This is a genomic window from Sphingomonas sp., assembly GCF_050725575.1.
GTDB lineage: Bacteria > Pseudomonadota > Alphaproteobacteria > Sphingomonadales > Sphingomonadaceae > Sphingomonas.
On record NZ_JBOHHW010000031.1, the window covers coordinates 1 to 55,924 of the forward strand.

56 protein-coding genes and 2 tRNA genes (1 of these 58 cut by a window edge) are annotated in these 55,924 nt (G+C 62.6%); 21 read left to right on the plus strand and 37 right to left on the minus strand.

Features of this window, described 5'->3' with window-relative positions; genetic code table 11:
* The 7 genes from ACRECS_RS18295 to ACRECS_RS18325 form a co-directional block, all read right to left on the minus strand.
* On the minus strand, positions 1–320 hold a 320-nt coding region (locus ACRECS_RS18295; RefSeq protein WP_431584380.1), incomplete at its 3' end, for an AAA family ATPase.
* 35 nt (positions 321–355) lie between these two features.
* Positions 356–1,954, minus strand: coding sequence for a hypothetical protein (locus ACRECS_RS18300; RefSeq protein WP_431584381.1), 1,599 nt, complete (start codon positions 1,952–1,954; stop codon positions 356–358).
* Positions 1,951–2,970, minus strand: a complete 1,020-nt coding sequence (locus ACRECS_RS18305; RefSeq protein ID WP_431584382.1) for an AAA family ATPase — start codon at positions 2,968–2,970, stop codon at positions 1,951–1,953. The genes ACRECS_RS18300 and ACRECS_RS18305 overlap by 4 nt, the downstream gene beginning before the upstream one ends.
* On the minus strand, positions 2,967–4,484 hold the full coding sequence (locus tag ACRECS_RS18310) for an XrtA system polysaccharide chain length determinant (RefSeq protein WP_431584383.1): 1,518 nt from the start codon (positions 4,482–4,484) through the stop codon (positions 2,967–2,969). Before ACRECS_RS18310 ends, ACRECS_RS18305 begins: the two co-directional genes overlap by 4 nt.
* 13 nt (positions 4,485–4,497) lie before the next feature.
* The gene (locus ACRECS_RS18315) at positions 4,498–5,142 is read right to left on the minus strand and encodes an XrtA/PEP-CTERM system exopolysaccharide export protein (RefSeq protein WP_187763246.1); all 645 of its coding nucleotides are present in this window, start codon (positions 5,140–5,142) and stop codon (positions 4,498–4,500) included.
* 98 nt (positions 5,143–5,240) lie between these two features.
* Entirely contained in the window at positions 5,241–6,476 is a 1,236-nt protein-coding gene (locus ACRECS_RS18320; RefSeq protein WP_431584384.1) for a pyridoxal-dependent decarboxylase, exosortase A system-associated, read from the minus strand.
* Entirely contained in the window at positions 6,473–7,981 is a 1,509-nt protein-coding gene (locus ACRECS_RS18325) for an AMP-binding protein (RefSeq protein WP_431584385.1), read from the minus strand. Before ACRECS_RS18325 ends, ACRECS_RS18320 begins: the two co-directional genes overlap by 4 nt.
* A 136-nt stretch (positions 7,982–8,117) precedes the next feature.
* Here ACRECS_RS18325 and ACRECS_RS18330 point away from each other — a divergent pair, with 136 nt between their 5' ends.
* From ACRECS_RS18330 to ACRECS_RS18340, 3 genes are read left to right on the plus strand one after another with little or no spacing between them, the layout of a single operon-like run.
* Complete coding sequence (locus ACRECS_RS18330; protein WP_431584386.1) at positions 8,118–8,369, plus strand: acyl carrier protein; 252 nt, start codon at positions 8,118–8,120, stop codon at positions 8,367–8,369.
* Positions 8,366–9,070 (plus strand): hypothetical protein, encoded by a 705-nt coding sequence (locus tag ACRECS_RS18335; protein WP_431584387.1) that lies wholly within the window; start codon positions 8,366–8,368, stop codon positions 9,068–9,070. The genes ACRECS_RS18330 and ACRECS_RS18335 overlap by 4 nt, the downstream gene beginning before the upstream one ends.
* A complete protein-coding gene (locus ACRECS_RS18340) occupies positions 9,058–9,843 on the plus strand; it encodes a hydrolase 1, exosortase A system-associated (protein WP_431584388.1) in 786 nt (261 codons plus the stop codon). Before ACRECS_RS18335 ends, ACRECS_RS18340 begins: the two co-directional genes overlap by 13 nt.
* A 2-nt stretch (positions 9,844–9,845) precedes the next feature.
* Here the strand turns inward: ACRECS_RS18340 and trxB are convergent, their stop codons facing one another.
* Positions 9,846–10,811 carry a thioredoxin-disulfide reductase gene (gene trxB, locus ACRECS_RS18345; protein WP_431584389.1) on the minus strand — a complete coding sequence of 322 codons (966 nt, stop codon included), beginning with the start codon at positions 10,809–10,811 and terminating at the stop codon, positions 9,846–9,848.
* 166 nt (positions 10,812–10,977) lie between these two features.
* Here trxB and ACRECS_RS18350 point away from each other — a divergent pair, with 166 nt between their 5' ends.
* Complete coding sequence (locus ACRECS_RS18350) at positions 10,978–11,625, plus strand: peptidylprolyl isomerase (RefSeq protein WP_431584390.1); 648 nt, start codon at positions 10,978–10,980, stop codon at positions 11,623–11,625.
* A 23-nt stretch (positions 11,626–11,648) separates the two neighbouring features.
* Here the strand turns inward: ACRECS_RS18350 and ACRECS_RS18355 are convergent.
* The 4 genes from ACRECS_RS18355 to ACRECS_RS18370 all read right to left on the minus strand — a co-directional run bounded on the left by ACRECS_RS18355 (position 11,649) and on the right by ACRECS_RS18370 (position 14,824).
* A tRNA-Met gene (locus ACRECS_RS18355) sits at positions 11,649–11,725 on the minus strand.
* Positions 11,726–11,780: 55 nt separating this feature from the next.
* Complete coding sequence (locus tag ACRECS_RS18360) at positions 11,781–12,290, minus strand: 2'-5' RNA ligase family protein (protein WP_431584391.1); 510 nt, start codon at positions 12,288–12,290, stop codon at positions 11,781–11,783.
* Positions 12,291–12,298: 8 nt separating this feature from the next.
* Positions 12,299–14,212, minus strand: coding sequence for a potassium transporter Kup (locus ACRECS_RS18365; RefSeq protein WP_431584434.1), 1,914 nt, complete (start codon positions 14,210–14,212; stop codon positions 12,299–12,301).
* Positions 14,213–14,347: 135 nt separating this feature from the next.
* On the minus strand, positions 14,348–14,824 hold the full coding sequence (locus ACRECS_RS18370; protein ID WP_431584392.1) for an Lrp/AsnC family transcriptional regulator: 477 nt from the start codon (positions 14,822–14,824) through the stop codon (positions 14,348–14,350).
* A gap of 134 nt (positions 14,825–14,958) precedes the next feature.
* Here ACRECS_RS18370 and ald point away from each other — a divergent pair, with 134 nt between their 5' ends.
* A complete protein-coding gene (gene ald, locus ACRECS_RS18375) occupies positions 14,959–16,065 on the plus strand; it encodes an alanine dehydrogenase (protein ID WP_431584393.1) in 1,107 nt (368 codons plus the stop codon).
* Positions 16,066–16,551: 486 nt separating this feature from the next.
* Here ald and ACRECS_RS18380 read toward each other — a convergent pair whose 3' ends face one another.
* The 21 genes from ACRECS_RS18380 to ACRECS_RS18480 all read right to left on the minus strand — a co-directional run bounded on the left by ACRECS_RS18380 (position 16,552) and on the right by ACRECS_RS18480 (position 34,003).
* The gene (locus tag ACRECS_RS18380; RefSeq protein WP_431584394.1) at positions 16,552–17,229 is read right to left on the minus strand and encodes a tetratricopeptide repeat protein; all 678 of its coding nucleotides are present in this window, start codon (positions 17,227–17,229) and stop codon (positions 16,552–16,554) included.
* Entirely contained in the window at positions 17,190–17,594 is a 405-nt protein-coding gene (locus tag ACRECS_RS18385; RefSeq protein ID WP_431584395.1) for a cytochrome c-type biogenesis protein, read from the minus strand. The genes ACRECS_RS18380 and ACRECS_RS18385 overlap by 40 nt, the downstream gene beginning before the upstream one ends.
* Before the next feature lie 53 nt (positions 17,595–17,647).
* The gene (locus tag ACRECS_RS18390) at positions 17,648–18,175 is read right to left on the minus strand and encodes a redoxin family protein (protein ID WP_431584396.1); all 528 of its coding nucleotides are present in this window, start codon (positions 18,173–18,175) and stop codon (positions 17,648–17,650) included.
* Complete coding sequence (locus ACRECS_RS18395; RefSeq protein WP_431584397.1) at positions 18,172–20,097, minus strand: heme lyase CcmF/NrfE family subunit; 1,926 nt, start codon at positions 20,095–20,097, stop codon at positions 18,172–18,174. The genes ACRECS_RS18390 and ACRECS_RS18395 overlap by 4 nt, the downstream gene beginning before the upstream one ends.
* Positions 20,094–20,540 (minus strand): cytochrome c maturation protein CcmE, encoded by a 447-nt coding sequence (gene ccmE / locus ACRECS_RS18400; RefSeq protein WP_431584398.1) that lies wholly within the window; start codon positions 20,538–20,540, stop codon positions 20,094–20,096. The genes ACRECS_RS18395 and ccmE overlap by 4 nt, the downstream gene beginning before the upstream one ends.
* 10 nt (positions 20,541–20,550) lie before the next feature.
* Positions 20,551–20,673, minus strand: a complete 123-nt coding sequence (locus ACRECS_RS18405) for a hypothetical protein (RefSeq protein ID WP_431584399.1) — start codon at positions 20,671–20,673, stop codon at positions 20,551–20,553.
* Positions 20,673–21,395 carry a heme ABC transporter permease CcmC gene (gene ccmC, locus ACRECS_RS18410; protein ID WP_431584400.1) on the minus strand — a complete coding sequence of 241 codons (723 nt, stop codon included), beginning with the start codon at positions 21,393–21,395 and terminating at the stop codon, positions 20,673–20,675. The genes ACRECS_RS18405 and ccmC overlap by 1 nt, the downstream gene beginning before the upstream one ends.
* Positions 21,396–21,487: 92 nt before the next feature.
* Entirely contained in the window at positions 21,488–22,537 is a 1,050-nt protein-coding gene (locus tag ACRECS_RS18415) for a Glu/Leu/Phe/Val family dehydrogenase (protein ID WP_431584401.1), read from the minus strand.
* 60 nt (positions 22,538–22,597) lie between these two features.
* Positions 22,598–22,674: transfer RNA gene (locus ACRECS_RS18420), tRNA-His, on the minus strand.
* A gap of 76 nt (positions 22,675–22,750) precedes the next feature.
* Positions 22,751–23,470: a type II secretion system protein N gene (gene gspN, locus ACRECS_RS18425; RefSeq protein ID WP_431584402.1), complete on the minus strand. Its 720-nt coding sequence runs from the start codon at positions 23,468–23,470 to the stop codon at positions 22,751–22,753.
* A complete protein-coding gene (gene gspM / locus ACRECS_RS18430; RefSeq protein ID WP_431584403.1) occupies positions 23,467–23,946 on the minus strand; it encodes a type II secretion system protein GspM in 480 nt (159 codons plus the stop codon). The genes gspN and gspM overlap by 4 nt, the downstream gene beginning before the upstream one ends.
* On the minus strand, positions 23,943–25,037 hold the full coding sequence (gspL, locus tag ACRECS_RS18435) for a type II secretion system protein GspL (protein ID WP_431584404.1): 1,095 nt from the start codon (positions 25,035–25,037) through the stop codon (positions 23,943–23,945). The genes gspM and gspL overlap by 4 nt, the downstream gene beginning before the upstream one ends.
* 25 nt (positions 25,038–25,062) lie before the next feature.
* Positions 25,063–26,061, minus strand: coding sequence for a type II secretion system minor pseudopilin GspK (gene gspK, locus ACRECS_RS18440; protein WP_431584405.1), 999 nt, complete (start codon positions 26,059–26,061; stop codon positions 25,063–25,065).
* On the minus strand, positions 26,051–26,746 hold the full coding sequence (gene gspJ, locus ACRECS_RS18445) for a type II secretion system minor pseudopilin GspJ (protein ID WP_431584406.1): 696 nt from the start codon (positions 26,744–26,746) through the stop codon (positions 26,051–26,053). Before gspJ ends, gspK begins: the two co-directional genes overlap by 11 nt.
* Positions 26,743–27,135, minus strand: a complete 393-nt coding sequence (gspI, locus tag ACRECS_RS18450; RefSeq protein ID WP_431584407.1) for a type II secretion system minor pseudopilin GspI — start codon at positions 27,133–27,135, stop codon at positions 26,743–26,745. Before gspI ends, gspJ begins: the two co-directional genes overlap by 4 nt.
* Complete coding sequence (locus tag ACRECS_RS18455; protein WP_431584408.1) at positions 27,128–27,607, minus strand: type II secretion system protein; 480 nt, start codon at positions 27,605–27,607, stop codon at positions 27,128–27,130. Before ACRECS_RS18455 ends, gspI begins: the two co-directional genes overlap by 8 nt.
* Before the next feature lie 24 nt (positions 27,608–27,631).
* Entirely contained in the window at positions 27,632–28,117 is a 486-nt protein-coding gene (gene gspG / locus ACRECS_RS18460) for a type II secretion system major pseudopilin GspG (protein WP_431584409.1), read from the minus strand.
* A gap of 22 nt (positions 28,118–28,139) precedes the next feature.
* Positions 28,140–29,366, minus strand: a complete 1,227-nt coding sequence (gene gspF, locus ACRECS_RS18465; RefSeq protein WP_431584410.1) for a type II secretion system inner membrane protein GspF — start codon at positions 29,364–29,366, stop codon at positions 28,140–28,142.
* Positions 29,359–30,951: a GspE/PulE family protein gene (locus tag ACRECS_RS18470; protein WP_431584411.1), complete on the minus strand. Its 1,593-nt coding sequence runs from the start codon at positions 30,949–30,951 to the stop codon at positions 29,359–29,361. Before ACRECS_RS18470 ends, gspF begins: the two co-directional genes overlap by 8 nt.
* Complete coding sequence (gene gspD, locus ACRECS_RS18475; RefSeq protein ID WP_431584412.1) at positions 30,951–33,161, minus strand: type II secretion system secretin GspD; 2,211 nt, start codon at positions 33,159–33,161, stop codon at positions 30,951–30,953. The genes ACRECS_RS18470 and gspD overlap by 1 nt, the downstream gene beginning before the upstream one ends.
* Positions 33,158–34,003, minus strand: coding sequence for a type II secretion system protein N (locus ACRECS_RS18480; RefSeq protein WP_431584413.1), 846 nt, complete (start codon positions 34,001–34,003; stop codon positions 33,158–33,160). The genes gspD and ACRECS_RS18480 overlap by 4 nt, the downstream gene beginning before the upstream one ends.
* 494 nt (positions 34,004–34,497) lie before the next feature.
* Between ACRECS_RS18480 and ACRECS_RS18485 the strand changes: the two genes are divergently transcribed.
* The 4 genes from ACRECS_RS18485 (at position 34,498) to ACRECS_RS18500 (ending at position 40,169) form a co-directional block, all read left to right on the plus strand.
* Positions 34,498–35,058: an RNA polymerase sigma factor gene (locus ACRECS_RS18485; protein WP_431584414.1), complete on the plus strand. Its 561-nt coding sequence runs from the start codon at positions 34,498–34,500 to the stop codon at positions 35,056–35,058.
* Positions 35,045–36,010: a FecR family protein gene (locus ACRECS_RS18490; protein ID WP_431584415.1), complete on the plus strand. Its 966-nt coding sequence runs from the start codon at positions 35,045–35,047 to the stop codon at positions 36,008–36,010. The genes ACRECS_RS18485 and ACRECS_RS18490 overlap by 14 nt, the downstream gene beginning before the upstream one ends.
* A gap of 94 nt (positions 36,011–36,104) precedes the next feature.
* On the plus strand, positions 36,105–39,320 hold the full coding sequence (locus ACRECS_RS18495; protein ID WP_431584416.1) for a TonB-dependent receptor domain-containing protein: 3,216 nt from the start codon (positions 36,105–36,107) through the stop codon (positions 39,318–39,320).
* 180 nt (positions 39,321–39,500) lie between these two features.
* Positions 39,501–40,169, plus strand: a complete 669-nt coding sequence (locus tag ACRECS_RS18500) for a prolyl hydroxylase family protein (protein ID WP_431584417.1) — start codon at positions 39,501–39,503, stop codon at positions 40,167–40,169.
* Between the two features lie 49 nt (positions 40,170–40,218).
* Here the strand turns inward: ACRECS_RS18500 and ACRECS_RS18505 are convergent, their stop codons facing one another.
* Together ACRECS_RS18505 and ACRECS_RS18510 are read right to left on the minus strand one after the other, a co-directional pair.
* Positions 40,219–42,927, minus strand: a complete 2,709-nt coding sequence (locus ACRECS_RS18505; protein WP_431584418.1) for a TonB-dependent receptor domain-containing protein — start codon at positions 42,925–42,927, stop codon at positions 40,219–40,221.
* A 94-nt stretch (positions 42,928–43,021) separates the two neighbouring features.
* Entirely contained in the window at positions 43,022–44,638 is a 1,617-nt protein-coding gene (locus ACRECS_RS18510) for a hypothetical protein (protein WP_431584419.1), read from the minus strand.
* 710 nt (positions 44,639–45,348) lie between these two features.
* Between ACRECS_RS18510 and ACRECS_RS18515 the strand changes: the two genes are divergently transcribed.
* The 5 genes from ACRECS_RS18515 to ACRECS_RS18535 all read left to right on the plus strand — a co-directional run bounded on the left by ACRECS_RS18515 (position 45,349) and on the right by ACRECS_RS18535 (position 49,367).
* Positions 45,349–45,612, plus strand: a complete 264-nt coding sequence (locus tag ACRECS_RS18515; protein WP_431584420.1) for a hypothetical protein — start codon at positions 45,349–45,351, stop codon at positions 45,610–45,612.
* Positions 45,612–46,652, plus strand: a complete 1,041-nt coding sequence (locus ACRECS_RS18520; RefSeq protein WP_431584421.1) for a phage/plasmid replication protein, II/X family — start codon at positions 45,612–45,614, stop codon at positions 46,650–46,652. Before ACRECS_RS18515 ends, ACRECS_RS18520 begins: the two co-directional genes overlap by 1 nt.
* Before the next feature lie 648 nt (positions 46,653–47,300).
* Positions 47,301–48,011: an RHS repeat-associated core domain-containing protein gene (locus ACRECS_RS18525; protein WP_431584422.1), complete on the plus strand. Its 711-nt coding sequence runs from the start codon at positions 47,301–47,303 to the stop codon at positions 48,009–48,011.
* Positions 48,012–48,023: 12 nt separating this feature from the next.
* Entirely contained in the window at positions 48,024–48,419 is a 396-nt protein-coding gene (locus tag ACRECS_RS18530) for a hypothetical protein (RefSeq protein WP_431584423.1), read from the plus strand.
* 6 nt (positions 48,420–48,425) lie between these two features.
* On the plus strand, positions 48,426–49,367 hold the full coding sequence (locus tag ACRECS_RS18535) for a transglutaminase family protein (protein ID WP_431584424.1): 942 nt from the start codon (positions 48,426–48,428) through the stop codon (positions 49,365–49,367).
* A 278-nt stretch (positions 49,368–49,645) separates the two neighbouring features.
* On the opposite strand, the gene ACRECS_RS18540 is transcribed toward ACRECS_RS18535, so the two are convergent.
* On the minus strand, positions 49,646–49,939 hold the full coding sequence (locus ACRECS_RS18540) for a helix-turn-helix domain-containing protein (RefSeq protein ID WP_431584435.1): 294 nt from the start codon (positions 49,937–49,939) through the stop codon (positions 49,646–49,648).
* Positions 49,940–49,983: 44 nt separating this feature from the next.
* Positions 49,984–50,406, minus strand: coding sequence for a hypothetical protein (locus ACRECS_RS18545; RefSeq protein ID WP_431584425.1), 423 nt, complete (start codon positions 50,404–50,406; stop codon positions 49,984–49,986).
* Between the two features lie 132 nt (positions 50,407–50,538).
* On the opposite strand from ACRECS_RS18545, the gene ACRECS_RS18550 reads away from it, so the two are divergent.
* From ACRECS_RS18550 to ACRECS_RS18580, 7 genes are all read left to right on the plus strand, one after another.
* Entirely contained in the window at positions 50,539–50,874 is a 336-nt protein-coding gene (locus ACRECS_RS18550; RefSeq protein ID WP_431584426.1) for a hypothetical protein, read from the plus strand.
* A gap of 230 nt (positions 50,875–51,104) precedes the next feature.
* Positions 51,105–51,317: a hypothetical protein gene (locus tag ACRECS_RS18555; protein WP_431584427.1), complete on the plus strand. Its 213-nt coding sequence runs from the start codon at positions 51,105–51,107 to the stop codon at positions 51,315–51,317.
* Between the two features lie 236 nt (positions 51,318–51,553).
* Positions 51,554–52,699 (plus strand): hypothetical protein, encoded by a 1,146-nt coding sequence (locus ACRECS_RS18560; RefSeq protein WP_431584428.1) that lies wholly within the window; start codon positions 51,554–51,556, stop codon positions 52,697–52,699.
* Positions 52,700–52,710: 11 nt separating this feature from the next.
* Positions 52,711–53,025 (plus strand): hypothetical protein, encoded by a 315-nt coding sequence (locus ACRECS_RS18565; protein ID WP_431584429.1) that lies wholly within the window; start codon positions 52,711–52,713, stop codon positions 53,023–53,025.
* Positions 53,025–54,005, plus strand: coding sequence for a zonular occludens toxin domain-containing protein (locus ACRECS_RS18570; protein ID WP_431584430.1), 981 nt, complete (start codon positions 53,025–53,027; stop codon positions 54,003–54,005). Before ACRECS_RS18565 ends, ACRECS_RS18570 begins: the two co-directional genes overlap by 1 nt.
* Positions 53,977–55,194 carry a hypothetical protein gene (locus ACRECS_RS18575; RefSeq protein ID WP_431584431.1) on the plus strand — a complete coding sequence of 406 codons (1,218 nt, stop codon included), beginning with the start codon at positions 53,977–53,979 and terminating at the stop codon, positions 55,192–55,194. Before ACRECS_RS18570 ends, ACRECS_RS18575 begins: the two co-directional genes overlap by 29 nt.
* Before the next feature lie 175 nt (positions 55,195–55,369).
* A protein-coding gene (locus tag ACRECS_RS18580) for a tyrosine-type recombinase/integrase (RefSeq protein ID WP_431584432.1) crosses the window boundary here: on the plus strand, positions 55,370–55,924 show its beginning. 657 nt of this gene lie beyond the right edge of the window; 555 of the gene's 1,212 nt are visible here — the first part of the coding sequence; it begins with the start codon at positions 55,370–55,372; the stop codon falls past the right edge of the window.

Here is a 55,924-nt window from a genome sequence, read left to right on the forward strand (position 1 = left end):
AGCTGGGCCTTGGTCTGGCCGGCGGTCTCGATATCGAGCCCGCCCGCGACCATGCGCAGCAGATCCTCGGCCTCGATCTGAGTCGAGACGATCTTGATCACGTTCAGCCGCTCGCGATCGACCGTCGCCATCAGATGGCCGACCAGCGTGGTCTTGCCAGCGCCGATATCGCCGGTGATGACGATGAAGCCCTCGCCCTGGCTCAGGCCATAGCCGAGATAGGCCATTGCCTTGCGGTGCGTCGCGGTATCGAACCAGAAACGCGGGTCGGGCGTCAGCTGGAACGGTCGTCCGCTCAATCCGTAATGATCGTCGTACATCGTCACCACCCTGTGCGAGCTACGCTCAACACGTTTCAGAATTGATACCGTACGCCTACCTGCGCCTGCGCCGAATATTGATCTTCCGTACCGTCCTGGCTGAACGAGTAGATCCCGGCCGATACGGTCGTACCGATGCGCCCGAAATTGCGATAGTAAAGACCGGTCGCTCCGGTCGAGAAGATGCCTGGCGTATTGCCGATGCCGCTCTCGAAGTAATTGGCGAAGACATTCGCACTGATACCCGAGTTGCGATCGAGCGACGCCGACAGGAATGCCTGCGCGTAATAGCTTTCATCGGTCACGCCATTGACGCTGTAGCCGGTGCCGCCCCTCGGCGCGTAGAAGCGGCGATTGGCATAACCCGCGCCGACGCCAAAGCTGAGCGGCCCGCGATTGGCCGAGATCACCGCATCAATGCCGCGCGCGCGATAGCTCGCCGTGGCGATCGACTGGAACACGTCGTTCAGACATCCACCAGCCGCCGCACTCGATTTGCCGAAGGTGCAGCCGGCAAATTGCTGACCGAATGAATCGCGCTGATCGATGAAGCTGGTCGGCAGGCTGGCAATGCCATCGCGCAGTTGGCGTCCGAAAGTTTCCACGCTGTCATAGACGCCGACCTGGATGCCGAGCGAACGAGTCGCGGCATAGCTCAGCGAGCCGGTGTAGACGGTGCCGCCGTAGCGTTTACCCACCCGCGCCTCCAGCGTCATGCGCCGGCTCGGCTTCCAGATGACGCCCGCGTCATAGATCAGGCCGTCCGTCTCATAGGCGATGCGGCGCGGCGAGGACTTGTCGGTGCGGAACCGGCCGTTGGAATCGACTGCTGGCTGACCGGCGCTGTCGAGCACGGCATCGCGCTGGCTGATCTCGATTTTCTCATAGCCCGCGCCCGCGCTCACCGCGAGCGTCGGCAGTACCGGCAGGACCAGGTCGCCGCGGACATATTTGCCCTCGTACCGCTGGTCGAGCTGACCGGCATCTTCGCGCTCATAAGCGGCGCTGACGGTCACGCCGACCGGCAGCACGGTGCCCGCCTTGACGCCGGCACTTGCCTGCAGGACGTGGCTTTTCGAACTGTCGTAATTGTCGAGCCGCGGACTGCCCGGGGCCACGCCGGTGAAGCCGGGATCTTCTACCTTGGTATAGGCGAAACGATAGCTTGCACCCACGCTGACTGGGCCAACCTGAGTCGATACCGTCGGGCCGACATAGGCCGAATAGACCTGGCTGATATTGTCGACATTGCCCGCGAGCACCACCGGCGCGGCGCCACGAATGTCCGACCGCGCACGGGTCGCCAGCGCGCCGCCCTCAATGCTCACGCCAGGGGCGACCTTCACCGCCGCGCGCGCGAGACCGCTATGGATATCGTCGTCGCCGACATTCTTGCTCCAGCTGATCCGGCGCTCGTAGCGATAGCTCACCTGTACTTCGGCGCGTCGGTTCTGGATCGATGCATCGACGCCGGCGGCAATGGTCGAATAGGTCAGCACGTCGCCGCCATTGAGATCCGCGGTCAGCACCTGACCGAGTTCAATATAGGGCGCGATCGATTTGTCGCGCGCCGCGGCGGGGTTCGCGACGAGCGCGATCATGCCGGCGGCGATGAGGTAAGTGGCCCGCGTCACGAGGCATCCTCCTGGCCGTAATAGCTACCGAAACGGCGGCCCCCGGGGACGAACGACACTGCGTTCAGGACCAGTTGAATATGCTCACAGCCATCAAGCAGTGCGACGGCCTGGCGCAGGTCGCCATCGCTCGTCTTGTCGGCGCGGACCACCAGCATCACCTGCCCGACCTGCGTGGCGAGCACGCCGGCAGGCGAAGCCTCGAGCGCGGGCGGCGAATCGAAGATAATGATGCGGCGCGGATCGGCGGCCAGCAGCGTCGCGATCAGCGTCGCGGTGCGATCGCTGGCCAGTAATTCGGTGTCGGTATTCGATTTCGTGCCGCAAGGCAGCAGGCTGAGCTGCGGGATATCCGTCGCCACCACGCAGCGTTCGGCCTCGATCCGCGGATCGGCGAGAATGTCGAGCAGCCCCGGCCCGTCTTTCCCGCCGAGCCGGCGCATCACATCGGGCTTGGCGAAATCGGCATCGACCAGCAGAACTTCGGTATCGCGCTCGGCCGCCAGCGAGATCGCCAGATTGACCGCGCAGAAGGTCTTGCCCTCGCCGGTATTGGCCGAGCACACCAGGATCGCGCGCGACCGCTCGTCGTCGTGCAGCTTCACGGTTTTCGCGGTCAGCAGCAAATGCCGCTTCACCAGGCGGAACTCCTCGGCCAGCGCGCCGATCGCAGCGCCGGGCACGAGCAACCCCTTGTCGGACAGCATCGCGCGGTCAATCGAGATCGACTTACGCCCGGAGGGCGTGCGCGGCGGCTGTACCGGCGCCTGGGGCGCTGCGGCCGGCTGCCGTGCGGGCTTCGGCACTGGCGCCAGTTCCGGAAAGGGTGTCGGTTCCGGAGCTGGTGCGGGCTTCGGGACCCGCACGGTTTCCGGAATCGACTGAGAGTCCAAGTCGAGAATCGGTGCCGGCTGAGCCGGCGCGCTAGTGCGCGCACGCAGATGCGCGTTGAAATCGTAAACCTGCGCGGCGCGCTCGAGCAACGACGCCTGTATCTTCCGTGGCGCCTCGGTCATGCCGCCATCCCCCGCGAAACCATTTCGACGCCGAGCAGCGCCACATAAGCGACGGCCAGCGCCGCGGCGCCACCGCCGAAATACATCAGCTTGCGACGACGCATTGCGATCTGCGCGTCGGTGACCATCTCGCCGATCGAGCCGATCACCGGCATACCGGTAGCCCGCTCGAGCCGGCTGGACGTGGCGAACGTCGTCTGCAACTGGCCCATCGCAAATGCCGCGCCGATCCCGCCGCAAATCGCGACGAGCAGGGCGCCTGTCAGCAGCAATGGTCGGTTCGGCGCATTCGGCACACGCGGTGACGTTGGCGGGTCAATCACGCTGAATTTGATTGCATCGGTCTGGGTCTGGGCCTGGCCACGCAGCTTGATGTCCTCGCGGTCAGCAAGCATCTTGTCATACTGGTCTTTGAGGACCGCATAATTGCGCTCGATCTGGCCCTGTTCGGCGGCGACCGCCGGATCGCCCGCCAGCTTCGAATTGATCGTATCGAGATCGCCCTGCAGTTGCTTCTTGCGCATCATCAGCGCGGCGACCTGCGCCTGCTTTTCAGCCTGCATGGACCGCAGCGACAGATAAAGCGGATTGGACGCTGCCCCCGCCCCGCCAGCGACCACCGGCTCGGTGCGCGCGGCGGCCTGCGCCGCCGCCAGCTGGCCACGAAGAGCGACCATGTCGGGATGGTTATCGGTAAAGCCGCGGCCGCGCGCTTCAGCGATCTGGCCCTGAATCGCGGCAAGCCGCGCACGTGCCGGCCCGGCAGTCGGTCCGCCGGCGGCACCCGCGATATTCTGCGGCGTTCCAGCCATCTGACCGGTAACCGCGGCAAGGCTCGATTGTGCCGCGGCGAGATCGCTATCGACCTGCGCCATCTGCGTGCGGGCGGCGCCCATACGATCGGTCAGCGACCCGGTGCCCGGCAAGGAGCCGAGGTAACGATTCTGGAAATCGGTCTTCTTCGCCTCGGCGTCCTGCAACTGCTTCTGGCGCTGTTCGAGCTGCGCGTCGAGGAAGCGTAGCGTCTGGCTGGTCTCGTCGCGGTCACCGGCAAGGTTTTCCTCGACGAAGATGTCGATCAGCTTCTGCACAATCTGACGCACGACTTTCGGGCTGCTGCCGGTTGCGGTGATCTCGAACAGATTGTCCTGCTGTGCGGTGACCTTGATCGCCTTTTGCAGGCCGGCGACGCGGTCCGCGATATCGCGGTCGGTCGACACCGTGCTGGCCAGGTCGGTGCCGCGCACAACCTTTTGCAGGTTGATCGCCGAGATCAGCGTCTGACGGACCCGGTCGACATCCTGCTGCTGCTCCACCTGCGTGATGCCGATCTTCGACGGCAGGATCGACTGCATCTGAACGAACACACGAGCGCGCGATTCATAGCTGCTGGGAATCTGCGCCACGACAAACCAGCCGATAACCGCGATTCCCCAGGCGACCGCGAGCGCCAGCCAGCGCCGCGTCCAGACCGCGTGTAGCGCGATCCTCAACTCGTCATAAAGACCGTTCACCCCCCGGTCCCCCTCAGAACATTGATTCGGGGATGATGATCACGTCGCCCGGCTCCAGCCGGACGTTCGCCTTGGCATCGCCATTCTTCAGAAGGTTGGAGAGTTTGACGTTATATTCGACTTGGCGCCCGGTGGTGCGGTCGTAGCGCACCAGCCGCGCCTTGTTACCGGCAGCGAACTCGCTCAACCCTCCGACCGCGATCATCGCGTCGAGCAGGGTCATGTTGGCGCGGTATGGGATCGACGCCGGCTTTTCAGTCGCGCCGACGATGCGCACCTGCTGGCTGAACGTGCCGGAGAAATTCTCCACGATCACCGAGACGATCGGATCCTTGATATATTCGCTCAGCGCGATCTTCATGTCGTCGGCGAGCATGGCCGGGGTCTTGCCGACCGCCGGCATGTCGGAAATCAGCGGCGTGGTGATCCGGCCATCGGGGCGCACCTGCACCTTCGCCGACAATTCGGGATTGCGCCACACGAAGATGTTGAGCTGGTCGAGCGGGCCGATGACATATTCCTCGCCCGGCTGTTCCTGCGTCGCCACAAAGGTCGCGGGCGGCAATTGGGATCTGCCACCACCGCCGGTGCAGCCGGCAAGCATCGTTGCCGCGATCCCTGCGACAGCGAACCCCTTGGAAACGGATGAAAAACGCATTGCACTGGCCTCCTGCCGCAACACGTTTCGCTGGTGACGTCATTTCAGCGAGGCGCACGGCTACATCGGAGCTATGCGGGGAAAGGGTAAATATTGCGTTAGGATTGTCCGGCGCTCGCCGTGATCTCTGCCGGTTGCGGATGCCCCAGAAACGCCGTCGGACTGGCTGTCAGACCATAGGCCCCGGCCATGAAAATCGCAACGATATCACCGACTTGTACCACCGGTAGGGTGACACGGTCAGCCAGCCGGTCGAGCGGTGTGCACAGACATCCGACAACGCTGACTGTTTCGGTCGGCACGTCATAGGGAGCAGTCGCGACCGCGACGGGATAGTTGCGCTTTACCACTGTGCCGAAATTGCCCGACGCGGCAAGCTGGTGATGGAGCCCGCCATCGACAACCAGGAACGTCTCGCCGCGGCTCTCCTTCCGGTCGATTACCCGGGTCAGATACACGCCGCATTCCCCAACCAGCCAGCGACCCAACTCGATCGCGAAACGGGTGTCGGCCAGCGATCCCGCACGTTCCGCCAGCCGCTCGGCCAGCGCCACGCCGACGGCCTCGACATCCAGCGCGACGTCACCCGGAAAATAGGGGATGCCGAAGCCGCCGCCGAGATTGACCAGTGGCGGCATGACGCCAACATCGTCGGCGAGGCGCCCGGCCAACGCCAGCGTCTCGGCCTGAGTATCGATGATCGCCTCGGCGCTGAGCGCCTGGGATCCGGCGAAGATATGAAAGCCGCGCCAGTCCGCGCCGCTTCCAATGATATGCTTGACCAAGGCGGGCACGCGATCGGCATCGACGCCGAAGGGCGAGGCGCGGCCGCCCATCTTCATACCCGAGCCGCGCAACTCCATGTCGGGGTTCACGCGCACGGCGAGACGCGGCGTGATGCAGAGCCGCTGCCCCACCGCGATCGCGCGGGCTGCCTCGCCTTCCGATTCCACATTGATCGTCGCGCCGGCGGTGATTGCCGCCTCCAGCTCCGCGTCGCGCTTACCCGGTCCGGCAAAGCTGATCCGGCCGGCCGGCTTCTCCGCCAGGGCGAGCGACAGTTCGCCGCTCGATGCCACATCGAGCCCATCCACCAGCCGCGCCAGCACCGCGATCATCGGCGGCGCCGGATTGGCCTTGATCGCATAATGCAGGTCGAGCCCCGGCGGCATCGCAGCGCGAAACCGCGCCACACGCGCCGCCGCGATAGCAGCATCATAGACGAACACCGGGCTGCTGCCCGCCACGTCGATCCACTCCGCTGCGCTGCGGCCAGCGATCTTCAACGGGCCCGGGCCCGAGAATTCGGCGGGTATCGCCCCCATTGGCTTCATGACGTCATCTCCGCCTTCAATGCCGCCCGATCGAGCTTGCCATTCGCATTGCGCGGCAATGCCTCACGCCATTCATAGCGGCCCGGCTGCATGAAGCTCGGCAAATCGCGCCGCAGCCGTTCGCGCAACGCGCTTTCGGCATCGCCGGCATCCCCGACCGCTCGCGCCACGACCAGGATCGCCTGGCCGAGACGCGGATCGGGCACGCCCAGCGCCACCGCTTCGGCCGCCTCACCGCCCGACAGCACTGCTTCCTCGATCTCGGTCGGGCTGATGCGGTTGCCGGCCGATTTGATCATCTCGTCGTCGCGCCCGACAAAGCGGAACAGGCCGTCGGCGCCCTCGACTACTGTGTCCCCCGACCATACCGCCATACCGCCCGATGCAGCCCAGCCGGGCGCCTCGCGAAACCGCTGCGCGGTGCGCTCGGCATCCTGCCAATAGCCTTGCGCCACCAGCGGCCCGGCATGGACCAGTTCGCCCGGCTCACCCGGCCCGGCGCGCATCCCGTCCGCACGCACCGTCATTACTTCGGCAAAGGGAATTGCCCGCCCCATCGCATCGGGATTGGCATCGACCAGCGCGGGATCGAGATAGGTCGAGCGGAATGCCTCGGTCAGGCCGTACATCGGATAGAGATCAGCGCCAGGGAATCGCTGGCGTAAGGCGCGAACCATCCGCGGCGTCAGTGCGCCGCCCGAATTGGTCAGCCGCTTCAACCGCGCCGCCGTCTCCGTCGGCCACTCCGTTTCGAGCAACTGCACCCAGAGCGGCGGCACGCCCGCCAGCGTCGTCGCCTCCAGCCGCTCGACCGCCTTAACGACGTCCCGCGCGGTCAGATAGTCGAGCGGAGCGTAGCGGGCCCCCGCCACCCAGGTCGAGAACAGCTGGTTCTGTCCATAATCGAAGCTCAGCGGCAGCACGCCGAGCACGCGGTCAGCCGGCGTCAGCTTCAGATAATGCGCAACCGAGATCGCACCGAGCCACATATTGGCATGGCTGAGCATCACGCCCTTGGGCCGTCCCGTCGATCCGGAGGTGTAGAGGATCGCCGCCAGCGCGGCTGGGTCGGCGGCGGATGGCGGCAAGGCGTCACTTGCCGTCACTTCGTCCCCCAGCACGGTTCGGCAATTGGCGGGCACATCGCCGGGCTCGAGCGCCCCAGCTCGCGCGGATTGCGTGATCAGCAGCGACGCACCGCTATCGGCGAGGATATGCGCAACCTGCCCGCGCTTGAGCATGGGGTTGACCGGCACATGCACTAGCCCCGCCCTGGGCGCTGCCATCGGCAGTACGCACGCCAGTCGCGTCTTGGGCAGCCAGCTTGCCAGCCGATCGCCCGGCGCAAAGCCCTGCGCCGCCAACCAGGCCGCAACCTGGCCGGTCAACGCCTCCAGTTCGGCGAAGCTGAGCGTGCCGGCACGGTCGATCAGCGCGACATCGGCGGGGGCGCCACGTGCGGGCAGCGCGTCGATCGGATGCGGAACGGGGTCGAGAGCGATCATGCGTCCTTGATAGCCTCCACCGCCGCGCTGCCAAGCCGCCCAAGCCGCTTGCCCTTGGCATAAACCGCCGCATTCTCTAACGGCGGCACCATAATGGGGGAAACAAGGGTTCGCAGTGCTTCCTGATGACACGCAAATGATCGACGCCACGATCCGCGCCGTCCTTCGCGACGTGCTTGGCCTGAGCGAGGAGCGCGTTGCGGCGTTTCGCAACGAAACGCCTTTGTTCGGCGCTTTGCCCGAACTCGACTCGATGGCCGTTGCCGGACTGCTCACCGAGATCGAGGAACGGCTCGGCATCCTGATCGAGGATGACGAGGTCGATGGCGAGATGCTCGAGACCTTCGGCGCGCTGGTGCACTTCGCCATCGCCAAGGCCACGGGATGATCGGCGCGTACGACTGGTCCGGCGGACGAGAGGCAATACTTCGCTTCGGCCCCGCCACCGGCCCGGTCGTCATCGCCGCGATGCCGCTGTTCGAGGAAGCCAACCGGACGCGCGCGTTTATGGTCACCATCTTGCGCGGGCTGGCCGAGCGGGGAATCGCCAGCGCCCTGCCCGACCTTCCGGGCATGGGCGATAGTCTCATCGAGACTGAGCAGGTGAGCTTAAGCAATTGGCAAAAGGCATTTTCATCTGCCGCCGCTGCGCTGCGCGACACCGGTCCGGTTCACGCCGTTGCGATCCGGGGCGGCGCGTTGCTCGACCATGACGCACCGGTCGCCGGCCGCTGGCACTTCGCGCCGGTCGCCGGGGCGGCGCTGGTCCGCGACATGTTCCGAACGCGCCTCGCCGCAGCCAAGGAGGATGGCGAAGCATTCGATACTTCGGTGATCGAATCCCCTGGCCCGCCGGTCGAACTCGCCGGCAATCGCCTCAGCCGCGTCCTGCTGGTGGATTTGAATGGCGCCACGCCGTCCAGCAACGGTCCCCTGCGCACTGTCCGCCTGGATACCGATGCCCAACCCGCTCACCTGAAGCTTGCCGGGGCACCGCTCTGGCGGCGTGCGGAGCCCGGCAATGACCCTGCGCTGGCTGACCTTCTCGCGGCGGATATCGCCGCCTGGATCGCGACATGCGGCGGATAATCTCTTTCCCTTGTGAAGGCGAAACGCTGTTCGGCACGCTCGACGACGCGCCGGGCACCACTGGCCTGCTGGTCGTCTCCGGCGGCAACGAGATACGCATCGGCGCACATCGCGGCATGACGCTGCTCGCCGCGCGGCTCGCAGCCGCCGGCATTCCGGTATTCCGTTACGACCGGCGTGGCATCGGCGATTCGAGTGGCGAGAATCGCGGTTTCGAGGGTTCCCGCGATGACATCATGGCGGCAACGGCGGCATTCCGCGCCGAGGCGCCGCAGGTCCTGCGGCTGGCCGCGTTCGGCAATTGCGACGCCGCGACGTCGCTTGCGCTGTTTCATGAGGCAGCCGGGATCGAAACGCTGATCTTGTCCAACCCGTGGGTGATCGAGGAGGATGACGACCTGCCCCCCGCAGCTGCGATCCGCGCCCGCTATATTGAGCGACTGCGCGACCCCGCGACCTGGCTCCGGCTGATCAAAGGTGGCATCGACTTCGGGAAACTGTTCAAGGGTTTGATAAAGGCTTCGAAGAGCAATTCTCAGGAGCCAGACTCCCTCGCTGCGCGGATCCGCAAAGCTGTGAGCGGCCATACCGACACGGTAACCTTCGTCCTCGCGCGCCAGGATGCCACCGCCATCGCCTTTGCCGACGCCTGCCGCCAGCATGGCTGGGCACCGCAAACGCATATTATCGACACCGCATCGCATAGCTACGCGCGTGCCACTGATGCGGCCGAACTTGAATCAGTGATCCGCGCGCAGCTCGCGCGCGGCTGAGGTCACTCGGCCGCTTCGGCGACCTCGAACTCGGCCGCCGCCAGGAAGCGCTCGGCGTCCAGCGCCGCCATGCACCCGGTGCCCGCCGCCGTGACGGCCTGGCGATAGATCTTGTCCATCACGTCGCCGCAAGCAAACACGCCAGGCACGCTGGTGCGCGTCGTGCCGGTCTCGACCGCGATATAGCCGTCCGAATCGAGCGCGAGATGGCCGCGGAACAATTCGGTCGCCGGATGATGGCCAATCGCGACAAAGCCGCCCTCGACATCGACGCGCGAAATCTCGCCGGTCACCGTGTCACGCAGGTCGATACCGACCAGCCCGGCGGTACCGCCGCCATCGACAAAGCTGTCGACTTCCTTGTTCCACAGCACCTTGATGCCTTTATGCGCGAACAGCCGGTCCTGCAGGATCTTCTCGGCGCGGAAACTGTCGCGGCGGTGGATCAGCGTCACGTCGGGCGAATGATTAGTGAGGTACAACGCCTCCTCGACCGCCGTGTTGCCGCCGCCGATCACCGCAACACGCTTGCCGCGATAGAAGAAGCCGTCACAGGTCGCGCAGGCGCTGACGCCCTTGCCCTTGAGCAGATCCTCGCTGTCGAGCCCCAGCCATTTGGCCTGCGCGCCGGTCGCGATGACCAGCACATCGCCCTCATAGACATCGCCGCCATCGCCGATCAGCCGGAACGGGCGCCGGGTCAGGTCGACCTCCACGATCGTGTCCCACATCAGCCGCGTGCCGACATGCTCGGCCTGAGCCTGCATCTGCTCCATCAGCCATGGGCCCTGGATCACATCGGCGAAACCCGGGTAATTCTCGACATCGGTGGTGGTGGTCAGCTGGCCGCCCGGCTGGATGCCCTGCACGACGATCGGCGCCATGCCGGCGCGCGCGCCATAAATGGCGGCGGACAGGCCGGCGGGACCGGAGCCGAGGATAAGCATCTTGGTCGTATGGGTGGTCATGAAAGCGTCCGTTCTGGCGAAGCGGCGCTTCTAGGGCGCGCTCGCGTGCCAATGCAACATGGGAGGTGATGACGCAGAGGGAAGCATATCGATTCTTGCCGTCGCGCTAGATGCGATTGGGCAGGATCGGGTATAAGCCCTCAGCCCCAAGCGGATGAGGATGCCGATGTTCTTCCGACCGATTCTCCTGGCCTTCGCCCTGACGGCGACCGGCGCATATGCCCAAACCACGCCTGCTCCCACGCCAACCCCTGCGCCTGAGGTCACCCCGGCACCCAAGCCGACACCGGCCACCGTACGCGTGGCGCTGGAAACCGATCAGGGCCGCATCGTGCTGGAACTCGAAAAGGAGCGTGCGCCGATCACCACGGCCAATTTCCTGCGCTATGTCGACCAGAAGCGGCTCGACGGGATCGGCTTCTATCGCACGGTGAAGGTGCAGCCGGGATTCGGCTTTGTGCAGTTCGGGGTACAGAACGCCCCCAAGCGCGTCCTCCCGCCGATCAAGCACGAACCGACCACCCAGACCGGCCTCAAACATCTTAGCGGCACGATCTCGACCGCGCGCTATGCGCCGGGCACGGCGAGCGGCGACTTCACGATCATGGTCGGCGATCAACCGTCGCTTGATGCCGATCCGAGCCAGCCGGGCGACAATCTCGGCTATGCCGCGTTCGGCCATGTCGTGGAGGGCATGGACGTGGTCACACGCGTGCTCGACGCGACGCCTTCGCCGACCGCCGGCGAAGGCGTAATGAAGGGGCAGATGCTGGTCCCGCCGATCCTGATCCGGACCGCGCGGCGCCTGCCATAAGCTGATTGGAAAAGGCTCGCGAGTGGTAGCGGAGGAGGGACTTGAACCCCCGACCCCAGGATTATGATTCCCGTGCTCTAACCAGCTGAGCTACTCCGCCCCGAAAGGCCGCTTCACTCGCGAGGCGCGGGCTATAGGAACGCGCGCGGAAAGGGTCAAGCGAACATATGACGCGACAGCGGTTCCCATGGGCCGCCGCGATACCACCAGCTCGCCAGACCAGCGATCACGACCGGGCGCGGGCGGAAATCCAACGCCAGCGCCGCCTGCAATGCCTTGGCCTCGGCCGGCGTGACCTTGTTCTGCACCGTGACATGCGGACGCCACCCCACCGCATCCTGCGGCGTCAGCATCGCGGCAAAACTGTCGGCCAGTCGGTCGCGGATATCGGCGAGCTCGGGTGATTCGATGCGGAACGCCACGCCCTTGCCCAGCAACATCAGGCCAGCGAGTCGCGCGGCCGGTGCCGGCACCCGATGCGTCTCACTCGCGAGCCGCTGCCTGAGCTCGGCTTCGAGCGATGGCCCGAGATGATGGAACATCGTCAGATGCGCCGGCAACTGATTGCGTTCAGCCGGAAAATGTGCGCGGCGCAGACCGTCGAAATAGGCCGTATCCTGCTTGCCGAACAGCACCGTGACGATGATCGGCGCGGGTCCCGGCACCGGAGCGCTCAAATTTCGACCTGGCTGCCCAGTTCGACCACGCGGTTGGTCGGCAGACGGAAGAATTCCATCGCGCTTTCCGCATTGCGCAGCATCCAGGCGAAGAGCTTTTCGCGCCACACCATCATGCCGGGCCGGGCTGACAGCAGCAGAGTCTGGCGCGACAGGAAGAAGCTGGTGTCCATCATGCGGAAATCGGCGCCGCATTGATGAATGCGCGCCAGCGCCGCCGGCACGTCGGGCTCCTGCATGAAGCCGTATTTCAGCACCATGCGATGGAACCCCTGATCGAGATCCTCAAGATGGCAGCGGCCGTCATCGGGATAATAGGGCTCGTCCATGATCTTGATCGTAAGCAGGATGATGCGTTCGTGCAGCACCTTGTTGTGCTTGAGATTGTGCAGCAGCGCATGCGGCACGCCCTCGGGCGAGGAGGTCATGAACACCGCGGTGCCGGGCACCCGCGTGGCCGAGGTCGCGGCGGACTGGATGAACACCTTGATCGGCATCGCGCCTTCGCGCATCCGCTCGATCATCAGCTTGCGGCCCTTGGCCCAAGTGGTCAGCAAGGTGAAGATGATCAGGCCGATGAGCAGCGGGAACCAGCCACCATCGGGAACCTTGGTCAAATTGGCGGCGAAATAGGCGCCATCGACCAGGAACAGTACCGCCAGCAGCGGGATTGCGTAATAGGCCGGCCAGTTCCACAGCCGGAACAGCACTACGCCAAGCAGGCAAGTGTCGATCATCATCGCGCCGGTCACCGCGATGCCATAGGCGGAGGTGAGGTTGGCCGAGGACTGGAACGCCAGCACCAGCAGCAGGACCATGACCATGAGCAGCCAGTTGACCAGCGGGATATAGATCTGCCCCGCGGTCGAGGCGCTGGTGTGTTCGATGCGCAGCCGCGGGATGAAGCCGAGCTGGATCGCCTGTTGCGTGACCGAGAAGGCGCCGGTGATCACCGCCTGGCTGGCGATCACCGCCGCGGCGGTGGCGAGCAGCACCAGCGGCAGCTGCAGATATTCAGGCGCGAGCAGGTAGAAGGGGCTGGCCAGTGCGGGCGTGCCGTCGCGCATCAGCATCGCGCCCTGGCCCATATAATTGAGGATCAGCGCGGGCAGCACGAAGAACAGCCAGGAGACGCGGATCGGGTTGCGCCCGAAATGCCCCATATCGGCGTAGAGCGCCTCGGCGCCAGTCACCGCCAGCACGACCGAGCCAAGCGCGAGGAACGCGCGAACCGGGTCGTAAAGGAAGAATTCGACCGCATGGTGCGGCGACAAGGCCCAGAGCATGTCGGGCGTCTTGATGACGCTGAGCAGGCCAAGCGTGGCGATGACCGCGAAGTAGAGCAGCATCACGGGGCCAAAGAACAGGCCGATCTTCGACGTGCCGCTGCGCTGGATCGAGAACAGCGCGACGAGGATCACCACCGCGATCGGCAGCACCAGCCCGCCCAGGCCGGGCGCGGCGATCGCCAGCCCCTCGACCGCGCCGAGCACGGTCACGGCAGGCGTGATCATGCTGTCGCCGTAGAACAGCGCGGTGGCGAACACGCCGAGCAGCACGATGCCGGCGCTCCAGCGCTTGGTCTTGGTCTTGCCCGATACCAGCGCCAGCAAGGCAAGGCTGCCGCCCTCTCCCTTATTGTCGGCGCGCATGATGATGCTGACATATTTGACCGTCACCACCAGCATCATCGACCAGAACATCAGGCTGACCACGCCCATGATGTGGAACGCATCGACGGTGAGCGGGTGATGCCCGGCAAAAGTCTCGCGAAAGGCGTAGAGCGGGCTGGTGCCGATATCGCCGAACACCACGCCGATCGCGCCAAGCGACAGTTTGATGATGCCGTCGGGGCCATGGCAATGCGGTGCCGACGCGCCGAGAGGGTCGGCGCCCGGTTCAGCGACGATTTCAGAAGTACCGGTGGTCACCGGGGCAGCACTCGGATCGGGATTTGCATCAATCGCATCTTGGCTAAACGCGACCGACGCCTAGCCGGTTGCGGGGCGCGCCTATCACGCGCCGGGTATCATCGCAACATATGGTCATGCCGCCCCGGCAAACAATGCGTCGGCCTCGCCCCGGGTCGGGACAGAGCGAAGCACGAAGCTGCTGCTGATCGTGTTCACGCCCGGCAGCCGGCCGAGATGTTCGCGGTGCATGCGCTCATAATCGTCAAGATCGCGGCACACGATCTTCAGCCGGTAGTCCTGCGCGCCGGAGACCAGGGCGCATTCGACGATGCCGTCGATCGCCGCCACCGCGCGTTCGAACTGAGCGAGATCCTCCTCGACCTGTGTGCCGAGTGTGATGTCGACCAGCGCGGTGACGCGAAAGCCGAGCCGGCGGTGGCCGAGATGCGCGCCATAGCCAAGGATATGCCCTGACGCCTCGAGCGCCTGGATGCGCCGCGTGCAGGCCGATTGCGACAGGCCGACCTGCGCCGCGATGCTGCTGACCGATGCGCGCGCATCCGCGGCGAGCAATTGCAGGATTGCCGAGTCTATCCGGTTAAGTTGCATGATTTCCGCTCAATCGGCCGAACATTCCGGCGATATATGCAATCACACCCCGTTTCACCATAGTAATTTGCAGAGATTTGAGGCCGCAAACGCGGTATCATGCGCCATCACAACTCGATCTGGAGAGTTTCGCCATGCGCGTCGGTGTCCCCAAAGAAATCAAGAATCACGAATATCGTGTCGGCCTGACGCCGCCATCGGTCTCGGAACTGACTGCTCTCGGCCATAGCGTCGTGGTGCAGACCGGTGCCGGCCTCGGCATCGATTTCGAAGACCAGGACTATATCGACGCCGGCGCGACGATCCTGCCCGACGCCGCCAGCGTGTTCGCGCAGTCGGACATGATCGTGAAGGTGAAGGAACCGCAGCCGAGCGAAATCGCGCTGCTCGAATCGCGCCACCTGCTTTTCACCTATCTCCACCTCGCCGCCGACAAGGCGCAGGCCGAAGGGCTGATCAAGTCCGGCGCGACCTGCATCGCCTATGAAACGGTCACCGCCAATGACCGCTCGCTGCCCCTGCTCAAGCCGATGTCGGAAGTCGCCGGCCGCATGTCGATCCAGGTCGGCGCGCATTATCTCGAAAAGGAACAGGGCGGCCGCGGCGTGCTGCTCGGTGGCGTGCCCGGCGTGGCCCCTGCCCGGGTCGCGATCCTTGGCGGCGGCGTCTCCGGCGTCAACGCAGCGCAGATGGCGGTCGGCATGCGCGCCGACGTGACGATCTACGACATTTCGAACGCCCGCCTTGCCGAACTCGACATGTTCTTCTCGAGCCAGATCAAGACGGCTTACGCCTCCAAGGCAGCGATCGCCTCGGCGGTGAAGAATGCGCATCTGGTGATCGGTGCGGTGCTGGTGCCCGGCGCCGCTGCGCCGAAGCTGGTCACGCGCGAGATGCTCAAGACGATGAAGCGCGGATCAGTGCTGGTCGATATCGCGATCGACCAGGGCGGCTGCTTCGAAACCAGCCATGCGACGACGCATGACGATCCGGTGTTCGAAGTCGATGGCGTGATCCATTACTGCGTCGCCAACATGCCGGGCGCGGTCGCGCGCACCAGCACCTTCGCGCTCAACAATGCCACCCTGCCCTTCGTGCTGAAGCTGGCGAGCCTTGGCGCGGAAAAGGCGATGGCCGCCGATCCGCACCTCGCCAATGGCCTGAACGTGTCGAACGGCAAGATCCGCCACCAGGCGGTCGCCGACGCGCTCGACCTACCGTTCGAGGCATGGAGCGCCTGATATCCCGGCCTGACTCGGGGCTCCCGCCTGTAGGGAGCCCCGGGATCGCGGAACCTGCTCCCGAACCTAAAGGTATCGAGCACCATATCGGACGCGCGCATCGTGGCCCTGACAATGGACCAGATTGCGCTCCCGTTATTGAAAAACAGGACGGAACAGGAGCGATAGCAGGAGCCGGTTTGATCGAAACAGGCGCTGGCGCCCGACGCTTCACGGCCATGAGAAAGAGCATGATTTACGCGCCGGTTTATATCCGGCGAGCGATGGCATGCCCGATCCTGCATGATGGTTGAATCGTCGCAGGGCGACAGGATTTCGGGCGCGCGTGCAGGAGATATGGGACACCGGATGTGCCATATCTTTTTCGCTGCCGCATAAGGTGAAACCCATATTTATTCATTAAATATCAGATACTTATCTGATAATTAGACTTCGAGCGGACTGAACGCGGCGCAGCGGCCCTTACCCAGCGTCCCTGCCTGAAACTCAGCGTGGCGCGGTCTGATCCGCGTCCGCCAGCAGGCGATCGAGCAGCGCCAGGCGATAGGCCAGTTCCGGCCGATAGGAGATCTTCTCGGGCGTCAGAGCCAGAGCACGAGCCCAATAGGGTCGCGCCTGAGCGAAATTGCCCGCACGAATATAGGCGAGTCCGGTGAAAAAGGGCGGCGCCGGGTGCTTCGGGGCGAGTCGTGCGGCCTGGGCAAAGGCGAACAGCGCAGTGGGGGACACCTGCCCGCCATCATGCAGCGCGAGAGTGGTGCCAAGGCCGGTCCAGAGCGCAAGGCTGTCTGGATAACGGCGCAGGCCGCCGAGAATGGCGCGCACCGCGCTTTCAGTATCACCAACCCGGGTCATGCCGTCCGCCGCGGTCAGATAGGCCGTATCGGCACGCAATCGCCCGACCATCGATTCGCGCAACTCGACCAGGCCGGGATCGACCGCGATCGGCCGCGCATTCGCTTCGACCGGCGAGCCCGCCAGCAAGGGCCGGCCCTGCAGCGCATAGCCGGCGGCGCCGAGCACCAGCGCCGATCCGATGAACGACCAGAGGTCGCGCGAGACGCCGATGCGCCACAGCAGCAGCGCCGCACTGCCGGCAATCGCGGCAAGGATCACCCAGCCCATCAGCCGCGCCGCCGCTTGAACGATCCGCGTGCAAGCCACGCGCCGATCGCCAACAGCACCAGCGGCATCAGCCACAGCGGCGCGGTCACGGCACTGAGCGGCGGATCATAGGTCACATAATCGCCGTAGCGCGAGATCAGCCATTTGCGGACTTGCTCGGGACTTTCGCCCGCGGCGATACGGCGGCGCACCAGCGAACGCATGTCGCCCGCCATATCCGCGTCGCTGTCGGAAATGGCCTGTCCCTGGCACACCAGGCAGCGCAAGGTCGCCATCAACGCCCGGGCCTGGGCTTCCTTGGCCGGATCCTTGAGTTGGGTGTTGGCAAGCGATGCTGGCGGCAAGGCGCTGTCGGCCAATGCCGGTGTGGCGACAAGCAGTGCCAGTACCGCAAAAACCGTCATCCAGAGCTTTTTGATGAAGGCTTCCCCGGCGGGATATATGGTCGCGGATCGCGTCACTTCGCCGACTGCAGCGCGGCGAGAATTTCGGGGATATCGTCGGCGCGGATATCGCCGACATGCTGCTTCACGACGCGCCCATGGCCATCGACAATAAAGGTTTCCGGCACGCCCGACGAGCCGAGCGCCAGTTGCACCGAACTCTCCGCATCATTGCCGATACGCTGATAGGGATCGCCGTTGCGTTTCAGAAAGGCCTGGATCGCCGGCGCCGAATCGTGGATCGCGATGGCGTCGATCGGCACGCCCATCTGCTTGAGCTTCATCAGTTGCGGTGCCTCGGCGATGCACGGCACGCACCAGCTGGCGAAGACGTTGAGCAAACGAGGCTGGCCCTGATTGAACACCGCACTGCCAAGACCCGGCTTGTCGGGCACCATCGCGGGCAGCGAGAAGGTCGGCAGCTTCTGGCCGACCAGCGCCGAGCGCACCGTGCGATCGGCGGGCAGGCGCAGACCGCTCGCGACGACTGCGAACAGCAAGGCGAACCCCATCAGCGGCAGCCAGATTACCGCGCGCTTCATGCATAGGCCTCCCGCAACAGCACCTGACGTTCGCGGCGCACGCGCCCGAACAGCGATAATGCCCCGCCGAGCGCGATCAGCGCGCCACCGAACCAGATAAAGGTTACGAACGGTTTCCACCACAGCCGAAGCTGCCGGCGCCCCTGCCCGTCCGCCGCACCGAGCACGGTGTAAAGCTGGCCGTCGAGCCGCGTCGCGATCGCCGATTCACTCGTCACGGTTGGAGGGGATGAGAAGAAGCGCGATTGCGGATGAAGGACGAACGGCGTGCCGTCTTCCCCACGCCGGATCGTCAACTGCGCCTGCAATGCCGACCAGTTCGACCCGATCACCGGGCTGATGCCGTCGAGCGTCACGCGATACGGCCCGACCTTGTACGGCTGGCCGACACGCGCCGCGACCAGGGTTTCCTTGGTGAAGGCGCTGTCGCAGGCCATGCCGGCCAGGCTCACCGCGATACCGAGATGGGCGAGGACCATGCCCCAGGTGAACAAGGGGGTGCGGCGCAGATTGCGCTTCCACAAGGGCGCGACGCTGGCCACCGCCAGCCCCGCCGCCAGCCCGAGCCCGAGCATCGGCAGGATCGCGATCCCTCCGGTGACCATGAAGACCGCCGCCCAGGTGAAACAGGTCGCCGCGATCGGGCCGAGCATGCGCGACAGGATCAGCCCACCCTCATCGCGCCGCCAGCGCATCAGCGGCCCTGCAGCCATGAACGCGACAAGAGCCAGGGCGATCGGCCCGGCGGTCTTGTCGAAAAAGGGCGGGCCGACCGACAATTGCGTGCCCATCGATGCCGCCACGATCGGATAGAGCGTGCCGATCAGCACGATGCCGAGAATCACCGAAAGCAGTAGGTTATTGGCGACCAGCGCGCCCTCACGGCTGACCAGCTCGAACGTCCGTCCCTGATGCACTGTACCGACGCGCGCGCCGAACAACGCCAATGCCCCGCCGATATAGATGACCAGCAGCGCCAGAATGAAGCTGCCGCGTTCGGGATCGACCGCAAAGGCATGGACGCTGGTCAGGATGCCGGAGCGCACCAGGAACGTGCCGACCATCGACATCGAAAAGGCGACCACCGCCAGCATCACCGTCCAGGCGCGCAAGCCGTCGCGCGTCGCCAGCACCGTCACCGAATGGAGCAGCGCCGTCGCCGCGAGCCACGGCATCAGCGAAGCATTTTCGACCGGATCCCAGAACCACCAGCCGCCCCAGCCAAGCTCATAATAAGCCCAGTAGGAACCGGCCGTAATGCCAAGCGTCAGGAAGATCCATGCCGCCAGGATCCAGGGCCGCATCGCCCGTGCAAAGGCCGGACCGACGTCGCGCGTGATCAGCGCCCCGACCGCGAAGGAAAAGGCGACCGAGATACCGACATAGCCGATGTAGAGTGTCGGCGGGTGGAACGCCAAGCCGGGGTCCTGCAGCAACGGATTGAGCCCTGCCCCATCGGGCGCGGCCGGACTCAATCTTGTGAACGGATTGGAGGAAAAGAGCAGAAAGGCATAGAAACCAAGGGCAATCGCCGCCTGCGCGCCAAGTGTTGCGATCAGAGTCGGCTTGTTCAGCCGATCCTCGAAAATCGCGATCGCGCCGCCCGCCAGCCCCAATATCGTGACCCAGAGCAGCATCGATCCCTCATGATTGCCCCAGGCGCCGGCGAATTTGTACAGCCATGGCTTGGCCGAATGGCTGTTCTCCGCGACCAGCAGCACTGACATGTCGGAGCGCATGAATACGGCGATCAGCAAGCCCATCGCCAGCGTGGTCAGCAGCCCCTGCACGATTGCCACGGGCCGCACCGCCGCCATGACGTCATCGCGCTGCTTGGCGATGCCGACCGCCGCCATGATCAGCTGCAACGCCGCCAGCGCCGCCGCCATCCATAATGCTGCCAACCCCCCTTCAGCGATCATGGCTTGAGCGACTTGGTCTCGTGCATCTTGCCGTCACGAGTCTGGGCGACCTGCGGCGGCATGTAGCGTTCGTCATGCTTGGCCAGCAGGTTGGTCGCGGTGAAGCTGCCATCGGCATTGAAGCTGCCTTCAGCGACGACACCCGAGGCTTCCTTGAACAGATCCGGCGTGATGCCACTGAAACTGACCGGCACGGCAGCGGCGCCGTCAGTGACGATGAACCGGATCGACACGCCGTCCGCCTGGCGCTTGATCGACCCCTTTTCGACCATGCCGCCGAGCCGCACCGCACGACCGAGCGGCGGCCCCGCCTTGGCGACATCCGACGGCGCGTAAAAGAAAGCGGCCTGATCCTTGAGCGCCGACAAAGCGAGCCCGCTCGCGCCGGCAATCGCCACCACCGCAAGCAATACGAGCATCAGCCGTTGATGCTTTGCTTTCATGATTGGGCTTTCATGGCTGGTCGGCCCTAGGTCGTTCCGCCTTGCGCATCGCACGCCAGCTGCCCAGCGCCAGCGCAAAGGCCGCGGCGAAGGTCACCGTATAGGCTGCAATGACAAAGGGCCACGGATTCATCAGCTTGCCATCCGGCGCATCCGCGCCTCCGCCTTGGCGGTCGCCAGCATGGTGCGCATGCGCATCAGGACGATCGCGCCGAAGAACAGGGTGAAGCCAAGCAGCATCAGCGGCAGCGGCCACAGGATGCTGCCATCGATCTTCGAACTGGTCAGGCCGATGCTCTGGCCCTGGTGCAGTGTATTCCACCACACCACCGAATAGCGGATGATCGGCAGCAGGACCGATCCGGCGACGCCGTAGATCGCCGGGATCCGCCCATCACCGCCGCGATCGGCATCGGCGCGCGCCAGCGCCATATAGCCGAGATAGACGAAGAACAGCAGCAGCATCGAGGTCAGCCGGCCGTCCCATTGCCACCAGGTACCCCAGGTCGGGCGTCCCCAGATCGACCCGGTCATCAGGCACAAAGCGGTGAACACCGCGCCGGGCAACGCGATCGCCCGCGCGGCGACCCCGGCAAGCGGATGGCGCCAGACCAGGAACATGATGCTCGACACCGCGATCCCGCTCCATCCGGCCATGCCGAGCCAGGCGCTCGGCACATGGATGTAGAGGATGCGGACGGTCTCGCCCTGCAGGTAATCGGGCGGGGTCACCAGCAGCCCGGCCCAGGTGCCGAGCAAGATCAGCCCGAGCCCGCCCCAGAACAGGAAGGGCGTCAGCGGACGCGCAAGCTTCAGGAAGCGGGCGGGATTGGCAAAGGCATGAAGGGAGGCCACGATGGCTCGCGGTCTAAAGGGGATCGGAGCGTTACTCAACAGGCCGAAAGAGCCATTACCGAGTGACCAGCACAGCCCGATCGCCCGATCGATCAGCCGCGCCCGATCAGCCGCTTGGCGATCATGTCCGCCACGTCCGACGCCGGGGCGCCGCTGCGGTCGCTTTCGTCCCACACTTCGACCAGTCGCTCGGGGATCCGGGCAATGCGTGCGTTGACCTCGGCCTCGTCACCCTGGCCGAGATATTCGAGCCCGACATTGATGATGCCGCCGGCGTTGATGACATAATCGGGCGCGTAGAGGACGCCGCGCGCCGCCAGCCGGGCCCCGTCTTCGCGCGTGGCGAGCTGATTGTTCGCGCCGCCGGCAATCACCGTCGTCTGCAATGCGGCGATCGACTCTTCGGTCAGGATCGCGCCGAGTGCGTTGGGGCTGACGATATCGGCCTTCAGGCCGAGAATCGCATCAGTCGCGGCGACCTCCGCACCCAGTTCAGCCGCCAGCGCCCTGGCGCGGTCGTTGTTCACGTCCGCCAGGGTCAGGCGTGCGCCATCACGGGCGAGCAATTTGGCGAGGCCGCCACCGACGCTGCCGACGCCCTGGATCGCGACATGCACGTCCTTCATCGAGTCGGCGCGGAGCCCGCGCTTCGCCGCTGCCTTGACGCCGAGATAGACGCCGTGCGCGGTATAGGGGCCGGGATCGCCGCCTGCGCTGCCGGCCGCGACCGGCAAGCCGGAGACATGGCGAGTCATCGTCGCGATGGTCTTCATGCTCGCTTCGGACATGCCGACATCCTCGGCCGTCACATAGCGCCCGCCGAGCGAGTCGACCGCGCGGCCAAATGCCTCGAGCTGTGCCGTGCTGATCGTGTCGCCAGGCTTCGCTGCGAGCACCACGCCCTTGCCGCCGCCCATCGGCAGGCCGGCCATGGCGTTCTTGAAGCTCATGCCGCGCGACAGGCGCAGCGCGTCGGTGATGGCACGGTCGCTATCGGCATAATGCCAGAAGCGCACCCCGCCCGCAGCCGGGCCGAGATTGGTCGAATGGACGGCGATGACCGCCTGGAGGCCGGACTTCGCGTCCGTGAACAAATGGACGCCCTCATGGTCGTCGAAATCGGGAAAACCCCAGGTGCTCATGATCATCCTTCGGCCGATGTGACACGGCCCGATACGCCATCCGGCGCGCAAATGAATAAATGGGGCGACCGACGGGACTTGAACCCGCAACATCCGGCATCACAAGCCGACGCTCTAACCAATTGAACTACGATCGCCGCAGAGCCAGCGCCCCTAGCGGGCCAGACGGGCCAGCGTCAAGATTAGCGTGCAGTCAAAACGTCGGGAGCGTGTTCAGAATCTGCCCTCGATCGCGAGCGTATAGCCATTGGCATCCGGCTGGAACCCGCTCAGCACCAGTTTCGGCACCGCTGCGGGGTCGGCGGGCTGCACCGACAGTTCAGCGCGGAATCGGCCGGTGGCCCAGAGCCGCAGCGCGACGTTTTCGGTCCCGGACTGGCTCGCCAACGGCAGCAACAGCGCACCCGAGTCGCATTTCGCCGTGCCGGAAAGGCTCTGGGTCAGCGCGATACCCGCGAGATCGCCGTTCAGCGTCGCGCGAACGCGGCCTTCGGCACGCTCGCAGGTGCCGTCCTTGAAGCGCACGCTGACATCGTCGAGGTTGATCGCCGAGACAGGCACCGGCGCGAACACATTGCCCGCCGCAAGCGTCGCAGTCATGTCGTCCAGCCCCATGCTGTGACGGCTGACCCCGATCGCACCACGGAGTGCGCGGTCCGATTCGCGCCCGTCAAGCCCGACCCGGGCACGGCCGACGAGCAATTGCACTGGCGACAGCCCGGCGCGCAGGTCGCCCAGTTCCAGGTCGCCGAACTGCGCACCGCTCAGCGATCCCCACCAGACGCTGCCCGTCACGCTGCGCGCCGCGAGCCCGGTTTCGCCGAGCCCGAACCAGCCAAGCACCAGCCGCATCGGCATGAACGCGACCAGCGCGATCACGAACGCGGCACCGAACAGCGCGGTCGGGCCGGTGGTCAGGCGAATACGCCTCATTGTCCCCGCACCTTCAAGGTAATGTCCGCCGCCACCGTCTGATCGCCATTGTTGGTCAGGTTGAGCGAATCGACCAGGATTCCCGCCAGTTCGAGATCGGAGATCCAGCCGAGCAAGGGGCCCGGCTTTGCCGCGGCGATGTTGATCTGCACCCGGTCGCCGCCCTGCACCGTGACATTGGCGAGCGGGAAGCCGGCATTGTTGGCGCGGTCGCGGATGATCGTGTCGAGCGGCGCACCGAGCGGCGCGGGCCGATCCTGCTGCAGCGATTTCAGCGCCGCGAGCCGCGCTTCCGTCTCGGCAACGCGAATCACCGCACCGGCATGGCGTTCGCGCGCCGAGGACAGCCCGTCGGTGATCGGCCGGATGATCACGAGCCAGACCAGAGTCAGCGCAGCGAGGGCCGCCATCACGACGAGCAGGCGCTTTTCGCGCAACGACCGCTCGACGAACCAGCTGTTGAAAGCGGCAATCATCGTGGCGACACCTTCAATTGCCCCGAAACCCGGCCATTGGCCGCCTCGAATGTCGCGGCCGGGACGACAAAACCCTGCGCCACGAGCCGGCTCCGGACATCGGCGGCGGCGGCTTCGCGATCCGCCGAGATGGTCGCACGGACATCGCCATTCGCATCGAACGCCAGCGCGGTCAGTTCCGCGCCCGGCACCGAGCGCACCGCGGAGGAAACCGCCGCTGCAGTACGGGTGAACCCAAGACCACCGCCGCGCAGCCGCGACAGGCGTTCGTCAAGCTGGCGGTCGGCATTGTTGACCGTCTCGCCGCGCGGCAGACCCTGGCGAGCGAGCGTATCGGCGCGCTGCTCCAGCGCATCGGCGGCGAGGCTGTATTTGATGATCGACACGATCGTGATGAACAGGGTGACGGCGAGGATCGCGACCGACAGCCAGCCGAGCCGCCGGATCAGTGCCCAGTCAAGCGCGAGCTTGCGCCGCCGCGCGAACATGCCCTGACGCAGGTCGAGCGCCGGCGATGCCACAGCCGCGACGATCGCCGCCTCCAGCTCGTCGCGGCCAAGCGTTGCAGGGGCCGTGCCGCCGGTCACCAGTTCGGTCAGCCGCGCCTCATCGGCAAAGCCGCTGGTCGCACCGCGCACCACGCCTTCGCCACCGAGATCGGCACGGACATACCCCTCTTCCGGACGCGGCAGCAGCATCGGTGCGGGCAGCAGCATCGCCGGATCGACCCCGTTCGCGGCAAGCGCGGCCAGCCAGTGATGCATCTGCGACACCGACACGACACCGATCGGCCGTTCGGCATGATCGTCCTCGCGCCCGACCGCGACATGCAGGTCGGCGATCGGCGACGCGCTGGCATCCGCCGCCAGCATCCGCGCCGCGGTGACCGACTGCGCGGCCGAGCGATCGGGCAGCTCGGCCCAGTGCAAGGTGACCGAATCGGCCGGGGCGATCGCCACCGGCGGCGGCGCGTCCGGATCCATGTCCTTGGGAAATCCCTCGCCGCGCGCCTTCACCACATCATCGGCAATGCGCAGCCAGCGCCACGACGCGCTGGGCGCGGGCAGGAACAGGACCAGCGTGTCGCTCATGACCGCTCACCCCCCAGCGTGTCATTCATGACCGCTCACCCCATTGCCGCGACACCAGCCGCGCCGGCAGTGTCGTCGCATCGATCGTCGATTGCTGTTCCAATTCCGCCCCGCCCAAGGTCACATCCACATCGAGCGCGAACCAGTGCGTCGTAACCGCGGTTTGAGCAAGCGCATCCGGCGACGGCGTAATCGCGGTCAGTGACGGTAGTTTCCAAAAGGCCACAGTGCTCTCATAGCCCTGGGGCGGCCGCTTCAGCAGCAATTGCCTCGCGCCCTCGACGCTCAATGTTTCGGGCAGCAGCATGGCGAAGAGCGGCGCCTGTTCCGGCAACAATGTGTTGATGTTGATCGTCGAAGGCTTGGCGATCGGCAGGGTGCAGAGCCAAGGGCGGATCTTGGCGTAGATTTCAGGCGTGACCCCCGATACGGCGCGCAGCTCGCTCGGATCGGCCATCAGCGTGTTGGCGGTGCGATAGGGCGTCGCCGCGCCGAGATAGGTGGAGTCCTCCGCCCCGGCCGGCAGCGGGTAGGTGTCGCTGTCGATCCAGTCGGACGCGGCGTCGGCGATCGGCACGGCAAGCTGCGCCGGCACGCCGACCAGCCGCATCAATCGCGCGAACTGCAAGCGGGCGGGCGTATAGGCAGCATAGATTCGTGGCTCGGTTTCGACGACCAGGCCATTGAGATTGAAGCAATTGCCCCCGTCACGAACACGCGCGGTGGCCATGCCGCCAGGCACCGGCAGCGGGAACGGTTTTCCGCTCCAGCCGCCCGCCAGCGTCACCCGCGCCGCATCGCGCCCGAGCAGGTCGGTGACCTTGGCCAGTGCCAGCGTTTCGGCGGCATAGGCATAGGCGCGCGCCTGCTCGGTCGCCGCGGCATTGCCCGAAAGCCGGGTCGCCAGGCGCAGCTTCTCCAGCGCGGTCGCGGCGAGGACCGAGATGACCGCGACCAACAGTAGCACGGTCAGCAATGCCGCGCCGCGTTCAGAAATACGCCCGGGGCCGCGCTCAGCCGCCATTGCCGGTCTCCAGCCCCTTGGGTGCATAGCCGGCCCCAACCAGGAAGAGCTGGCGGAACTCGGTGCCGTTGCCGCGGACGAGCCGCATTTCGACCACTTGCGGGAGCGGCGCCCTGGCGCTGCCCTGCCAGACATCGCTCCAGGCGCCGTCAATGCGATAGCGCAGCGACACCTGGCGCACATCGCTCAGCAACACCGCGGGAGCCAGTGGTTCCGCACCGTCGAGCATCGGGTAGGAAATGCGTTCGATATTGCCGTCGGAGAGGCGATATTCGACTTTCTGGTCGCTCGCGCGGCGTGCGCGATCGAGATTGCTCCAGCCGCCGCGCACGAGACGCAGCATCGGTGTGGTTCCCGAGCCGGATTCGCCGGTAAACGCGGGCAGCACATCGCCGGCCTCGTTGCGCGTGGTGCGGAACGACGCCTGGGCGAAATCGGCCGACAGCGCCGATGACAGTCGGCTCAGCGCGCCGACATCGTCGAGCCGCGCCCCGGTCACGCCCTGCGCTCGCACGCTGAAGGACAGCAAGGCGACCCCGGCCGAGGCGAGCATGCCGAAGATCAGCAAGGAGATCATCAGCTCGACCAGCGTGAAGCCGTGTTCGGCGAAACGCCTCACGGGCGTGAAGCCGTGTTCGGCGGAACGCCGCAAAAACGTGAAGCCGTGTTCGGCGAAACGCCTCATGACGGTTTCCCCGGCAGCGTCGCCGGCCGCACCACGGTCAGCCGCCCCTGCACCTGCCCCGCCGCATCGGCGACCGACACGTCGATGCGCAGGATGCGCGTGTCGCCGGTCGGGCGAGTCACGCGCGTCCAGCCCCAGCTGCGGCCGCCATTCTGTTCGATACCGCGCGCCTGGCCGATCGCTGGCGGGCGGGCATCGCTCAAAGCCTCGATCGCGACGTTGCGCGCGACCATTTGCGCGGTCAGCGCCGAATCGAGCATGCCCGCACCGCGGATCGTCGCGCCTTCCAGACGGATCAGCGCCAGCGCCGCGAGGCTGAACACCGCGAGCGCCACCATCATCTCGATCAGCGTGAAGCCGTATTCGGCGGTACGGCGCATGTCAGCCATCGACTTTGACCGACCCATTGGCGCCGATCCGCACGATCGTGCTTTCGCCGTCGCGGGTCAGGCGGACATCGAACGAACGGTCCGCCATGCCGGTCGAATCGAACACGACCCGGTCGCGATCGGCGGTCAATACGGGCGTGACGCCCTCGGCCCAGCGCGCCACCCTGAACGGCTTCTCGCTGATCGGCTGCCAGGTGCCGCGGCTGCGCGTGTCGAAGCCATAGCCACCGCCGGAGACCCAGATGCTCACCGGCCGCGCATCGACGATCGCCGAATCGTGCGCGGCGCGGGCGCGGGCCGCGAAACGCGCCGCATCGTCAATCAACCGGCCGCGCGGATCGGGGATTGCCAGCACGACGACAGCCGATGCCAGCCCGATGATCGTGATGACGATCATCAGCTCCACAAGCGTGAAGCCGTGTTCGGCGAAACGCCTCACGGGCGTGAAGCCGTGTTCGGCGGAACGCCTCAAGAGAGTGCTCCTCGGCGCGTCACATCACTGCCAGCTGCCGATATCGGCATCCGCGCCCTCGCCGCCTTCCTTGCCGTCAGCGCCATAGGTCCAGATATCGGCCTCGCCATGCGTGCCCGGGGAGGCGTAAAGATAGGGGCGGCCCCAGGGATCGTCCTGCAGCTTCTTGATATAGCCGCCCTTCTGATAGCGTGACGGATCGGCGAGATCGGCCGGCGCGTTGAGCAGCGCCGCCAGCCCCTGCGATGTGGTCGGATAGACCGACAGGTTGAGCTTGTAGAGTTCGAGACCATTCTCGATCGTTGCGATATCGGCCTTGGCCTTTCCCGATTTGGCGCGCTCGCCCTGCGGGATCACGTTGATCGCGACGATCGTCGCGAGCAGGCCGAGAATGACGATCACCACCATCAGTTCCACCAGCGTGAAGCCGTGTTCGGCGGAACGCCTCGCGGGCGTGAGTGCCCCTTCGTTGCGGCGCTTGCGGCGAGCGATTTTCGGATCGGTAGTCATGATAGTCCTCATTGTCCGGGCCTCATTGTCCCGCCAGGGTATTGAGCTGCAGGATCGGCAGCAGGATCGATAGCACGATCGTCGCGACGATGCCGCCCATGATGACGATGATCGCGGGCTCAAGCAGCGACAAAGCGGTCGCGGTAAAGCGGTCGAATTCGCGCTCGAGATAGTCCGCGGCGCGCTCGAGCATCTCGTCGAGCTTTCCCGCCGATTCGCCCGATGCGGCAAGATAGGTCAGCAACGGCGGAAAGACGCCGGCGCGGCGCATCGCCGCCGACAGGCTGCCGCCGCCGCGGATCGATTCGACGATCTCGTCCGACGCGGCGCGCAGGCGGCGATTGTGGATCGTGCCGGCAGTCAGGGTGAGCCCTTCGAGCAGCGGCAGGCGGCTGGCGACCATGGTGGCGAGTGTGCGTGCCATGCGCGCCGCGTGGAGATCGCGTAGCAGCCGGCCAAGCAGTGGAATGCGCAACAGCCAGCCATCGAACGCGAGCCGGATCGACGGTTGCTTGAGCGCCTGCCAGCAGATCAGGCCGATCGCCGCGACGGCAAGCAGCATCGCCCACCAATAGCCGACCAGCAGGTCCGACAGGCCAATGACGATGCGGGTGAGCAACGGGAGCTGCTGGCCGACATTATCGAACTGCTCGACCACCTGCGGCACGACAAAGGCCATCAGGGCCGTCACCACACCCATCGCCACCACCGCGAGGACGGTCGGATAGGCCAAAGTGGTGACGATCTTGCCGCTGATCTCGGCCTGGCGTTCGAGCAGGATCGACAGGCGGTCGAGAATGGTCGGCAGCGAGCCCGATCGCTCGCCCGCCGCGACCATCGCGCGGTAGAGCGGCGGGAAGCTTTTCGGCTCGCGCCCCATCGCCTCGGCCAGCCGCCGCCCCTCCATCACCCCGGCATGGACGCTGGCGACGATCGTGCGGACTGATTCCTGTTCGGTCTGGCGGGTGATGGTGCGGAGCGATTCCTCCAGCGGCGATACCTGATTAAGCGTCGCGAGCTGGCGCGTGAACAATGTGAGCTGCTTCACGCTCATCTTGCGCCGACCGAGGCGAAAGCCGGTGACCAACGGCTTGCCGCGCGCCGGGCCGCCGCTGCCCGCCTCGATCTTCACGACATAGAGACGCTTGCGGTCGAGCCGGTCGCGCGCATCATCGATCGAGTCGGCGGCGATATGCCCGCGCACCTCGCGACCGGCCGTGTCGATCACCAGATAGTCGAAATCAGGCATTGCCGTCCGCGTCGATCACCAGCGGCGCCTCGACGTCGGCCATGTCGCGGCGCGAGACGCGCACCGCTTCCTCCGGGGTGGTCAGCCCGTCGCGGACCAGCTGCCGCGCTGCCGAACCGAGATTGGGTGCATTGATGAAGGCGTGACGCGCAATGATCGCTTCGTCGCCGCCATCGTTGATCAGGCGGCGGATCGTCTCGTCGATACGGATCGCCTCGAACACGCCGATCCGGCCCTTGAAACCGGTGCCGTTGCACTCGTCGCAGCCGACCGGTTCATAGACGATCGCGCCGGGGTCGAAGCCAAGCAGTGCGGAGACCGAGCCTTGCGCCTGGACCGGCTTGCGGCAGGCCTGGCACAGCCGCCGCACCAGTCGCTGCGCAATCACTGCGCGCAGGGTCGAGGCAAGCAGGAACGGCTCGATCTTCATGTCGCGCATGCGCGTGATCGCGCCGACCGCATCATTGGTGTGGACGGTCGAAAGCACGAGATGCCCGGTGAGCGACGCCTGGACCGCGATCTCGGCGGTTTCCTTGTCGCGAATTTCGCCGACCATCACGACGTCGGGATCCTGGCGCAGGATCGCGCGCAGGCCGGCGGCGAAGGTCAGGCCGACCTTGGGATTGACCTGAGTCTGGCCGATCCCTTCCATGGCATATTCGACCGGATCCTCGACCGTCAGGATGTTGCGGCTGCCGTCGTTGAGCAGGCGAAGTGCGGCGTACAGCGTGGTGGTCTTGCCCGACCCGGTCGGCCCGGTGACCAGGATGATGCCATTGGGTTCGGAGATTGCGCCTTTCAGCATGGTGTTGATCGCTGGGGTCATGCCGAGCACGTCGAGCGTGATCCCGGCATTTTCCTTGTCGAGGATACGCAGCACGACGCGCTCGCCCGCGCGGCTCGGCAAGGTCGAGACGCGCACGTCGAGCAGCTTGCCGGCAAGCGTCAGGCCGATGCGCCCGTCCTGCGGCACGCGGCGCTCGGCAATGTCGAGCCGCGCCATCACCTTGACGCGGCTGACGATGACCGGGGCGACATGCGGCGGCATGCGCAGCGTTTCGCGCAGCACGCCGTCGATGCGCATGCGCACGACCAGGCCGGTTTCATAGGGCTCGATATGGATATCCGACACGCCGTTGCGCGCGGCGTCGGCGATGATCCCGTTGATCAGGCGAATCGCGGGCGCATCGTCGGCGGTATCGAGCAGATCGTCGGCGGTCGGCATATCGCCCGCCAGAATGTCGAGTTCGTCACCAAGACCCAGCGTTCCCGCCGCGACCGCCGCCGCCTGCCCGTCCATCGCATACGCGTCGGACAGCTTGCGATCGAATTCCTCGGCGCTGACGAATCCGACATCGAAGGGCCGCGCGAGATGCCGCCTGAGCTCGAGCAGGACGCGCGGATCGGCGCCTTCGCGCATTGAGATTGCCAGATGATCGCCGCCATCCGGCTCGAGCACGACGCCGAAACGCCGCGCAAAGCCATAGGGAATGGCGACCATCGCCGATGGCGGGATAAAGGCTTCGGGCAGTTCGACCGGCGCATCGGCCGCCGGCTCGACCTCGTCGCCGCGCGCGATGTGCATCACCGTTCCCCCTGCGGCTTCAGGGGTTTGGTCGAGTTGCGCATGATCGGCACGGTGATGCGCGGATCCTCGATATTGCCCGGCGTCGGCGATGAGGGGATCGGCGGTGCGGCGCCCATATAGTCACGCACCAGCTCGTCGATGCTCGGCTCCTGGTTCGGCGCCTGCCCCGCCTGTTGCAGGCGCAGATAGCCATAGCGTTGCTCGGTCACGCGCCGCGTATCCTCCGGCGTGCGCAGCACGGTCGGCCGGATGAAGATCATCAAATTGGTCTTGGTGCGTTGCTTCGCCTTGGAGCGGAACAGGGCACCGATCCCCGGCAGATCGCCGAGCAGCGGGATTTTCTCGATCGTGCGGCGTTCATCGTCGCTGAGCAGCCCGCCGATGATCGCGATCTGGCCGTCATCGACCGTCAGCGTCGTTTCCACTTCGCGCTTGTTGAGGATCAGGTCGCTATTGTCGCTCGACACCGGCCCGGCGATCGAGCTGACCTGCTGGTGCAGGAACAGCTTGATCGTGCCGCTTGAATTCACCTGCGGCCGCACTTCGAGCTGAATGCCGACATTTTCACGCTGCACAGTGCGGAAGGCATTGTCGAAATTGGTCGACAGCTGCTGGCCGGTGGTGATCGGAATTTCCTGACCGACCAGGATTCGCGCCGGCTGATTGTCGAGCGTGGTCAGCGACGGTGCCTGAAGCAGGTTCGAGGTGGTATCGGATTTCACCGCATTGATGATCGATCCGAAAATCGCATTCTTGCCGATATTGAACGCGCCGCCGCCAAAACCACCAGTCGCGCCGAGGATCGAATTGATCGCCGACTGGGCGAGCGAATCGCTGACCGCGCTGTTGGTCGATGTCGTGACGGTCGTGCCGTTGACCGTGGTGGTGGTGGTGTTGAGCTGACGCGCACCGACCGCACCGGCAATGGTCAGCAAATTTGGCGCCGAGTTGCTGAAGCTGGTGGCGAAGGTCGGCACACCGCTGCCGGGCAGGCCGGCGAGCAGGAACTGCACGCCGAGCTTGTTGGCGGTCGCATCCGACACTTCGGCAACAATCGCCTCGACCAGCACCTGCTCGCGTCGCGTATCGAGTTGCCGCACCACCTCGTTCAGCTGGCGCTGCACCTCGGCCGGCGCGGCGATGACAATCGCATTGGCCCCGGCAAAGCGCGTAATGACCGACGCGGTGCGACCGCCCTCGGCGACGATCGCGGCCTCGCCCGTGCCCCCGCCTGCAGCCGGAGCTGATTGTTGCTGCCGGGGTGGCTCGGCATTGCTGTTGTTGTTCTGCCCGTTCGCCGCGGTGCCGCCGAAATTCGAGCGCGACAAGGTATTGGTATTGTTCGACGTCGGCTGAGTCGGTGTCTGGCCGACAAGCTGTTGCAGCACTGGCAGCAATTGCTCCGCATCGGCATTTTCGAGGAAGATGACGCGAATTTCGGTGCCGTTCTTCGCTCGCTTGTCGAGGTCCTCCGCCACACTGGCAAGCCGCGCAACGGTGGCGCCGTCGCCGCGCAACGCAACCGAGTTGGAGCTGGTGATGGCGACAACCGTCGCGCTGGGGCCGGTCGCGGCCCCTTGTCCACCCTGCCCGCCGGTGCCAATCAGCGCCTGCAACGCGCTGGCGATCTCACGTGCGCCGGCATTTTTCAGCGCAACGACGCGGGTCGCGGCATTGTCCGTATCGATCTGGCGCAGCACCTCGCGGACGCGCCGGACATTGTCGGCGAAATCGACCACGACGATCGAATTGCCGCCGCGATTGGCGGTGACCGATCCTTGCGGGCTGACCAGTGCGCGTACCGTCTCCACCGCCGAGGCCGAATCGATCGAGCGCAAGCGGATCACCTCGGTCACGAAGCTGTTGCGTGACGCACCGCGCGATCCCACCCGGCTCGGCTGCGAGGCCGCATTGTCGATCGGCTGTACGCGCAGCGCGCCGTTCGAGGTCGGCACTGCGACCAGACCGTTGGCGCGCAGGGTCGACAGGAAGACCTCGAAATATTCCGAGCGGCTGAGCGGGCGATCCGTCACCACCGTCACCTTGCCCTGCACACGGTTGTCGATGATGAAGGTGCGCCCTGTCACCTTGGCGGCATCGGCGATGAACGCGCGGATATCGGCATCGCGAACGTTCAATGTGGTTTGCGCAACAATCGGCCCGGCGAGCAGGCACGCGAGAACGGGTGCGAGGATCAGTTTTTTCATTGGCTCGCTATCGAGATGACAAGAGGAATGGTGGTGTTGCCGCGTTCGACGGTCAGCGGCAAATTGCCCCCGCCGGCGAACTGCCCGGCAATGCGTTCGATATCGCCCTGACCGGTGACCGCGCGGCCGCCGATCGCGGTGACGATGTCCCCGTCGCGCAGATTGGCGGCACGAAACGCTGCGCCCGACCCTTGCGAGCGCACGACCAGGCCCGTCACGCGACCGCCATCGACGCGAGGGATAAAGCCGATATCCGACTGGACCTGGGCGAAGGTCGTGACGCGAGACCCGATCGCGCCGGGCGCAGCGGCCGGGCCCGGACCATTGCCGGCCGCGGGGCCGGCCGGGGCGACGGTCTCGACCGACCCCGACTGATCGAGAAACAGGTCCTCCTCCGCACCGCCACGGTCGATCGTGATATGGTCGAACGCGACCGACTTCAGCCTAACGCCAGGCATGATCTCACCACCGACAGCAATGCTTTGCTGCACGCCGTCGGGACCGGCGACGATCGCCGAGCCGCCGCCGACCGCTTCGTCGATCCGCGTGCCGAACAGGGTGATCTGCAACGAGGTGACCACCGCCGGCTTGCCGTCACCGCCCGCGCTCAGCCGGAAAAAGGGATCGAACCCGCGCAGGATCGCTGCGGGTGAGCCAATGGTGCCGGGTTCGGCCGGCCGCCAGTTCCCGAGCGGACCAACTGGGGTGACGATCACCCACAAGAGCCGCGCGCACTGCACCGCCAGCACCACGAGCAGCAAAAGCTCGAGCGCCGAATAGACATTGGTGCGCGGGAGCCGCCGAAGGATACGGCGCGCGCGGGCGTCGAGTGCGAGGCGCATTGAGAGAATCCCCCGGGGTCGCGCAGGTGCTAAGCGGCCAGTGTTACAGTCACACGGCACAAGTGTGAACCTTTTGCGACAATCCCAATGTCGACGGCCGATCGGTGACCGGCAACGCTCGCGATTGCGGAAATCTCTGTGGGTCCGGCATCCGGCGGCGCCCAAGGTCGGCCATTTCAGTTAATAATCTGATATATAATGAATTATTCTAGAACCCACCATGACGGCAACGAAGAGATATGGGACACGACTGGTGTCCGATATCTCCCGCCGCCCTTCCCCACAGTCCTCTCACTGGCGGCGATTCAGCCAAGACGCGGGATCGGGCAGGCCATCGTCGGAGCATCGGCCATCGTCGGAGAGTGCCTGCCATTTTATTATGTGCGACAACGGGAGCCGCACAACGTCGGAAATTCCATCGTCGTGCATCCTTGTGGAGAGCAAGTGAGGTTGAGGAAGGCTGATCGGCTTTGACGCAGAGTCGGGCGGAAATCGTGGCATGGGTGGCGGGCAATATCATCCCGCACGAGGGAGCCCTGCGCGCCCGCTTGCGGCGCATGGCGGCATCGTCCTGGGAGATCGACGATATCGTGCAGGATGCTTATCTCAACATCGCCCGGCTAAAGAGCGTCGCGCATATTCGCGATGGCCGGGCCTATCTGTTCACCACCGCCCGGATGGCGATGCTCCAGCGGATCCGGCGCGACCGAATCGTGCGCATCGACAGCTTGACCGAGATGCAGGCAATGGCGCTCGAAGACGAGGCTCCCGACCCTGAGCGCCGTGTGGGCGCGCGGCGTGAGCTCGAACGGATCCGGCAACTGATCGACGCGCTGCCCGCGCGCTGCCGCGAAATCTTCGAGCTGCGGCGGATCGAAGGGGTGCCGCAACGCGAGATCGCGGCGCGACTGGGAATTGCCGAACATAGCGTCGAACAACAGGCGACACGCGGATTGAAGCTGATCCTGAAGGCACTGGCGGCGGACGGCGCTACTGAAACGCCCTTTTCGGGAACGCAGGGTGAAAAAGCGGAGGGCAATCATGGCAATGGATGAGGACGGCGCGGCGCGCTGGGCCATCCGTCGCGATACCGGCCCGCTTGCCGCCCACGAACAGGCTGAACTCGACCTGTGGCTCGCCGCCGATGAGCGCCGCGAAGGTGCGCTGCTGCGCGCCGAAGCGGCATTGGTCTATCTCGATCGCGGTCGCGCCTTGGCGGGTCAGGCGCCCGATCCGGAAGAAATCGCCACCGAAGAGTCCTCCAATGCGCGACTGTTCAGCCGGCGCAAGCTGGTCGGCGGCGGCGCCTTGATTGCCGCTGCCGTTGCCGGGATCGGCGGCGGGCTGCTCTGGCCAGCCGGCGAAAGCTTCACCACCACGATCGGCGAAGTCCGGCGCCTGTCGCTCGCCGACGGGTCCGTCGCCACGATCAACACGGCAAGCCGGTTGACCGTGGCGATGGCGAAACAGGCGCGGCGGATCACACTCGATGACGGCGAGGCCTGGTTCGAGGTCGCGCACGACAAGGCACGGCCCTTCCTGGTGTCGGCGGGTGACGTCCATGTCCGCGCCGTGGGCACGGCCTTTTCGGTGCGCCGCCACGCCGATGGCGTCGATATTCTGGTGACCCAGGGTGTCGTCGAGACCTGGACCGGAGACGACAATACCACACCGACCCGGCTGAGCGGTGGGGAGCGCGCGTTCGTGGCCGACGCCACCGCACAGATCGTCGCGGTTCCGGCAGGCGCGGAAATCGAACGCGCGCTGGCCTGGCGCAGCGGCGGTCTGGCGTTGAACGGCGAGCCGCTGGATTATGCCGTGGCGGAACTCAATCGCTATAATCGCCGCAAGCTGATCATTGACGATCCGGTGCTGGGCCGCACGCCGATCGTCGGCTATTTCAAGGTCGATGATCCCGACAGGTTCATGCGATCGGTGGCAGTGCTGCTCGACGCACGCATCACGGCGTCGGGCGGCGATATTCATATTGCGCCGAAAGGTAGCTGATTTTTTTCACGCCGGGCATCGGAAACGCATCGCCCGGGCATCCTGATCAATAACGAAGGCGCACAAGCGTCTTCACGATCAGGAGGGGACTTTCATGCGGGGATTTGCTGTTCCGGGATTCCGTGCCGGCGCCATGACGGGCGCTGCGGCGATCGCTATGGCGACGGTGGCCATGCCGGCCCATGCGCAAACGCGCAGCTTCGATCTGGCCGCGCAACCGGCCGCCACCGGCCTGCCCGCCTTTGCCAAACAGGCGGGGATCGAAATCATCGCCGACGGCAACAGCGTCCGTGACAAGCGCACCAACGCGGTCCGCGGGACCATGACGGTGGCGGCCGCACTGCAACGGCTTCTGGCCGGCACTGGCCTGACGGTGAGCGAGGACCAGGGACAGACCGGCGTCGTGATCATCCGCGCGGCAGTGCAGGCCGAGGCAGAACACGACAATCCCGGCCCTGACATCATCGTCACGGCGCAGAAGCGCGAGGAGAAAATCCAGGACGTGCCGATCGCGATCACGGTATTCACGGCCAAGACGCTCGACGAACAGAAGATCGAAGGCGGCAGCGAATTGCTGCGCGGTACGCCCAACGTCAATTTCTCCAAGACCAATTTCGCGAGCTATAATTTCTCCATTCGCGGCATTGGCACCAAGGCGCTGTCGGTGACCACCGATCCGGCCGTGGCGATCAGCTTCAACTCAATGCCGTTGGTCCGCAACCGGCTGTTCGAGCAGGAATATTTCGACGTCGAGCGGATCGAGGTGCTGCGTGGGCCGCAAGGCACGCTCTATGGCCGCAATGCGACGGCGGGCGTGGTCAACATGATCCCGATCCTGGCCGATCCTGGCCGGTTCACCGGCAGCCTGAAGCTCGAAGCGGGCAATTACGGCACAATGCGCGCCAGTGGTATGCTCAACGTGCCGATCACCGATACGCTGGCGGTGCGCGTCGCCGGCGCCCGGACGCAGCGCGACGGCTATGACTTCAACACCGTCACCAACCGCGACGTCAACGACCGCAATCTATGGTCGACGCGCGGGTCGATCACCTGGAAGCCGGACAGCGGTTTCAAGGCGAGCCTGGTATGGGAACATTTCCAGGAAAAGGACCGCCGCTCGCGGACGGGCAAGCAGCTCTGCCACCGCGATCCTTCGCCGACACAGGTCGGCGGGGTCGACATGCTCCCCCAGAATGGCGGATTTTTCAGCCAAGGCTGCAAACCGGGATCACTCTATGACGATGCCGCGTTCGGCGTGCCCAATGGCGCCAGCCTGCCCAATGTCATCGCCGCCAGCGTCGGCATCTCGGGCGCCGTGGGTTTCAGGGAGAATTATCAGGGCGTCTTTGTCATTCCCTACGCCACCGACCCCTTTTCCGCGGTTGTGCAATCGCGCGATCTGCGCAAGATCGCGACCACCTATGATCCGCAGTTCCGCGCCAAAAATGACGTGGTACAACTCAATTTCGATGTCGAAATCGATCCGGGCCTGAAACTGGTGTCGCAGACCGGCTGGACGCGGGACAATTATTACTCGACCCAGGATTATAGCCGCTTCCAGTCGATCCCGGTCTTCACCGATACATCGCAGGGCGGCATCTACGGGCTCGATCCCGACGGCAATTTCATTCCTGCCTATAATCTGCTTCCCGGCGGGGTCTTTTGCGATCCCCAGCTCGGTTGCTCCAACGGGTATCTCTCCGCCGATCTCAATCGTTCCAAAAGCCGGCAATGGTCGCAGGAATTCCGCTTGCAATCGTCATTCGACGGGCCGCTCAACTTCAATTTCGGGGTCAATTATCTCGATTTCAAAATCGATGAGGATTATTTCGTCTTCAACAATACGTTCACGGTGGCGGGAATGATATTGTTCAATCGAACCGGCTATACCGGCTCATCGTTCATATCGGCCTGCGCGCCCGGGCAGACCACGGTCCCCAACCCCGGCGATGCCGGAACATGTCTTTATATTGATCCCAATCCGATCGATCAGATCAATGGCGAAGGACATAACTATTTTCGCAGCCGCAATGTTGCCCATACCAAATCCTATGCCGGGTTCGGCGAACTGTACTGGCAAGCAAGTGACACGCTGAAAGTCACCGCCGGGTTGCGTTATACCCGCGATATAAAGACCACCACGCCCTATCCGAGCCAGTTGTTGCTGACGCCCGGTTGGGTCGGCGGTGGTTATGTCAATAGCGGCTATCCGGCGCTGCCCGATATCGAGCAGAAATGGGGCGCGCTGACCGGCCGGTTCGTGGTCGACTGGAAACCGCAGCTGTCATTCACCGACGACAGCCTGTTCTATGCTTCCTATTCGCGCGGCTACAAGGCGGGCGGCACCAATTCGCCGGGGATCGGTACGAACCAGGAATTTCTGGGATTCTTCCAGGTCGATCCGCGTTTCCGGCCGGAATATGTCAACGCTTTCGAGATCGGCAGCAAGAACACACTCGCGGGTGGCAAGCTGCAATTGAACGCCACCGCCTTTTTCTACGACTACAAGGACTATCAAGTCTCGCAGATCATCGACCGGGGCACCCGGAACGAGAATTACAATGCCAAGACCTGGGGATTGGAGTTCGAAACGATCTGGCGTCCGACGCGACGGCTGAGTTTCAACGCCAATCTCGGTCTGCTGGATACAAGGATCGGCGACGGGATGAAGTCGATCGATGTGATGGACCGCCTTCAGGGTCATGACGATTGGATATTGATCAAGCCCTGGCTGCAACAAGCGTCCAATTGCGTCGCACCCAGGGCGCTGGTGGTGCCGTATCTGCAAACCCTATTGAATGATCACGACCCGTCCAATCCGACCACCTCAGCACAGATAACCGGCTTTTGTCCCTTTGGCGGCGTGCTCCTCGGTGGCCCGGGCGTCGACTATGATCCCTTTACCTATACCGATGTCGGCCAGAACCAGGGTCAAGGCTTCGCCGCCGATATCTCCGGTAACGAGTTGCCCAATGCGCCGCACTGGACGGTCAATGTCGGCGCTCAGTACACCATCCCGATCGATACGTGGAACGTGACCCTGCGCGGCGATTATTACCGCCAGGGCAAGAGCTGGGCGCGGGTCTATAATGCGGTCAATGACCGGCTGCGGTCATGGGGTAATGCCAATCTGGCGATCACCGTCGAACGGCCAGACTCCGCCCTGACCTTCCAGCTTTACGTCAAGAATCTGCTCGACGACACGCCGATTACCGACGCCTTCATCAACAGCGACGACAGCGGCCTGACCACCAACGTCTTCACGCTCGACCCGCGCATCATCGGCTTCAGCGTGGCGAAGAAGTTCTGAGTTCCGGCTGGCCCTATCGGCCAGCCCGCTCCCCCTCGGGCGATGACGACTTCCCCGCCCCCGAAGTCGTCATCGCCACTTTTTTTCGTCACGTCCCCACGATCGAAATTCGGCAAATCGCCGCAAATCGCCCTTGTCCAGGCTGGCGAATTCCAGTCGTTTTTGGCAAAGCGTGCGACGATGAATCAGCCCCTCACCTCCGCCGCAAATTTCGGCTCGGGCCACCCTTCGGAAGCAATGGTCGAGCATCTCGGGGCGCAGCCCGGCGTGCAGCGCGTGCCCAGCCCAAAGCTGACGCTGTTTCTACGTCGCGGCTTTCTATCGCCCGACCTTTGTGCGGCACTGATCGACCGGATCGAAGCGCAGCGCCGGCCATCGACCATCTCGGACTCGAACGGCGACGCCGCGTTCCGCACCAGCGAAACATGCGACCTGGACAGCGCCGACCCGGTGGTAGCGGAGGTCGATGCGTTGATCATGGCCTTCACAGGACTGGATCCTGCCCATGGCGAGCCGATGCAGGGTCAGCGCTATGCCGTGGGACAGGAGTTCAAGGGCCATACCGACTATTTCGAACCGGCCGGCCTCGATTATCTGAAATATTGCAGCGTGGCGGGGCAGCGCACCTGGACGGTGATGATCTATCTCAACCAGACCGAAGCGGGCGGCGCGACGCGGTTCAAGACAATCGACAAGATCGTCCAGCCCGAGGTGGGGAAACTGCTCGCCTGGAACAATCTGCGCCTCGACGGGACGCCCAATCCCGCGACGATCCATCAGGGCATGAAGGTGCGTTCAGGGGTGAAATATGTCGTGACGAAATGGTTTCGAATGCAGGAATGGAGATAATTCTCCACCCAGGCCGGCCCCTTCCCCGACGTGAAGGGGCCGGTCGAGTTCACAGCTTCGCGGTGATCCCGATCGTGAAGGTGCGCCCCAGGCGGTAGGTATTGACGTCCACCCGCGAGCCATTGCCGAAGGTCTGAAACTCCTGGAATTTCGTGCCGGTCAAGTTGCGCGCCTCCAGCTTCAGCTCGAATTCGGCATCGCCGAACCTGATCCCCTGCCGTCCGACAAGATCGAGCTTGATGCCCGGCTGTTCGACAATATCGGGCAGGAAGCCACCCGACACCGGCCCGCGATTGGTTACGCGCTTGCTGGCGTAGGAAAACAGCAAGGTCAGCTGCGACAACGAGTCCTTCTTTTCAATGGCAAGCTGCGCGTTGACGAGATGATCCGACTGTCCGGTGAGCGGCGCACCGTTGACGAACAACTGATTGGCCGGGACCAGCAACGCGACACCGTTGCCGTTCTGGATTGGGCTCGGCACCAGTTCAGTGCCCGATTTGATCTTCGACTGCGTGTAGGTGTAATTTGCCACCAGCAGCAGTCGGCGATCAGTGAAGAAGCCGCCCAACCCGGCTAGATCGAAATATTTCTGCGCCTCGACTTCTGCGCCATATAGATCGGCGCTCGGCGCATAAGAAAAGCCGGTTTGGAGTGCCGATGTGTCGTTAGGATAGAAGCCGACCTGCTCGATCGGATTCTTGATGTGTTTGTAGAAGGCGGCAGCAGTGATCCGCTGGTCGCGGCCGAAGAACCATTCGTAACGCGCCTCGGCATTGGTCAGCTGCGAATCGACCAATTCCGGGTTACCGAAGAACTGCCGGTCGGAATCGAAATCGCGATAGAGCTGCGGCGCCAGTTCGCGGAACTGGGGACGAGCGATGGTCTTCGATCCGTGCACCCGGAACTGCATGTCGGGCGCGAAATTCCAAGTCACCGTTGCCGCAGGAAGGAAATAATCATTGTTGAGGCTCGCGCCCTGGAACGAGAGGCTGTTTGTCGTGACTTCCTCGAGCGCTTTCTCATAGCGAACGCCAAGCGTCGCGCGTACGCCGTCGATGACCTCACCTTCGACCTGCGCGTAACCGGCATGGATGCGCAATGACGCGGCATAGGCCGCCGCACCGTCCGACCCAGACAGGTTGAACAGCCGGATACAGCCGCCACCGTCATTCGCGGTGCAGCCATTGACCACGCTGTTGATCGACAACAGATAATCGGGCCGCAAAAAGCGCGAGGGCGCGGGCAGCGCACTGCCGTCAAAGGTACGGTATTGATAATTATACCGTGTCGATGTGCGATCGCTGTCGCTGTAATAATAACCCGCAGACAGCTTGATCGGCCGCGCGGTCGGCAATTTATAGCCTAAATCCGCTTGTCCGCTCCACAGATCCTCAGAGAGGCTGCTGAACGCGACATAAGCCGATTCACCCAGGCCGTTGAGCGTGTTTTGATAGGCTTTCGCGTTCTGGTCATAGCGATAGCTGAATGAACGCTCATAGGGAGAGTTGCGCTTGGTGTTGGCGTAGCTGCCGCGCAGGTCGAGCGAGACATCCCCGAATTTGAACTCGCCGACCAGTTGACTGTCGATCAGCTGGCGTTCGAACCAGTTGGTATTCTGCTGCATGATCCGATCGCCGCTGCTGTTCGGATACACCGTCGCGGTACTCAGGCGGCCCTGTTTGAGCGTGTCGTGGATATAAAGGTTGGTCCAGCGGACACGCTGCTCGCCGAAATCGGCGCCAAAGCCGATCAAGCCGTTGGCAACGATCCGGTTATCGGTCAGCACGGTGCGGTAGTCACTGCGCAGCGCGCCTTCGGCGTCGATCGTGTCCTGCTGCACCGCATCGCGCGTGCGAAAGCCATTGCTCACGCTTCCCGAAGCAATCAGCCCGATCCGGGTACTCCCGAGATCGAACGAATGGCCGAGGTTGAGCTCGCCCGAGAAATTGGCCGGCAAATGATCATTCTGTTGCAACAGCGTGGTCGGCGCGTTGGACATTGTCATGATCTGCGCCGAGCTGAACTGTGGTTCAGTCGAGCCCCCCGCCTTGATGAACCCCGGCACGGTCCGCTCACCACTGTCAAAGCCGAGCCAGTCAAGGCTGCCGCCGTCATAGACATAGCCGAGCTGATCGGTGCTGGTGCTGTTATAGGTCGCCGAGGCGCCGAATTCGAGGAAGCTCTCCTCCGGCACTGCCTTGGTCGTCAGATTGATGACGCCGCCGCCGAATTCGGCCGGATAATTCACCGAATAGCTCTTCTGAACCAACGCGCTGGCGACAATGCTGGTCGGAAATATGTCGAGCGGCACGGTGCGGCGCAACGGCTCCGGAGACGGCAGCGGCGACCCGTTGAGCATCGAAGAGGAATAGCGGTCACCAAGACCGCGCACGAAGACAAAGCCATTGCCGACCACGCTGAGGCCGGTCACGCGCTGCAAGGCGCCGGCGATATCGCCTTCGCCTGTCCGCGCAATATCCGCGCTCGACAGGACCGAGACGACCTGAGGCGTCGCCCGGATCGCATTGGGGATGTTGCGTCCGATGACGACGATATCACCGACATCATCAGCGCCCGGCGTCGAAACCTCGACCTGTTCCTGCTCAGCTGCCGGATCCTGACTTGCGTCCGGAGGAGTGGCAGCGGCCGGTGCCGGCGGGGTGGTCGCCTGGGTGCCGGCGGTTTGCGCGATCGCGGCGGGCGCGATCAGGCTGGAAGTGAGGAGCAGCAAGGTGCCGTAGGCGATTGGCTTGGCCATCTTGAAAATATCCGGTGTTCGAGTCCGTACGGCGAAAGCCGGAAGCGGGGTTGAGACCACGCTTCCGGCTTCGCGTTCATGCGGGAAGCGGCTCTCAGGCGCCGTTGCAGGCGAAATAGATCGAGTGGAACACGGGCGGGCCGCGCTCATCGATCGTGGTCGGGACAGCGCCAGTGCCACCCGCCGGGCGAATGGTCGACTTGCCGCCATTCGCTTCCGTGCCGGCAATCATGTTCACGCAGGCGACGGTCGACTTCACGATCCCGTTGACGAACGTATAGTCCGCGCCCCCACGCAAACGGATTGCCGCAGCGGCATTCGCCGTCTGGAGGAAGGTGAAATTGGCAAGCCGGCCAAACTGGCGCGGAAGAAAGTCTTCATTGCCGTTCGAGTCGATCTCGGTCGAGAAGGAATCGGTGGTCGCGCCGATCGTCTTTTGCGCAACGATGAGGAACTGAACCAAGCCCTGCCAGCCCACATCGGTATCCAGGCCATCATCGTCCGAGCCGGTCAGGGCGACATATTTCAGGTTAGTGCGGCCACCGAAGATTTCGATACCGTCATCCGAACTGTTGTGGACCTGGATATGGTCGAGCGTCGTGCCCGAACCGGTGCCGCCAAGCGTGAGGCCCTGAAGCTCATTGCCATCCGAAATGGCAATGCCCGAATAGCGGATCTGAACATATTGCATGGTGCCGCTATTGTCGGTCGCGGTCGCGCCGCCGTAGAGCGCATTGCCGGTGCCCTCGACCACATTCTCGCAATTCGCTGCACCACCGGCAGTACCGGCAACGTTGCAGTTCGAGATCGGTGCGCGACCGGCCAGGATCACGCCGCCCCACTGGCCCTGCGTCGCGTCGCCATTCGATGCCGGGTTGAGATTCTGCTGCGACGTGAAGATGATTGGGTTGGTGGCAGTGCCGACCGCATTGATCGTCGATCCGCGGTTGACCACCAGATAATCATTTGCCGCATCGGAGGAATTTGAGACAATCAGCACGCCCGCCGCGATGTTGAGGGTCGCCGCGGCACCGCCGCCGCCTGCCCCGCCGACATCGACACCGACATCGACGCGACCGTTGATCTGATACGCGACACCGTCGATCTTGGTCAGCGACAGCGTGCCTGAAACCAGCGCGGGCAAGACGCACAGGCGATAATTGTTATTGGTGCCCGCAGCGGTGGTGCCCGCCGGGCACGCGCTTGCCGCCGGAGCCGCAGCGGAGGTCGGCACCGACGAGCAGGATGAACTGGTCGCGCCGAAGTTCGCCGTGCTCGAGTTGCAGGTCCAACCCTGATACCAAGTGTCGCCCGCCGGATTGACCGCACCGATATAGCTGGTGGTGGTGAAGAACGTAGATCCGGCCGGATTGAGCAGCGCCGCGTTATACGGCGTCGCAGTTGCTGCGGCACCGGTCGGCAGGAAGCCGTTGAGGGCGCCGGAACCGGTCAGCACATTGTTGGTACCGGCATTGACCACGGCCAGTTGCTCGTCGCGCGTAACGGTAATGCCGCTCTGCGTTGTTTCGGCGAACGCAGCGATTGCGGACGGTGTCGGCGTTGGTGTCGGGGTCGGTGTGGGGGTCGGAGTCGGCGTTGGCGTGCCGCCACCACCGGGTGATGCCACACCGTTAGCACCGTCGCACGCACTGAGCGCGAGCGCGGCACAGCCGCTGAATAGAACAAGGCTGAGACGCTTGAAGCTGGACATGAAAATCTCCGAATCCGTGGGTATTCACGTTCGGTGGCTCCAGCCCCCGACCCGCCATCGACTCGGTGATCCCCCCGTCGATTGATCGTGCGGGTAGGCGCACTGCGTGACTCGCAAATGCGAATCTGACGACATAATGATGACGATCATGTTTCGTTTGCATGACAAGACGCCCACGCAGCAATGCGCGCGCAGGCTGACATTCGCGGTTCGACGGACCGGAATTACCGAGTTTGGAACGCCGGAGCGGAGGAATGGTGGGCGCGGCAGGGATTGAACCTGCGACCCCACCCGTGTGAAGGGTGATTTACCCGAGAAATGCTTTGTTTTCCGTCAATTGACGGCGAAACGGAGCGCGATAAAATGGGGAACAAAAGGAAATTTGCTGACCATTTGCTGACCACTGATGTTGAGGAGCTCCCTCAATCAGCAGTATGTAATGCGGACTATTTGGCTAACCGCGAGGCTGTTTCCAGGTGGCTACAGACGATCAGCGTCTGCCTCGGAGCGGCTTCACCGTCGGAGATGCTCAGAGAGCATAAGCGGCGTGTCAGCTTGGGTTTACCCAGTGGAATAGCTGCTGTCGTTGTGCGGGAGTATCTGATCTTCATTGGCAGGGCGCCGACGCCTCCCCTGCGCAAGCCCGGTGAGGGCGCGAGAATTTGTGATGAATTCGGGCACTTAAGGACCGGCAGCACAGAGGTGCTGTCATGAGCCTCCGCAAACAGAGACTTCGGCAGAATCCGCGTCAGCTAGAACTCAAATTGCTCTCTCGAGCGATGCGCCAAATGGCCGATGGACTGGCGACATTAGATCCCGATGATACCGAGAGCGTGGAGATCACGCTCTGCAATTATTCCGTGGTCCTTTTGGGCGTCGTCGAGACGTTGGAAGCCATCCTTAGCGATCAAAAGCGAACGGAAAAATCCGATTCTTTCACGCTGCTCTATCGGCCATCCGATCGTGATGCGTGATGATGATCGACACAATTCGCGTCGTCATCCCCGTTGACTGGGGATTCCCTCTATATGGCGGACAGACCATCGTCACAAAATTTCTGGAAGGCGAGGAAATCCGCGATTATTCGGTGCTCAAGCATGCGTGTTTTGAAGGTTCTTACAGTAGCATCATTCATCTTCGGTGCATCGATGGATGCAACCTTGAGCTGTATGGCTCTGTTACGAAGTGGATTTCCGGTCACAATTTGTACGGTTCTATTGATCTATTTAGCATTTTACGCAGAGGTGTTGATCATTTATATTACGGGTCGCTCGCTGAGTATCCGCGTATTTCGGATGATCAGATCCGGTCTGCAAAAATTCAGCGTATCGATATCAACGAGATGTTCGAACTCAACAGCGCCGAAGACGTAAAACTCTATCTCGCAATTGCAGCGGCTCGCACGTCACTATCCCATCGAGGAAAGGGCGCGCTCGCAGAGAACGGCTGCACACTGGCTTGGGGAATGCAGAAGGGCAACCGATCGGCTTGGAAGGTCAAATTCTATGCGAAAGGGCCGGAAGCCCGGGTGGTCCGTAAGGGTAAGTCATCCTTGCCGGGTCAACTGCTGGCCGACCCAGCGACGATGGTTTGGGTGGATCGGCAACTGCGATTAGAATTGGAGCTGCATGGCCGCGAGCTCGATAAACTGGGCGCCAGGTACGTTCGCGATTGGAAGCCCGAAACGGCTATGGATGTGTGGTCCGGGAAAGTAGGGCTATTTTTTTGGGGAGATGAACCCGTGTCGATTGAGCGCAACGCCGACATTCCGCGCAGGGTGCGCAACGCATATGCGGCCTGGCTTCGTGGGGACGATATGACGACGGATTGCAGTCGCTCGACGTACTATCGGATGCGCGGCGAGGTTAAGCGGTTCTTTGGATGCGACATCGCGCTTCCGTCGCCGGCGCAAAAACCGAGCAACGTGGTAGTCTTTCCAGTGAAGAGGGTCCTTGAACTGAAGGTCGCCGATCCGGGCGAAATCGCAAACCGTGTCGAGCGTTTGCTGAGATAAGGGGTGAAGGGGTGAAACCCCTTCGATAGCACTTGGGGCCTCCGGCCCCGCCTCGCCGAGCAATTCGGCTGGGCTGCCAAGCAACGATCATTGTGTTTTATATGCGGGATATTATGTAGCAGATATTGCAGTATTAGCTGATGATGTGAATCGCCACAAAGAATATGGGGACGCGCCTTGCCAGAGGTTGCGTCCCCAATTTCGTTAAGAGCTGCGTAGATGACTCCCGACCACCTTAAAACCCCCCGCGCCTTCTGCGAACAAAGTCGACAAACAACGACGCAATTCAGGGGCCTTAATGGCCTTCCCCGTCATCGCCCTTGATTCCACCGAGCAGCGTGCTCAGAGCGTTCTCGCTGGCACCCTTGGCTAACAGGTTGCGAGCCGAACGGGCTGCCATCGCCGCAAAACTGCTAGCTGTAGCGGCTCGCAATGATGCTCGCGTGGAACTGCAATGAAGGGCGGTCAAAGCAGCAATCCCGCCGCGCGCATATCGTCGGTCAGTTCGTATGCACGAGCCGGATCACGCCCGCCTTTCTCTTATCTTAAAATCAAGTCAGTCCACGAAACCGGCTGCAGCTCACGATCAGCGATTGACGCATCTAGCTTTGCGTGTGCAACTTGCAACTTAACACTGGGGGCTCAGGGATGGTGCAGACTCGTTGGATGATCGCGACAGCGACGGCTGTGATCGGCGCGTGCTTTAGCAACGGCGCAGCAAATGCACGTTTTTTGCAGGTCGATCCTGTGGGATACAAGGATCAGGTCAATCTTTACGCCTATGTGAATAATGACCCCACAAATGGAAAAGACCCGACAGGGCTGTATGAATGTGCAAGTGGGAACGATTGCACTAAGTTCGAGGCTTATCGCCAGGGTCTTATTTCTGCCAGAGACAGCTACAAATCTGATTCCGCCGAATACAAGACACTTAACGCATCTCTGACGGTCATTGGAAATCCCAATACAGCCGGAATTACGATTGCTGAGGGAGGAGTCAATAAAAACTCTTCAGTTTCGGCAACAATGAACAATGCGACGAAAACGATGACTGTATATACCCCCACACTCGAATTGAATGCGAAAATGAGTGGGAATAATACAACAAATTATGGCGCGAGCACAATCGGCCATGAATCCAATCCAGATCATTTCCGCGCGATGGAAACGCGCGCTGATCGTCTTAGTAACGAGGTTGCTGGTTATACGGCGCAAGAAGCCGCTAGCCGCGCCCTCAAAGTGCAGGACGTAACAACCGACTCCGCCTATGGGAAAACAAAAGAAGATAGAATTATGTTTGGTGCCAATGGATCGGTGTATGCGGCCTGCAAAGGCTCGACACATCCTTCTTGTCAGTAAGCAGAAATCAACATGCAGAAAATAATTATAATTTTTATACTATTATCCGCAACGATCGGCTGCGCCCACGGCCAATATCCGCCCATGAGTTCTTCTAGTATTTGTGATGATAAGCCGCATTACGATAGGCAACTTTCTAACGTGACCGTAATACTTAATACGGATATGCATGGAGGATATGTTTCAATTCCGCCGTGTCCGGAAAAAGGCTATTCGGTGGATTTCTCAAAAAGCGACCTTGGTGATATAAAAAATCGCGCGCTCGTTGAAGCGATTTCTCGAAGCGCAGTTCTTCCGGGAAGCCCGATTGAGTTAGTCGTTTCAGGTTACATACGGAAGTTCAACGGAGAGGAAATTCGTGATGTGATGATGATTGAGAAGATAGATTCTTTTAGTCTTAACCGCTGATCTTTTGTGTTCAGTTCTGTGCGACTCTGTATCGTTGCTATTTTCACTTTTTTTGCGCCTACGACATTAAGTGCCGCCCCTTCATCATCGACATTAGCGACCCGGTCGACGCTGACTCGCCCAACATCACAACTCGATTACTACGCCACGATTATCAGCATCGATGGTCTGATCGACCCGACAACCAAACCGGACATAACCAAGGCGATGATCGATCGCTTGGTCGATGCAGCCCGCCAGATGGCAGGCCCAAACCCTACGGACGCCTATAAACTCTCCGCCATCCGCAAGGCGATCTACGTCGCAGGCGCATGGAATTATAATCGCGCGTTCGAATACGATCGGGCCGATCCTTTCGGGAAGGTGCTGACCAATCGCCTGCTTTCCACCTATATACGGACGCGCAAGGGCAATTGCGTGTCGATGCCGATCCTGTTCCTGATCGTGGCTGACCGCATGGGCCTAAACGTCCACCTCGCGACCGCGCCGCTGCATCTGTTCGTCCGCTACACCGATCCGCAAGGCGTCGATCACAATCTCGAAGCAACCAGCGGCGGCCACGAAGCTCGCACCGAGTGGTATCGCGAGAATTTACCGATGACCAATCGGGCGATCGAGAGCGGTGTTTATATGCGGACGCTCACCAAGCGCGAAACGATCGCTGAAATGGCAACCACGGTAATGGATTATCTGCTCGACGAACACCGCTATCAGGAAGCAATCGAGGTTGCCGATGTGATCCTGGCCGTTCTGCCACGCGACGCCTACACGATGGTCAAAAAGGGCAGCGCATTTGCGGGGCAGTTGCAAGTCGAGTTTATCGACAAATACCCCAACCCTGCCCTGATCCCCTCAACGCTTCGCCCTCGCTATCAAATGCTCGCAGCGGCGAACGAAAAGGCATTCAAGGATGCCGAAGCGTTGGGTTGGCAGGAACCGGCGAAATAGGCTTAGCAGGCGGTGGCGTAAGCCTCCCGTTGGCATTGCCGCCGACTGCGCGGTGACGACCGCCATCTGTAGCGGTTCACAATGGTGAACAGCCGGACGCGCAATATTGGGTAGCTTCCGGCTCACATTACCCGAGACGGATAGGCCCGTAGCTTAGCAAGCTAAACAGATGACAGCTTCTAGAGGGCAACGCAGGGAACATCACCAATCGGATCGTTGGCTGTCCGCAAAAAGTGCAGTGTAGTAACACTGCACTTTTGTCTCATTTTTGAGAATTTTTAGGATTTCTGAGCGGCTTCGCGGTCGGTTAGACTGATGTGAATTTCCAGCCCCGCATAACCTGCAATGTGGAATAGGTCTAACAGTGAAAATTCGTTGATCTTGCCCGCTGAAATAGCCGTTACAGCCGGTATAGGGAGCCCCAGCCGTCGCGAAGCCAGTCGCGTCGACACGTTCCAACCCCTGATGTGATCAGCGATGCCTCGTAGCAACACGGAACGTGCCGTCATTTCAGCCACCTCGGCAGGTGTACTGCACAGTGCGTCCCATACGTTCTCGAACTGATTTCCCACAATATTCGTAAATTCCAAATCGGTTCGGTTTTGTTTAGAGCAAGCTAGAGGTAGCTAAAGCGCGCGGATCGTGGCAACTTCACAGCTCCGAACTGTGGCCAAAGCCAACAGGCCAAGCCTAGCACGCCGGCTATCAGGCAGGCTACGGATTGAAATGTGTCGCTTGTCGCGACCGCGAGAATCAGCAGCGTGAGCGCGATTAGAAGCGCTGACGTATTATTCTCTGTAGCTGAGCCAGGCACGGCTGGCTGAATGGTCGGTGGCTGGTAAGCTGTCACAGCATCGAGAAGCTGCTGGAGATGGTCTCGACCAGTGAGCTGCCGCTTGTGCGAAAGCGTCATCGTGTAACTGACCGTCTGGGCTTTTTTGCCAGCAATTTCGGCGAGACCGTCTTGCGTTAAATACTTCTGATCCATCAATTTTTTTATCTGGTCGCGTAGTTCGGTGTTCGATTCCTGTCTGTCCATCGCAGCTCTCCGAAAACAGAATTTTGTATCCAACGTTTATCCAAAGTTATTTTATTGCGCCTGCTCATGCCCGTTAGCAGTCTGGTCTTCTCATGCACTCATGTCGAGTGGAGAGAGATGAAAGGCTGAAACATGCAGTTGCCAATAATCGAGGTGCTCTCAGAGCCGATTAACCGCCGGGGCACCAGTAAAGCGACCGGGAACCCCTACGACATATGGACTCAGGTCGCGTGGCTATATTCCGCCTCGGAACCGCACCCAACGAAGTTTGAACTTCTTGTGAGGGACGGAGCGGTTCTTCCAAAAGGCCGCCTCACCGTTTCATCAGAGTGCTTTTTCGTTGATCGCAACGGGCGATTACAAGTCAATGTTGAACGTGGCTTGGCGACGCTCTCTGCCACCCTTGACGGTCTTCAGCAGCAAATCAAAAGCGATAAATCGGGCGCGGCGACCGCGGCAGCAGCCTGACAGGGCGGTTCGTGCCCATCTTTTTGGAATGCGCGCCTTCGTCTGACAGTTCGACGCAGGCTCCATGCCCGGCGGGCCATACGGTGCAGGCCGTGCAGCGAGATCACCCAGACACGGAAATCATACAGGACTGGGGAGGCATAGCTGCCGGATCAGCAGCGCTGGTCATTGTTTTGTTCGCGACGGGCCTAGGCGCCGGCTGGGTCATTCGCATGTTGAAAGGCTGAAAAATGAATAGGTTGAAGAGTGCGCTGATCACCCTGCCCGCTTTGGCTATTTCCTCGCCCACTTGGGCTCAAACCGCATCTGCCGCTGAAACGGGAGTGACGGCGGGTTTTGCGAAGATCCAGGCCATTGTGGATCTCGCCGTGCCTCTAATGATCGGGATCGCGGCGATAGTTGTCGCAGCGACCTGGGGCCTTCGCATGCTGAAGAAAGCTTGATTTAGCATGATACTTGGGTCCGCCGTCATGATCGGAGTCCTTTCTGCGCTTGCTTTTGTAATCGGCGTCGAAGTGGGATCGCGACTGTGACGGCGGGCTCTCATCAGCTCGCAGAATATCAAAAGATGATGTCAAGGCGCAGCTTTCTGCGATCGGGCTCACTCTTCGCTGTGGTCGTTGCCTCGGGGTCGTGTGGCTTCGTTGCGTCACCGGCGACCGCTCAGGGGAATGCCCCGATGCAGCCGCTTGAATTAGCGTTTGGCTCCACGATCAAAACAACTGCTGGCGTGGCCGGTAACGATCCTCGATTGATCTCCTATTATGGCCGATTTTCTGGAGCCCTCAACGCCTCGGCTCGTGCGCAGGGGGCATCGTGGCTTGGCACGTTCGGGCGTATCGCTAAATCCTCAACTCGGCTGGCTGGCAGGCTTGTTTTCGGGCGCATAGGGATGGCGATCACCGTCGCAGCGATCGTATTCGATGCGGCTGCGACATTGTGGGGCTGGTACGAAGCTGAGCAGGCGGAACGGTCGGCGTTGGCAGCCTGCCCAGTTGGCGGCGCCTGTCGGATCGTGAACGCGTCCGGCGTTACAGAATATTTCACACACACGTTGGAAAGTCAGTCTTCGGTATCAAACTGGTCATTAAGCGGCACGCGCGGCGGGAACCGCTGGAGTTACGTTCAAAATAAAGCCGCTCCCGTTGGCAGTAATTACACCTATGATGTTTGGTGGAAATATACCGGGTCGGGCTTGTTCGATCCAAATTACGTTATCCCAGACCAGAGCATAACAGCCACCACGGGCGGCTTGTCTCCGCAAGCGGTAGAAGATTTGCTTCGCGAGCGTGGCGAGCAAACGCAGCTCGATCGGCAGATGATCGCGAACCTCGTGAACGCTGTGAACGATATGATTCTAGCGGATCCAACGACACCAGCTGACGCGCGGCAAATTGCGCAGACGATACAGGCTAACCCAGCCACCCCGACAACGGTTGGATATACGCCGCTGGTTGAGCCGCGAGTACGCGACCTCATTGGCGTAACGCCAACCGGCAGGCCGATAAGTGTTGGTGATCCTGCTACACAGCCCCCCACTGGCACGGATCCCGGTGGCGGAACGGGGACAGGCACTGGCACGATAGACATGTCGGTTCCAGTCGCGCCGGATTGGCCGACGATAACGCCGATCGACTGGTGGCCGTCGCCATTTGTTCCTCCAGTATTGAGCGCGTCATGCACGAACCCGGGTGGTTCACTGGCTTCGCTGGGGAATGTCACAATTCCACTATGCGAAATGGTGGATCGGATGGCTCCGGTTTTGAGGCCGGTTGTTGCCGGAGCCTCATTAGTCTCCGCTGGAAAAATCATTCTCGATATTTGATCGGATCGACAATGGGTGCTGTATTAGCATGGTTCTCTCGGTTCTTCCTCGTTACAACTCTTACGGAAGTATTTAAGCGCGCCACCATTTTTCTAACATTTAACATCATTCTGGCGTTCGCATTGAACTACATTACAAATCATAGTTTCAATGTCTCGATATTTTCACTTGGCGCGGCAGTGTCCGGAATGTTGGCAGGCCTTCCGCCATTTGTCGTCTATGTCATGGCTCAGCTACAGATCGCTCAAGCGTTATTTGTGATTCTGAATGCCTATTTAGCTCGGTTCGCCTATCGGCTCGTGTTCAAGAGTATGGGTGCGGCCTGATGGCACTGTCCATCTATGTCGGCCCTCCTGGGAGCGGAAAGACGTATAACGCAGTTGAGAGCGTTGCGGTGCCTGCTGCCAGATCTGGGCGTACCATCATCACAAATATCAGGGGTATCGTTCCGGAAATCTGGTCTGACCGCCTCGGTTGCGACACCGATAAGATCGTCGTCGTTGACGATGAGTGGTTCAAAAACGAGGCGCATTATCCGAAGATGGGTGAGCAATTGTTGGGAGGCATTCCGAGCGGGGCATTGGTCCTCGTTGACGAGGCCTACACGGTGTTTCCACCTGGAAACATTTTAACTTCCCGTATGATTGAGTGGGTTAGGACCCACCGGCATTTCGTATCAGATGGTGGCGTTGCGACCGATTTGGTCCTCATCTCGCAGGACGTGATGAGCATCCACCCGCGCGTAAGATCATGTGTCGAATATGTCAGCGCCGTTCGAAATCTCCGGCACGTAGGATTCGGAAAACGCTTCCGGGTTGACGTCTATGGCAGCTGGCGAATGACTAAGAGCACATTCATTGGTCAGACCTTCCATAAATACGACAACAGCGTCTTCGATCTCTATAAGAGCTTCGAAGCCGAAGGTGCAGCAAAGGTTGTATTCACCGACAAAAAGCAACGAGCGATAAAGACGAGGCATATCATTTTTCTATTATTTGCATCTCTTCTTGTCGGTTATGCCGCAACGCGCATTTCGACAGCAGTTCACGCACTTAAGGCAAGCGAAATTGGCAATCAATCACTGCCTGTTCCTTTAATTGTCGCGGCAAGACCGTTCAATGCCACCGCCGCATGCGCAACGGTAGGCGGGGTCATAATCGACATCGAGTCAAAAGAGGGGTTTTTCGATGGAGGCTGGAAGAAGGTTCAGGTCATGGGCGATGGCTCTTGGCGGCTCGGCGATGTGTGCACTTTCTACCCCGGCGATGGCGGGCGAAATGGTCGTACAGGCCGTGCCGGTTCGTGATTTTATGCAGGCTCTAGCTCCTCGTGTTGGCATCCGTTTTCGCGCCTGCGGTAGCGCAAGGATCACTGGTCGGTTTTTCGTAGAGGTTGCTGCCGATTTGGAGCATGCAATTCGCGAGGCCGGTCGCCAGCTGACGTTCGCTCTCGATGGTACCTGGCTGGTCGATTGCTCAGCGGCGAATCAGATCGCAAATGATCCAGCCAGTAGCTACGTACCCTCTCCATCCCCCCAGGAAGCGCTCAGAGACGGCGTGAGCATTGCGCTCGGTTCGACCACGGACAGCGAGCGTCGCGCGCCCTATCAGCCGCAATTGGTCGCGCCAGGTCAGCGAGTTGACGACACGTATCGAACCGTGAGCACCAGATATTATGGTCGTAGCAAATTCGATCCGCTGAGCGCACTCGGCTTGAAGGTTCTTGGCGATCCTGATGTGCCAGGACCGCTGATGCTTGTTGGCGCAGCCAGCATTGTCGCGGTTGCAGAAAATTATGTGAGATCAGTCGATATTTGCCCTCGCCAGCTCCGCCTGGAGGCAACAGTCGTCACGCGATCGGGAACGGGAAAGCGCGATCGGTCGATGGGGTTGCGGCTCGGAAATCGAAGGATCGGGTTTGGTACGGCGGGGACAGCGGACAGTGGGTTGAATTTTCCGCTGTTGTCGGCCTTTCTGAAGGCGAACCGGGGAATTTTCGAAGCAGCTACGAACGCAACGTTTCGTGGGCGCGTGCTGGAAGGGTCACAGCTTAAGCTGACAGATGGGCAAGACGTGCCTGTGCGCGCTGCCACCTCTGTAACGGATCGGGAAACGCGGCAGGACGTCATTTACCGTACTGCGGGACATCAGTTGATCGTCAAACCCGTATCGCTCGATGATACCGAGGCCGTGTTAATGGTTGATCATAGCATATCAGCGTTATCCACGGCATCGGACCTCGGCCCATCTTTTTCAACGCGCTCGACCTCATCTCTACTTCGTGTCCGTTATCGTGAGCCAATCATTCTTTCGATTTCCGGTGCTGACACTGCAAGGCGTGAAAAAAGCCGGGGCATTTTGTCGCGATCTGATGCGCTCGAATCTGCGAATTCCGGCGCGTTTCTTCTTCTCGCAGTCGATCTCGATCGCTGCGGCGCAGCCGTAGGCGAAGACGTGCAGCCGAAGGCTGCGCCGCAGCGATCGTTGGTCCAATGAACGGAGTGCCGGGGGAAGCGCAGATGGGTGAGATTTCGCGTCTGGCGCGGCGTTGCCGTAGCGCAATCTGCAATGAAACGGGTGTCCGGATGTCTCTGGATGACCTTCGCACCCTGATTGAAATTGGGGCGTGGCAGTTGATTACCGATGCTGAAACCGAGGAACTCAAGAGCAAATGGCCCGCGAAGACTCGCCTTTTGAATACGGTGAATTCTGGCTCGACAAGCGCAGAGATGGCAAGTCGTCCGATATCTGGCAGATCGCCCGATACGAGGCCCGGTCTCGATCGGTCATCTATAAAAGCACTCGCGAGCGGGAGGTAAAGGATGCCAAGCCCAAGCTCATCGCCCATGAGGAAAGGGAGCGGGCCAAGGGTAGTCAGCGCTCAACCGAAGCGCGCGTCATCCCCCTACTCTTCACCTATTGGGATGAGAAAGGCCGGCACAACGTCAATCACGATCAAACTGGCCGCAGCCTGCGTACCTTCATCGCGTTCCTATTCGATGATGATGTCGGGGCGAATGCCGTCGTGACCGATATGACGCCTGTCGTGTTCGAGCGCTTCCGCAGTTGGCGGATGGGGCCACACGCCTTTCAGACCGACTGGGACGGCCGGGAGTTTGATTATGATTCGCCCGGTGTCTCCGGCGATACGGTCGCGCGCAACCTCAATGACGTCCGCGCCGCGATCAATCACGCCAAGGACAACATGCGGATCGATCTGGCGCCG

What these genes read in the sequence shown, in the direction of transcription:
- ACRECS_RS18315 (WP_187763246.1), bottom strand. Translation starts at nt 5,142, where the DNA reads ATGCGTTTTTCATCCGTTTCCAAGGGGTTCGCTGTCGCAGGGATCGCG.
- gspM (WP_431584403.1), bottom strand. Translation starts at nt 23,946, where the DNA reads ATGATTGCCGCTTTCAACAGCTGGTTCGTCGAGCGGTCGTTGCGCGAA.
- ACRECS_RS18545 (WP_431584425.1), bottom strand. Translation starts at nt 50,406, where the DNA reads ATGGACAGACAGGAATCGAACACCGAACTACGCGACCAGATAAAAAAA.
- ACRECS_RS18415 (WP_431584401.1), bottom strand. Translation starts at nt 22,537, where the DNA reads ATGAGCACCTGGGGTTTTCCCGATTTCGACGACCATGAGGGCGTCCAT.
- ACRECS_RS18325 (WP_431584385.1), bottom strand. Translation starts at nt 7,981, where the DNA reads ATGATCGCTCTCGACCCCGTTCCGCATCCGATCGACGCGCTGCCCGCA.
- ACRECS_RS18515 (WP_431584420.1), top strand. Translation starts at nt 45,349, where the DNA reads ATGAGCCTCCGCAAACAGAGACTTCGGCAGAATCCGCGTCAGCTAGAA.
- gspD (WP_431584412.1), bottom strand. Translation starts at nt 33,161, where the DNA reads ATGAAAAAACTGATCCTCGCACCCGTTCTCGCGTGCCTGCTCGCCGGG.
- trxB (WP_431584389.1), bottom strand. Translation starts at nt 10,811, where the DNA reads ATGACCACCCATACGACCAAGATGCTTATCCTCGGCTCCGGTCCCGCC.
- ACRECS_RS18370 (WP_431584392.1), bottom strand. Translation starts at nt 14,824, where the DNA reads ATGCAACTTAACCGGATAGACTCGGCAATCCTGCAATTGCTCGCCGCG.
- gspJ (WP_431584406.1), bottom strand. Translation starts at nt 26,746, where the DNA reads ATGAGGCGTTTCGCCGAACACGGCTTCACGTTTTTGCGGCGTTCCGCC.
- ACRECS_RS18340 (WP_431584388.1), top strand. Translation starts at nt 9,058, where the DNA reads ATGCGGCGGATAATCTCTTTCCCTTGTGAAGGCGAAACGCTGTTCGGC.
- gspG (WP_431584409.1), bottom strand. Translation starts at nt 28,117, where the DNA reads ATGACTACCGATCCGAAAATCGCTCGCCGCAAGCGCCGCAACGAAGGG.
- ACRECS_RS18570 (WP_431584430.1), top strand. Translation starts at nt 53,025, where the DNA reads ATGGCACTGTCCATCTATGTCGGCCCTCCTGGGAGCGGAAAGACGTAT.
- ACRECS_RS18350 (WP_431584390.1), top strand. Translation starts at nt 10,978, where the DNA reads ATGTTCTTCCGACCGATTCTCCTGGCCTTCGCCCTGACGGCGACCGGC.
- ACRECS_RS18335 (WP_431584387.1), top strand. Translation starts at nt 8,366, where the DNA reads ATGATCGGCGCGTACGACTGGTCCGGCGGACGAGAGGCAATACTTCGC.
- ACRECS_RS18330 (WP_431584386.1), top strand. Translation starts at nt 8,118, where the DNA reads ATGATCGACGCCACGATCCGCGCCGTCCTTCGCGACGTGCTTGGCCTG.
- ACRECS_RS18530 (WP_431584423.1), top strand. Translation starts at nt 48,024, where the DNA reads ATGCAGAAAATAATTATAATTTTTATACTATTATCCGCAACGATCGGC.
- ACRECS_RS18405 (WP_431584399.1), bottom strand. Translation starts at nt 20,673, where the DNA reads ATGAATCCGTGGCCCTTTGTCATTGCAGCCTATACGGTGACCTTCGCC.
- ACRECS_RS18565 (WP_431584429.1), top strand. Translation starts at nt 52,711, where the DNA reads ATGGGTGCTGTATTAGCATGGTTCTCTCGGTTCTTCCTCGTTACAACT.
- gspN (WP_431584402.1), bottom strand. Translation starts at nt 23,470, where the DNA reads ATGAGGCGTATTCGCCTGACCACCGGCCCGACCGCGCTGTTCGGTGCC.
- ACRECS_RS18490 (WP_431584415.1), top strand. Translation starts at nt 35,045, where the DNA reads ATGGCAATGGATGAGGACGGCGCGGCGCGCTGGGCCATCCGTCGCGAT.
- ACRECS_RS18495 (WP_431584416.1), top strand. Translation starts at nt 36,105, where the DNA reads ATGCGGGGATTTGCTGTTCCGGGATTCCGTGCCGGCGCCATGACGGGC.
- ACRECS_RS18305 (WP_431584382.1), bottom strand. Translation starts at nt 2,970, where the DNA reads ATGACCGAGGCGCCACGGAAGATACAGGCGTCGTTGCTCGAGCGCGCC.
- gspK (WP_431584405.1), bottom strand. Translation starts at nt 26,061, where the DNA reads ATGGCGGCTGAGCGCGGCCCCGGGCGTATTTCTGAACGCGGCGCGGCA.
- ACRECS_RS18505 (WP_431584418.1), bottom strand. Translation starts at nt 42,927, where the DNA reads ATGGCCAAGCCAATCGCCTACGGCACCTTGCTGCTCCTCACTTCCAGC.
- ACRECS_RS18575 (WP_431584431.1), top strand. Translation starts at nt 53,977, where the DNA reads ATGGTCGTACAGGCCGTGCCGGTTCGTGATTTTATGCAGGCTCTAGCT.
- ACRECS_RS18320 (WP_431584384.1), bottom strand. Translation starts at nt 6,476, where the DNA reads ATGAAGCCAATGGGGGCGATACCCGCCGAATTCTCGGGCCCGGGCCCG.
- gspL (WP_431584404.1), bottom strand. Translation starts at nt 25,037, where the DNA reads ATGAGCGACACGCTGGTCCTGTTCCTGCCCGCGCCCAGCGCGTCGTGG.
- ACRECS_RS18500 (WP_431584417.1), top strand. Translation starts at nt 39,501, where the DNA reads ATGAATCAGCCCCTCACCTCCGCCGCAAATTTCGGCTCGGGCCACCCT.
- ACRECS_RS18480 (WP_431584413.1), bottom strand. Translation starts at nt 34,003, where the DNA reads ATGCGCCTCGCACTCGACGCCCGCGCGCGCCGTATCCTTCGGCGGCTC.
- ACRECS_RS18395 (WP_431584397.1), bottom strand. Translation starts at nt 20,097, where the DNA reads ATGATCGCTGAAGGGGGGTTGGCAGCATTATGGATGGCGGCGGCGCTG.
- ACRECS_RS18390 (WP_431584396.1), bottom strand. Translation starts at nt 18,175, where the DNA reads ATGAAGCGCGCGGTAATCTGGCTGCCGCTGATGGGGTTCGCCTTGCTG.
- ACRECS_RS18560 (WP_431584428.1), top strand. Translation starts at nt 51,554, where the DNA reads ATGCAGCCGCTTGAATTAGCGTTTGGCTCCACGATCAAAACAACTGCT.
- gspI (WP_431584407.1), bottom strand. Translation starts at nt 27,135, where the DNA reads ATGGCTGACATGCGCCGTACCGCCGAATACGGCTTCACGCTGATCGAG.
- ACRECS_RS18525 (WP_431584422.1), top strand. Translation starts at nt 47,301, where the DNA reads ATGGTGCAGACTCGTTGGATGATCGCGACAGCGACGGCTGTGATCGGC.
- ACRECS_RS18555 (WP_431584427.1), top strand. Translation starts at nt 51,105, where the DNA reads ATGAATAGGTTGAAGAGTGCGCTGATCACCCTGCCCGCTTTGGCTATT.
- ccmE (WP_431584398.1), bottom strand. Translation starts at nt 20,540, where the DNA reads ATGAAAGCAAAGCATCAACGGCTGATGCTCGTATTGCTTGCGGTGGTG.
- ACRECS_RS18550 (WP_431584426.1), top strand. Translation starts at nt 50,539, where the DNA reads ATGCAGTTGCCAATAATCGAGGTGCTCTCAGAGCCGATTAACCGCCGG.
- ACRECS_RS18385 (WP_431584395.1), bottom strand. Translation starts at nt 17,594, where the DNA reads ATGACGGTTTTTGCGGTACTGGCACTGCTTGTCGCCACACCGGCATTG.
- gspF (WP_431584410.1), bottom strand. Translation starts at nt 29,366, where the DNA reads ATGCCTGATTTCGACTATCTGGTGATCGACACGGCCGGTCGCGAGGTG.
- ACRECS_RS18510 (WP_431584419.1), bottom strand. Translation starts at nt 44,638, where the DNA reads ATGTCCAGCTTCAAGCGTCTCAGCCTTGTTCTATTCAGCGGCTGTGCC.
- ACRECS_RS18470 (WP_431584411.1), bottom strand. Translation starts at nt 30,951, where the DNA reads ATGCACATCGCGCGCGGCGACGAGGTCGAGCCGGCGGCCGATGCGCCG.
- ACRECS_RS18520 (WP_431584421.1), top strand. Translation starts at nt 45,612, where the DNA reads ATGATGATCGACACAATTCGCGTCGTCATCCCCGTTGACTGGGGATTC.
- ald (WP_431584393.1), top strand. Translation starts at nt 14,959, where the DNA reads ATGCGCGTCGGTGTCCCCAAAGAAATCAAGAATCACGAATATCGTGTC.